Origin of the sequence: Novosphingobium sp. ZN18A2 (assembly GCF_036784765.1) — a bacterium.
In the GTDB taxonomy this organism is placed as follows: Bacteria; Pseudomonadota; Alphaproteobacteria; order Sphingomonadales; family Sphingomonadaceae; genus Novosphingobium.
Window position 1 is genome coordinate 2,088,379 of sequence record NZ_CP136651.1, and the last position, 55,309, is coordinate 2,143,687.

The 55,309-nt window shown below is 63.7% G+C and carries 57 protein-coding genes, 1 pseudogene, 2 riboswitches and 1 other annotated feature (2 of these 61 running past the window's edge); of the genes and pseudogenes, 24 read left to right on the forward strand and 34 right to left on the reverse strand.

Annotated elements, in window-relative coordinates; genetic code table 11:
* From gcvT to RXV95_RS10080, 9 genes are all read right to left on the reverse strand, one after another.
* On the reverse strand, positions 1-485 hold the 5' end (the start) of the coding sequence (gcvT, locus tag RXV95_RS10040; protein ID WP_338468548.1) for a glycine cleavage system aminomethyltransferase GcvT. 610 nt of this gene lie to the left of the window's left edge; 485 of the gene's 1,095 nt are visible here — the first part of the coding sequence; its start codon is at positions 483-485; its stop codon lies off the left edge, out of view.
* Between the two features lie 89 nt (positions 486-574).
* A riboswitch (glycine riboswitch) is annotated at positions 575-688 on the reverse strand.
* Positions 689-810, reverse strand: a riboswitch (glycine riboswitch).
* Positions 811-862: 52 nt separating this feature from the next.
* On the reverse strand, positions 863-1,552 hold the full coding sequence (locus RXV95_RS10045) for an NAD(P)H-binding protein (RefSeq protein ID WP_338465911.1): 690 nt from the start codon (positions 1,550-1,552) through the stop codon (positions 863-865).
* A complete protein-coding gene (locus tag RXV95_RS10050; protein WP_338465912.1) occupies positions 1,545-2,711 on the reverse strand; it encodes a deoxyguanosinetriphosphate triphosphohydrolase in 1,167 nt (388 codons plus the stop codon). The genes RXV95_RS10045 and RXV95_RS10050 overlap by 8 nt, the downstream gene beginning before the upstream one ends.
* Before the next feature lie 373 nt (positions 2,712-3,084).
* Positions 3,085-4,095: an SO2930 family diheme c-type cytochrome gene (locus RXV95_RS10055; protein WP_338465913.1), complete on the reverse strand. Its 1,011-nt coding sequence runs from the start codon at positions 4,093-4,095 to the stop codon at positions 3,085-3,087.
* The gene (locus RXV95_RS10060; RefSeq protein WP_338465914.1) at positions 4,092-5,315 is read right to left on the reverse strand and encodes a parallel beta-helix domain-containing protein; all 1,224 of its coding nucleotides are present in this window, start codon (positions 5,313-5,315) and stop codon (positions 4,092-4,094) included. Before RXV95_RS10060 ends, RXV95_RS10055 begins: the two co-directional genes overlap by 4 nt.
* Before the next feature lie 84 nt (positions 5,316-5,399).
* Positions 5,400-6,842 carry an NAD(P)(+) transhydrogenase (Re/Si-specific) subunit beta gene (locus RXV95_RS10065; protein ID WP_338468549.1) on the reverse strand — a complete coding sequence of 481 codons (1,443 nt, stop codon included), beginning with the start codon at positions 6,840-6,842 and terminating at the stop codon, positions 5,400-5,402.
* Positions 6,843-6,871: 29 nt separating this feature from the next.
* Entirely contained in the window at positions 6,872-7,189 is a 318-nt protein-coding gene (locus tag RXV95_RS10070) for an NAD(P) transhydrogenase subunit alpha (RefSeq protein WP_338465915.1), read from the reverse strand.
* 14 nt (positions 7,190-7,203) lie between these two features.
* The gene (locus tag RXV95_RS10075) at positions 7,204-8,322 is read right to left on the reverse strand and encodes an NAD(P) transhydrogenase subunit alpha (protein ID WP_338468550.1); all 1,119 of its coding nucleotides are present in this window, start codon (positions 8,320-8,322) and stop codon (positions 7,204-7,206) included.
* A gap of 17 nt (positions 8,323-8,339) precedes the next feature.
* Positions 8,340-8,459 (reverse strand): aa3-type cytochrome c oxidase subunit IV, encoded by a 120-nt coding sequence (locus RXV95_RS10080; RefSeq protein ID WP_338465916.1) that lies wholly within the window; start codon positions 8,457-8,459, stop codon positions 8,340-8,342.
* Positions 8,460-8,625: 166 nt separating this feature from the next.
* On the opposite strand from RXV95_RS10080, the gene RXV95_RS10085 reads away from it, so the two are divergent.
* Together RXV95_RS10085 and RXV95_RS10090 are read left to right on the forward strand one after the other, a co-directional pair.
* Positions 8,626-10,044 carry a sigma-54 dependent transcriptional regulator gene (locus RXV95_RS10085; protein ID WP_338465917.1) on the forward strand — a complete coding sequence of 473 codons (1,419 nt, stop codon included), beginning with the start codon at positions 8,626-8,628 and terminating at the stop codon, positions 10,042-10,044.
* A 19-nt stretch (positions 10,045-10,063) separates the two neighbouring features.
* Positions 10,064-10,831, forward strand: a complete 768-nt coding sequence (locus tag RXV95_RS10090) for an SDR family NAD(P)-dependent oxidoreductase (protein ID WP_338465918.1) — start codon at positions 10,064-10,066, stop codon at positions 10,829-10,831.
* Positions 10,832-10,867: 36 nt separating this feature from the next.
* Here the strand turns inward: RXV95_RS10090 and RXV95_RS10095 are convergent, their stop codons facing one another.
* The 3 genes from RXV95_RS10095 to RXV95_RS10105 all read right to left on the reverse strand — a co-directional run bounded on the left by RXV95_RS10095 (position 10,868) and on the right by RXV95_RS10105 (position 13,605).
* On the reverse strand, positions 10,868-11,221 hold the full coding sequence (locus tag RXV95_RS10095) for a hypothetical protein (protein ID WP_338465919.1): 354 nt from the start codon (positions 11,219-11,221) through the stop codon (positions 10,868-10,870).
* A gap of 100 nt (positions 11,222-11,321) precedes the next feature.
* Positions 11,322-12,437 carry a dihydropteroate synthase gene (gene folP, locus RXV95_RS10100; protein WP_338465920.1) on the reverse strand — a complete coding sequence of 372 codons (1,116 nt, stop codon included), beginning with the start codon at positions 12,435-12,437 and terminating at the stop codon, positions 11,322-11,324.
* Between the two features lie 13 nt (positions 12,438-12,450).
* Positions 12,451-13,605 (reverse strand): site-specific DNA-methyltransferase, encoded by a 1,155-nt coding sequence (locus RXV95_RS10105; protein ID WP_338465921.1) that lies wholly within the window; start codon positions 13,603-13,605, stop codon positions 12,451-12,453.
* A 278-nt stretch (positions 13,606-13,883) separates the two neighbouring features.
* On the opposite strand from RXV95_RS10105, the gene RXV95_RS10110 reads away from it, so the two are divergent.
* A complete protein-coding gene (locus RXV95_RS10110) occupies positions 13,884-14,585 on the forward strand; it encodes a sulfotransferase family protein (protein ID WP_338465922.1) in 702 nt (233 codons plus the stop codon).
* A gap of 9 nt (positions 14,586-14,594) precedes the next feature.
* On the opposite strand, the gene RXV95_RS10115 is transcribed toward RXV95_RS10110, so the two are convergent.
* Complete coding sequence (locus RXV95_RS10115; protein ID WP_338465923.1) at positions 14,595-15,221, reverse strand: ribonuclease HII; 627 nt, start codon at positions 15,219-15,221, stop codon at positions 14,595-14,597.
* Positions 15,222-15,258: 37 nt separating this feature from the next.
* Between RXV95_RS10115 and RXV95_RS10120 the strand changes: the two genes are divergently transcribed.
* Together RXV95_RS10120 and RXV95_RS10125 are read left to right on the forward strand one after the other, a co-directional pair.
* Positions 15,259-16,224: a PQQ-dependent sugar dehydrogenase gene (locus RXV95_RS10120; protein ID WP_338465924.1), complete on the forward strand. Its 966-nt coding sequence runs from the start codon at positions 15,259-15,261 to the stop codon at positions 16,222-16,224.
* Positions 16,193-17,441: pseudogene (locus tag RXV95_RS10125) on the forward strand (IS3 family transposase). Before RXV95_RS10120 ends, RXV95_RS10125 begins: the two are co-directional and overlap by 32 nt.
* Positions 16,474-16,588 (forward strand) — a sequence feature (AL1L pseudoknot). (Overlaps the previous pseudogene by 115 nt.)
* A 67-nt stretch (positions 17,442-17,508) precedes the next feature.
* Here RXV95_RS10125 and RXV95_RS10130 read toward each other — a convergent pair.
* The gene (locus RXV95_RS10130) at positions 17,509-18,765 is read right to left on the reverse strand and encodes an IS701 family transposase (RefSeq protein WP_338465925.1); all 1,257 of its coding nucleotides are present in this window, start codon (positions 18,763-18,765) and stop codon (positions 17,509-17,511) included.
* Positions 18,766-18,852: 87 nt separating this feature from the next.
* Positions 18,853-21,243 (reverse strand): S8 family peptidase, encoded by a 2,391-nt coding sequence (locus RXV95_RS10135; RefSeq protein WP_338465926.1) that lies wholly within the window; start codon positions 21,241-21,243, stop codon positions 18,853-18,855.
* Positions 21,244-21,373: 130 nt separating this feature from the next.
* Between RXV95_RS10135 and RXV95_RS10140 the strand changes: the two genes are divergently transcribed.
* The 5 genes from RXV95_RS10140 to RXV95_RS10160 all read left to right on the forward strand — a co-directional run bounded on the left by RXV95_RS10140 (position 21,374) and on the right by RXV95_RS10160 (position 24,172).
* A complete protein-coding gene (locus RXV95_RS10140; protein ID WP_338465927.1) occupies positions 21,374-22,051 on the forward strand; it encodes a pyrimidine 5'-nucleotidase in 678 nt (225 codons plus the stop codon).
* 37 nt (positions 22,052-22,088) lie between these two features.
* A complete protein-coding gene (dapD, locus tag RXV95_RS10145; RefSeq protein WP_338465928.1) occupies positions 22,089-22,925 on the forward strand; it encodes a 2,3,4,5-tetrahydropyridine-2,6-dicarboxylate N-succinyltransferase in 837 nt (278 codons plus the stop codon).
* Positions 22,926-23,031: 106 nt separating this feature from the next.
* Positions 23,032-23,238, forward strand: a complete 207-nt coding sequence (locus RXV95_RS10150; RefSeq protein WP_338465929.1) for a hypothetical protein — start codon at positions 23,032-23,034, stop codon at positions 23,236-23,238.
* 83 nt (positions 23,239-23,321) lie between these two features.
* Positions 23,322-23,765: a cupin domain-containing protein gene (locus RXV95_RS10155; RefSeq protein WP_338465930.1), complete on the forward strand. Its 444-nt coding sequence runs from the start codon at positions 23,322-23,324 to the stop codon at positions 23,763-23,765.
* The gene (locus RXV95_RS10160; protein WP_338465931.1) at positions 23,762-24,172 is read left to right on the forward strand and encodes a DoxX family protein; all 411 of its coding nucleotides are present in this window, start codon (positions 23,762-23,764) and stop codon (positions 24,170-24,172) included. The genes RXV95_RS10155 and RXV95_RS10160 overlap by 4 nt, the downstream gene beginning before the upstream one ends.
* 18 nt (positions 24,173-24,190) lie before the next feature.
* Here RXV95_RS10160 and RXV95_RS10165 read toward each other — a convergent pair whose 3' ends face one another.
* From RXV95_RS10165 to RXV95_RS10185, 5 genes are all read right to left on the reverse strand, one after another.
* Positions 24,191-24,778 (reverse strand): GNAT family N-acetyltransferase, encoded by a 588-nt coding sequence (locus RXV95_RS10165; protein WP_338465932.1) that lies wholly within the window; start codon positions 24,776-24,778, stop codon positions 24,191-24,193.
* 279 nt (positions 24,779-25,057) lie between these two features.
* A complete protein-coding gene (locus RXV95_RS10170) occupies positions 25,058-25,513 on the reverse strand; it encodes a hypothetical protein (protein WP_338465934.1) in 456 nt (151 codons plus the stop codon).
* 140 nt (positions 25,514-25,653) lie between these two features.
* Positions 25,654-26,178, reverse strand: a complete 525-nt coding sequence (locus tag RXV95_RS10175; RefSeq protein ID WP_338465935.1) for a DUF3833 family protein — start codon at positions 26,176-26,178, stop codon at positions 25,654-25,656.
* A 69-nt stretch (positions 26,179-26,247) separates the two neighbouring features.
* Positions 26,248-26,568 (reverse strand): hypothetical protein, encoded by a 321-nt coding sequence (locus tag RXV95_RS10180; RefSeq protein WP_338465936.1) that lies wholly within the window; start codon positions 26,566-26,568, stop codon positions 26,248-26,250.
* Positions 26,565-26,975 carry a GFA family protein gene (locus RXV95_RS10185; RefSeq protein WP_338465937.1) on the reverse strand — a complete coding sequence of 137 codons (411 nt, stop codon included), beginning with the start codon at positions 26,973-26,975 and terminating at the stop codon, positions 26,565-26,567. The genes RXV95_RS10180 and RXV95_RS10185 overlap by 4 nt, the downstream gene beginning before the upstream one ends.
* Before the next feature lie 193 nt (positions 26,976-27,168).
* Between RXV95_RS10185 and RXV95_RS10190 the strand changes: the two genes are divergently transcribed.
* Positions 27,169-27,474: an alkylphosphonate utilization protein gene (locus RXV95_RS10190; protein ID WP_338465938.1), complete on the forward strand. Its 306-nt coding sequence runs from the start codon at positions 27,169-27,171 to the stop codon at positions 27,472-27,474.
* 57 nt (positions 27,475-27,531) lie between these two features.
* On the opposite strand, the gene RXV95_RS10195 is transcribed toward RXV95_RS10190, so the two are convergent.
* The 5 genes from RXV95_RS10195 to thiC all read right to left on the reverse strand — a co-directional run bounded on the left by RXV95_RS10195 (position 27,532) and on the right by thiC (position 32,181).
* Positions 27,532-28,131, reverse strand: a complete 600-nt coding sequence (locus RXV95_RS10195) for a hypothetical protein (protein WP_338465939.1) — start codon at positions 28,129-28,131, stop codon at positions 27,532-27,534.
* 263 nt (positions 28,132-28,394) lie between these two features.
* On the reverse strand, positions 28,395-28,622 hold the full coding sequence (locus tag RXV95_RS10200) for an AbrB/MazE/SpoVT family DNA-binding domain-containing protein (protein WP_338465940.1): 228 nt from the start codon (positions 28,620-28,622) through the stop codon (positions 28,395-28,397).
* An 83-nt stretch (positions 28,623-28,705) separates the two neighbouring features.
* Complete coding sequence (locus RXV95_RS10205) at positions 28,706-29,635, reverse strand: hypothetical protein (protein WP_338465941.1); 930 nt, start codon at positions 29,633-29,635, stop codon at positions 28,706-28,708.
* Positions 29,628-30,206, reverse strand: a complete 579-nt coding sequence (locus RXV95_RS10210) for a hypothetical protein (protein WP_338465942.1) — start codon at positions 30,204-30,206, stop codon at positions 29,628-29,630. The genes RXV95_RS10205 and RXV95_RS10210 overlap by 8 nt, the downstream gene beginning before the upstream one ends.
* 58 nt (positions 30,207-30,264) lie before the next feature.
* Positions 30,265-32,181: a phosphomethylpyrimidine synthase ThiC gene (thiC, locus tag RXV95_RS10215; protein WP_338465943.1), complete on the reverse strand. Its 1,917-nt coding sequence runs from the start codon at positions 32,179-32,181 to the stop codon at positions 30,265-30,267.
* Between the two features lie 230 nt (positions 32,182-32,411).
* Here thiC and RXV95_RS10220 point away from each other — a divergent pair, with 230 nt between their 5' ends.
* The 5 genes from RXV95_RS10220 (at position 32,412) to RXV95_RS10240 (ending at position 35,195) form a co-directional block, all read left to right on the forward strand.
* Entirely contained in the window at positions 32,412-33,071 is a 660-nt protein-coding gene (locus RXV95_RS10220) for an SOS response-associated peptidase family protein (RefSeq protein WP_338465944.1), read from the forward strand.
* A gap of 118 nt (positions 33,072-33,189) precedes the next feature.
* Positions 33,190-33,960 (forward strand): CPBP family intramembrane glutamic endopeptidase, encoded by a 771-nt coding sequence (locus RXV95_RS10225; protein WP_338465945.1) that lies wholly within the window; start codon positions 33,190-33,192, stop codon positions 33,958-33,960.
* 50 nt (positions 33,961-34,010) lie between these two features.
* Positions 34,011-34,373, forward strand: a complete 363-nt coding sequence (locus tag RXV95_RS10230) for a hypothetical protein (protein WP_338465946.1) — start codon at positions 34,011-34,013, stop codon at positions 34,371-34,373.
* A gap of 43 nt (positions 34,374-34,416) precedes the next feature.
* On the forward strand, positions 34,417-34,884 hold the full coding sequence (locus RXV95_RS10235) for a hypothetical protein (RefSeq protein WP_338465947.1): 468 nt from the start codon (positions 34,417-34,419) through the stop codon (positions 34,882-34,884).
* Complete coding sequence (locus RXV95_RS10240; protein ID WP_338465948.1) at positions 34,881-35,195, forward strand: transcriptional regulator; 315 nt, start codon at positions 34,881-34,883, stop codon at positions 35,193-35,195. The genes RXV95_RS10235 and RXV95_RS10240 overlap by 4 nt, the downstream gene beginning before the upstream one ends.
* A gap of 23 nt (positions 35,196-35,218) precedes the next feature.
* Here RXV95_RS10240 and RXV95_RS10245 read toward each other — a convergent pair whose 3' ends face one another.
* On the reverse strand, positions 35,219-35,620 hold the full coding sequence (locus RXV95_RS10245) for a hypothetical protein (protein WP_338465949.1): 402 nt from the start codon (positions 35,618-35,620) through the stop codon (positions 35,219-35,221).
* 330 nt (positions 35,621-35,950) lie between these two features.
* On the opposite strand from RXV95_RS10245, the gene RXV95_RS10250 reads away from it, so the two are divergent.
* Positions 35,951-37,192, forward strand: coding sequence for a cytochrome P450 (locus RXV95_RS10250; RefSeq protein WP_338465950.1), 1,242 nt, complete (start codon positions 35,951-35,953; stop codon positions 37,190-37,192).
* 100 nt (positions 37,193-37,292) lie between these two features.
* Here the strand turns inward: RXV95_RS10250 and RXV95_RS10255 are convergent, their stop codons facing one another.
* From RXV95_RS10255 to RXV95_RS10270, 4 genes are all read right to left on the reverse strand, one after another.
* Positions 37,293-38,831 carry an NAD(P)/FAD-dependent oxidoreductase gene (locus RXV95_RS10255; protein ID WP_338465951.1) on the reverse strand — a complete coding sequence of 513 codons (1,539 nt, stop codon included), beginning with the start codon at positions 38,829-38,831 and terminating at the stop codon, positions 37,293-37,295.
* 128 nt (positions 38,832-38,959) lie between these two features.
* Positions 38,960-39,943, reverse strand: coding sequence for a phosphogluconate dehydrogenase (NAD(+)-dependent, decarboxylating) (gene gnd, locus RXV95_RS10260; protein WP_338465952.1), 984 nt, complete (start codon positions 39,941-39,943; stop codon positions 38,960-38,962).
* Positions 39,944-39,998: 55 nt separating this feature from the next.
* The gene (locus tag RXV95_RS10265) at positions 39,999-40,850 is read right to left on the reverse strand and encodes a MipA/OmpV family protein (protein WP_338465953.1); all 852 of its coding nucleotides are present in this window, start codon (positions 40,848-40,850) and stop codon (positions 39,999-40,001) included.
* Positions 40,851-40,977: 127 nt separating this feature from the next.
* Positions 40,978-41,592 carry a DUF2585 domain-containing protein gene (locus RXV95_RS10270; protein ID WP_338465954.1) on the reverse strand — a complete coding sequence of 205 codons (615 nt, stop codon included), beginning with the start codon at positions 41,590-41,592 and terminating at the stop codon, positions 40,978-40,980.
* A 76-nt stretch (positions 41,593-41,668) separates the two neighbouring features.
* Here RXV95_RS10270 and crtY point away from each other — a divergent pair, with 76 nt between their 5' ends.
* The 5 genes from crtY (at position 41,669) to RXV95_RS10295 (ending at position 47,904) form a co-directional block, all read left to right on the forward strand.
* Positions 41,669-42,865: a lycopene beta-cyclase CrtY gene (gene crtY / locus RXV95_RS10275; protein ID WP_338465955.1), complete on the forward strand. Its 1,197-nt coding sequence runs from the start codon at positions 41,669-41,671 to the stop codon at positions 42,863-42,865.
* On the forward strand, positions 42,862-44,340 hold the full coding sequence (locus RXV95_RS10280; RefSeq protein ID WP_338465956.1) for a phytoene desaturase: 1,479 nt from the start codon (positions 42,862-42,864) through the stop codon (positions 44,338-44,340). Before crtY ends, RXV95_RS10280 begins: the two co-directional genes overlap by 4 nt.
* Positions 44,337-44,918 carry a TIGR00730 family Rossman fold protein gene (locus tag RXV95_RS10285; protein WP_338465957.1) on the forward strand — a complete coding sequence of 194 codons (582 nt, stop codon included), beginning with the start codon at positions 44,337-44,339 and terminating at the stop codon, positions 44,916-44,918. The genes RXV95_RS10280 and RXV95_RS10285 overlap by 4 nt, the downstream gene beginning before the upstream one ends.
* Positions 44,915-45,904, forward strand: a complete 990-nt coding sequence (locus tag RXV95_RS10290; RefSeq protein WP_338465958.1) for a phytoene/squalene synthase family protein — start codon at positions 44,915-44,917, stop codon at positions 45,902-45,904. Before RXV95_RS10285 ends, RXV95_RS10290 begins: the two co-directional genes overlap by 4 nt.
* A gap of 83 nt (positions 45,905-45,987) precedes the next feature.
* Positions 45,988-47,904, forward strand: a complete 1,917-nt coding sequence (locus tag RXV95_RS10295) for a DUF3604 domain-containing protein (protein ID WP_338465959.1) — start codon at positions 45,988-45,990, stop codon at positions 47,902-47,904.
* 7 nt (positions 47,905-47,911) lie between these two features.
* Here the strand turns inward: RXV95_RS10295 and RXV95_RS10300 are convergent, their stop codons facing one another.
* A complete protein-coding gene (locus tag RXV95_RS10300; RefSeq protein WP_338465960.1) occupies positions 47,912-49,537 on the reverse strand; it encodes a secretin N-terminal domain-containing protein in 1,626 nt (541 codons plus the stop codon).
* A gap of 95 nt (positions 49,538-49,632) precedes the next feature.
* On the reverse strand, positions 49,633-50,877 hold the full coding sequence (locus tag RXV95_RS10305) for a hypothetical protein (protein WP_338465961.1): 1,245 nt from the start codon (positions 50,875-50,877) through the stop codon (positions 49,633-49,635).
* Positions 50,878-51,329: 452 nt separating this feature from the next.
* Between RXV95_RS10305 and RXV95_RS10310 the strand changes: the two genes are divergently transcribed.
* Positions 51,330-52,151, forward strand: coding sequence for a cytochrome b/b6 domain-containing protein (locus RXV95_RS10310; protein ID WP_338465962.1), 822 nt, complete (start codon positions 51,330-51,332; stop codon positions 52,149-52,151).
* The gene (locus tag RXV95_RS10315; RefSeq protein WP_338465963.1) at positions 52,148-52,897 is read left to right on the forward strand and encodes a molybdopterin-binding protein; all 750 of its coding nucleotides are present in this window, start codon (positions 52,148-52,150) and stop codon (positions 52,895-52,897) included. Before RXV95_RS10310 ends, RXV95_RS10315 begins: the two co-directional genes overlap by 4 nt.
* Before the next feature lie 34 nt (positions 52,898-52,931).
* On the opposite strand, the gene RXV95_RS10320 is transcribed toward RXV95_RS10315, so the two are convergent.
* Positions 52,932-54,119, reverse strand: coding sequence for an acetyl-CoA C-acyltransferase family protein (locus RXV95_RS10320; protein WP_338465964.1), 1,188 nt, complete (start codon positions 54,117-54,119; stop codon positions 52,932-52,934).
* A gap of 136 nt (positions 54,120-54,255) precedes the next feature.
* Positions 54,256-55,309 carry the 3' portion of an acyl-CoA carboxylase subunit beta gene (locus RXV95_RS10325; RefSeq protein WP_338465965.1) on the reverse strand. Its footprint extends 479 nt past the window's final position, so only the last 1,054 of its 1,533 coding nucleotides appear in the window; its start codon lies off the right edge, out of view — the gene reads right to left on this strand; it ends in the stop codon at positions 54,256-54,258.

Below are 55,309 nucleotides of genomic sequence, written 5' to 3' on the forward strand. Positions count from 1 at the left end.
GCGGAAACCGGCTGGTCGCCGGTGGCCACGCGTTCGAGCGCGGTGCAGGCTTCCGGCCCCTGCAAGGCGAACAAGGCGCATTCGTCCAGATGGTTGAGCGTAACCTCGTCCGGCAGGAACTCACGCAGATGGGCGATATCGTCCCACTTGGTCGCCCCGTTGACGACGAGGTACAGCCCGTCCGGCCAGCGCGACACCATCAGGTCGTCCAGAATACCGCCATCCTCTGCCAGCAACAGCGAATAACGCTGCATTCCGGGCTTCAGGGTGGAAAGGTCGATAGGAAGCAGCGCCTCTACCGCCGGGTCCGCGCTGTTTCCCGGAACAAGCAGCTGCCCCATGTGGCTTACATCGAAAAGCCCCGCGTGCTGGCGCGTCCACTGGTGCTCGGCGATGATGCCTTCGTACTGCACCGGCATCCAGTATCCGGCGAATTCCACCATCCGCCCGCCGCGTTCGCGGTGCCACGCGTCAAGCGGCAGCATATCGGGTGCGGCGCCTGCCGGTTCCCCGTTTTCGTCTATTTCGTATGTCTCGCTCACAATTCAATCTTCCGCACAGTTGGCCACCTTTCGGTGCCCCCTCTGTCACGGAAGCCTGAGAGCTTCTCCCGCGCCGCGAGCGGCTGCGGACTTACCCCTTCGGCGGCCCCGCCATTGCGGCGGTAGCACTTTCCAGAGCGTCGCTATTGACCCGTGCGGTCCTGAAGCCTGAGAGATTCCGGGGCGGTTGCTCCTTCGGCGCCCCGCGATCCGATGGCTTCGTCGAAACGATGCGCCCGAATCGCGGAAACTCTCCCGCGCTGGTCAGCGACTGCCCTTGTTTCGCAGCGCAGCATCATCGAGTCAATTGGATGCGCGGGTTATCCCCGGCGCGCGGCTTCGCGGATGGCGCGGCGCATCGCTTCGTGTTCGTGCATGAAACGGCCACGCGCCCTGGCTCCGGCCAGCGCCAGGATCGCGTCCGCGACGGCCGAAGCCTTGATCGAACGGTATTTCGACCACCCGCCGCGCAGGAAGGGATCGACCAATGGCGCGGCAAGCATTCCGATCCGCTCCCCAACGCGCAGCGGCCCCTCCCGCCGCCCGCGCAGCAATCCCGGCCGCAGGATATCGAGCCGGTCGAACCGCATCTTGCCCAGCGCCTCTTCGGTTTCGCCCTTCACGCTGAGATAGAAATTGCGGCTGGCGGCCCTTGCCCCCACCGACGACACGGCGATCAATTGCCGGGCACCGGCATCCTTCGCCGCCTTTGCACAAGCGAGCACAAGATCGCGGTCAACCGCCCTGAACGCGTCCTTGTCTCCGCCTTCCGCGCGGATAGTCGTTCCCAGCGCGATAACCGCGACATCGGGCCGCGAGGCCGCGATGGCATCCTCCCAGTGCGAAGGGTCGGCCAGAAGCAACTCCATCCGCGCGCCTTCGGGCAGGCGCACTTCGCGGCGGGCGACCGCCGTCAGCCGGATCTCAGGCCGCCCGACAGACCGCTGCATGACCTGCCGTCCGATCATCCCGGTCGCCCCCAGAAGGACAACGCGCCGCACGTCAGACATTGCGCAATCCTTCGGGGCTTTTGCCGTAAAGCCGGGCATAGCTGTCTATCGCATAGCGATCGGTCATCCCGGCGATGAAATCCGCGATATGACGGCTGCGTGCCGGTTCGCCTGTCGGAAGCGATTCCTGCCAGCTTTCGGGCAAGGCCGAGGGATCGGCGGCATAGCCATCGAACAGGTGGGCCACGACGTGACGCGCGCGCTCCGCCGTCGCCAGCTGTTCGGGATGGTAATAGAGCCGGTCATACATGAACCGCTTCAGCGCGCGTTCCTCGGCTTCCATTGCGGGTGAGAACGCACAGAGCGCGGTCGGCGCGGCGCGCACTTGCGCGATGGTGCGGACATCGCCGTTCAGGATGCGTGCGCGCGTTTCCCCGATCACGTCGTTCACCATGCGCCCGATCTGCCCGCGCACCAGTTCGCGCAGCAACCGGTCGCGCGGCGCACGCGGGTGGCGGCGTTCGATCTCGCGCCACTGGGCGGAAACCGCATCGAGCGTCAGCAGGTCGTCAAGATCAAGGAAACCGGCGCGCAGGCCATCGTCTATATCGTGGTTGTCATAGGCGATATCGTCCGCGATGGCGGCCACTTGCGCTTCCAGAGACGAACGTTCGCGCAAATCGAGCGGGAAGGCGGCGTCCAGTTCGGCCAGCGCCCAAGACGGTTCGAACACCGGGCCGTTGTGCTTGGCAAGACCTTCCAGCACTTCCCACGAAAGGTTCAGCCCTTCGTGCTCGCAATAGGGGCTTTCCATGCGCATCAGCACGCGCAGCGTGTTGGCGTTGTGATCGAAGCCGCCCGCATCGGCCAGCGCCCGTTCCAGCGCGTCCTCTCCGGCGTGGCCGAAGGGGGGATGGCCAATGTCGTGCGCAAGGCACAGCGCCTCTGTCAGGTCCTCGTCCAGCCCCAGCGTGCGGGCGATAACGCGGCCGATCTGCGCGACTTCAAGACTGTGCGTCAGGCGAACGCGGTAATGGTCCCCGTCGGGCGCGATGAACACCTGCGTCTTGTGGCGCAGCCGGCGGAACGCGATCGAATGGACGATGCGGTCGCGGTCACGCTGAAAGGCGCTGCGCGGACCGCGCGCAGACGATTGTTCAAGCGCAAACTCCCGTCCACGGGTCTGTTCGGGATCGCAGGCAAAGCTGACTAGGGTCAAGCGGTCCGGCCCCTTCCGGGCAATTCGAGCGTTCATTCGCGAAGGTTGGGAAAGGGGCGCAACTAACCCTTGTGCCCGCGCGCGTCCAGCCACCCGGGGTCAAAGCCTAGGGTCAGAACCTATTAATTGCACCTTCGGGGTTTGAGGCAAAATGGCTTGGCGCAAGGCGGATAGGCGCAGGAATAGTGGTTCTATTTCAAGACTATCCAACGCAGCGCCGGGCCATTTTGGTCAAATCCCTGTGGGACGCCGGAATGGCTTCCATCTCGAACCGAATGGCGCTTGCAAAGGCAACCAGCCTTCGCGGCGCGCCTTTCGGCCCGATATGTTCGCCATTCCGGCGCCTCGAAGGTGCAATTAATAGGTCCTGACCCTAACGTAACGACGCGATCCACGCGCGCACCGTCAGGTCGCCTTCGCGATCCGGGCTGGCCTTGCCCAGCTCGGGCATCGCGATGCCTCCCTCCAGGCTTTCCATCCGGTAGAGCAGGATCGACCGGTCCGGATCGCCCGGCGCGATGTCGAAAGACAGCCCGCCCGATCCCCGGCCTGCCGCCGTGGGCCGCTTGCCGATCCCGTATTTCACCGGATTGTCCTGCTCCCAGCGCAAATCCAGCCCGGAATTGGACGCCGCACCGCGCGGATTGTGGCAGTGCGCGCAGTTGATATCGAGATATCCCCGCGCGGCATCCGCAAGCGGAACGTTCGCGCGATCCTCCCACAGCGGAATACGATGCGCCACGGCCGGAACGGCGTTCAGCCGCCCTGCCGCGTGCTGCGCGCGAAGCCACGCATCCGAGAGGTTGCGCGCCTTGGGGCCGATGGGCGTCACCGCCCCCGAAAGCGCGTGGCATTCCTTGCACTGGTTCTTGTTGGGGATCGCATAGCTGATCGAAACGCCCTGCGGCGTGGTCAGCGCAATGCGCGCGCCGGCCAGCGCAAGCGTCGCTTCGGTCTGATCGTCGTTCCACTTGTACGGAAGCGCCAGCCAACCGTCTGCCCTGTGCATCAGCACCCGCGTTTCGATCAGGCGCAGCCTGCCCTTCTCCGGAAAGGCGAATGTCTTGATAAGCGCAGCGCCGGCCGGAAGATCGAGCAGTCCGTCGCCTTGCGCTTTCGCTTGCGTGCCCTTCGGCAGGTAGAGGAACCGCAGCTTCGTCGCCCCGTCGGACCAAAGCGGCGTATTGAGCCGATAGGGCGTTACGCCCGATACCGGCACAAGTTTCGCCCCGCCGGTGAAAAAACCATAATCGGACAGCTTCGCCGGAAAACCGCTTCCGGTTATCGCAGTGTCGTGAACGCGCTGCCGCCCCCTTTCCGACGAGTGCGCTATCGACGCCCCGGCAACAAGGAACGCCGCCGCAATAATCGCGCCGCGTTTCATGATGCGATGCGCGCATCCAGCGCCGCCGGTGCACCGACGGATGCAGGGTCGACCGTCTTCCCCGGCACGGGAAGCGTAACCGGCGCGGGCGTCGCCTTGTCGGTTCCGTCCCCCTGCTCTGGCAGGTTCAGCGTCCATGCGCGGGTGCCCTTGACCGCCGCAACGGCCTGGCCCGGCGTTCCCAGCCCATCCCACAGCACCGGCGGAAGCGCGCCGCCGAACGCGGCAAGCAATTGCGTCTTTCCATCCATCTGCGGATCGGTCCCGCCGCGCAGATAGGTGTTGGTGCCAACCACGACATTGCGCGGATAGGGGTTGTATCGCTTGTCGTCGAAAGCGCTGGGATAGGAAACGACCATGACTTGCGCGGTCGGGTTGTCGGACATGAAATTGTTGCGGACCAGCACGCCGTCATTGGCCATGACCATCACGCCCGTCCCGCGGCGCACACCTGCCACGATATTCCCCTTGGGCGCGAAATTGGGCGTATCGTTGGCAACCACCAGGTTCTCTTCCACCAGCGTGTTGCCGCCGCCCATCACCGGCAGGTTGGGCAGGTCGAACACCAGTATACCGCCTGTGTTGCGGGTAACGAAATTGGCCCGGACCAGCGCATCGCGGCTGTTTTCGATCTCGATCCCTGCGACATTCGTTTCCGAGATCGAATTGCGAACGGTGATGTGATCGCTCTGCCCGACATAGATGCCTGCATCGGACGCGCCCTGCACCTTGCACCCGTCGATCAGGATGTTGCTGCTTTCCACCGGATAGATGCCATAGGCGCCATTGGTTTCCTTCGGCCCGCCCGTCCATGTCACGCGGATGCGATAATAGACGATATCGTCAGCATCCTTGGACTTGATGCCGTCACCGTGCGGGTTTTCGACCGCGAAATCGCGAAGGGTCACGCCGTCCGACGTGACAAGCAGCCCCTCACCCGCGCCTTCCTGCCCGGTGAAATCCAGCACGGTGGCTTCCATTCCCGCACCGCGCACGGTCACGCCTTTCACATCCAGCGAAAGACCGTCAGTCAGGACGAACCGCCCCGTGCCAAGGGCGACGGTGTCCCCCGGTTCGGCAACGATCAGCGCTTCCTGCAATCGCTGCTGCGCATCCGCGCCCGCGGCGACATCGATCGTCTTTGCGATTGCAGGGTGGGCCAGGGCGAGCGCAATAAGCGCGCCCAGCCCGGGGGCGAGCGTGTTTTCCGGCATCCTCATGCCGCCGATGATGCGCTTACACCAATGTAAGTCAATGCCCCGCGCGGCGGCGGCCCGCACCTGGGATCGGAACCGCCGAAGTCGCTAGGCAGCCAGCGCCTTGTTGATTTCCTCGACCATCTTCTTGGCATCGGACAACAACATCATCGTCTGGTCCATATAGAACACGTCGTTGTCGACGCCGGCATAGCCCACGCCGCCCATGCTGCGCTTGATGAAGAACACCTGCTTGGCCTTGTCCACATCGAACACCGGCATGCCGTAGATCGGGCTGGACTTGTCGGTCTTGGCCGCCGGGTTCACCACGTCATTCGCGCCGATGATGAAGGCAACGTCCGCCGTGGCGAATTCGGAGTTGATGTCTTCCAGCTCGAACACTTCATCGTAAGGCACGTTGGCTTCGGCCAGCAGCACGTTCATGTGGCCGGGCATACGGCCCGCGACCGGGTGGATCGCGTACTTTACCTCCACGCCCTTCTCTTTCAGCAGGTCGCCCATCTCGCGCAGCGCGTGCTGCGCCTGCGCCACGGCCATGCCATAGCCGGGGATGATGATGACCTTTTCCGCCTGCTCAAGGATGAACGCGGCATCGTCGGCGCTGCCCTGCTTGTAGGGGCGCTGCTCGCGCGGGGCGCCTTCACCGCCGCCCGAAGTGTCCGCGCCGAAGCCGCCCGCGATCACCGAGATGAAGCTGCGATTCATTGCGCGGCACATGATGTAGGACAGGATCGCGCCTGAAGAGCCGACCAGCGCGCCGGTGATGATCATCGCGGTGTTGTGCAGCGTAAAGCCCATCGCTGCCGCCGCCCAGCCCGAATACGAGTTGAGCATCGAGACAACCACCGGCATATCCGCCCCGCCGATCGGGATGATCAGCAGGAAACCGATGGCAAAGCTCAATGCGGTGACGACCGCGATCACCCACAATCCCTGATCCTGCGTGAAATAGGCCACCAGCCCAAGGATCGCCGCAAGCGTGCCCAGGTTGATAACGTGCCGCGCCGGCAGGATGATCGGCGCGCCGCTCATCTTCCCGGCGAGTTTCAGGAACGCAATGACAGAGCCGCTGAACGTGATCGCACCGATGGCGATGCCGAGGCCCATCTCGACGCGGCTCTGCGGTTCGATCAGTCCTTCAAGGCCGGTGATGCCAAAGGCCGAGGGGTTCAGGTAGGCCGCCCAGCCGACCAGCACCGCCGCCATGCCGACCAGCGAGTGAAACGCCGCGACAAGTTGCGGCATGTCGGTCATCTTGATGCGGCGCGCGATCAGGAAGCCCACGCCGCCGCCGATGGCGATGGCCGCGACGATTTCCGGCAGGCTGGCGATAGAATGCGTGACAAGCGTCGTCACCACGGCAATCGTCATGCCGATTATGCCGAAGCGGTTGCCCCGGCGCGATGTCGCCGGGCTGGAAAGCCCGCGCAGCGCAAGGATGAACAGTACGCCCGCCGCCAGATAGGCCAGCGCAACCCACGGGCTGACCGCGTGAATCGCTTCGCCCGCCGCTGCGGGAAAGGCCGCCATCGGCGCGTTGATTTCCGGCTGGGGGACCATCACTTGCCCTCCCCGCCATTGGCCGGCTTCTGCGCCGGCTTCTCCTTCTTCTTGTACATCGCCAGCATCCGCTCCGTTACGGCGAATCCGCCGAAGATGTTCACGGATGCAAGCGCCACGGCGATCAGCCCGAGCCATTTGGACCCGGCGCTTCCCGACGCCGCACTGGCGATCAGCGCGCCGACCACGATGACGGATGAAATCGCGTTGGTCACCGCCATCAGCGGCGTATGCAGCGCCGGGGTGACCGACCAGACGACGTAATAGCCCACGAAACAGGCCAGCACGAAAATCGACAGGATCGAAATGAAGTCCACTTGGCTTGCCCCCTTCAGCCCAGCAGGCGCGGATTGACGACTTTGCCGCCCTGCGTCAGCCGGATCGCATCGCCGATTTCCTCGTCGAGCACGGGCTTGCCCTGCTCTTTGTCCCAGAAGGCCGAGAGGAAGTTGAACAGGTTGCGGCTGAACAGCGCCGAAGCGTCCGCCGCCAGATGCGCGGGCGTGTTGGAATAGCCCATGATCTTCACGCCGTGCTTCACCACGATTTCATCAGGCTTCGAACCCTCGACGTTGCCGCCCTGCGCAACCGCAAGGTCGAAGATCACGCTGCCGGGCTTCATTGTGGCGATCTGTGCGTCGGTGATCAGCCTTGGTGCCGCTCTGCCCGGTATAAGGGCCGTTGTGATGACGATGTCCTGCTTGGCAATGTGCGAGCTGACCAGTTCGGCCTGCGCCTTCTGGTATTCCTCGCTCATCTCGGTGGCATAGCCGCCCGATCCCTCGCCTTCGATCCCCGCCACGCTTTCCACGAAGATCGGCTTCGCGCCAAGCGACTGGATCTGCTCCCTGGTGGCAGACCGAACGTCCGTCGCGGAAACCTGCGCGCCAAGGCGGCGGGCGGTGGCAATCGCCTGCAATCCCGCCACGCCCACGCCCATGACAAAGCACCTTGCCGCGGAAATCGTGCCCGCGGCGGTCATCATCATCGGGAACGCGCGGCCATAAGTGCCCGCCGCGTCGACCACCGCCTTGTAGCCTGAAAGGTTCGACTGGCTTGACAGGATATCCATGGATTGCGCGCGCGTGATGCGCGGCATGAATTCCATCGCCAGCGCCTCGAAACCCGCAGAAGCATAGGCATCCACGCGTTCGCGCTGGCCGAATGGGTCCAGTCCGGCAACGATCCACGCGCCCGGCTTCGCCCCTGCAAGAACCGCCGGTTCCGGCCCCTGCACGGCCAGAACGATGTCCGCATCCTTCACCGCATCGCCGGCCGCCACGCTCGCCCCGGCGGCGGCGTAGTCGGCATCGGCAATAGACGCAGCTTCACCCGCGCCCGCCTCTACCGCCACGCTGGCACCCAGCCCGACGAACTTCTTTACCGTCTCGGGCGTTGCCGCAACGCGGGTTTCGCCCGGGGCGCGTTCCTTGAGAACCGCGATCCGGATCGGTGTAGCCACCGGTGTCAGGAAATCAGCAGGATAACGACGATCACGATGAAGGCGATCACCGGGATCGAATACTTAATCAGGTTGAGAAAGCCGACATAGGTCTGCTCGGCCGCTTTCATGTCATTCGCGCTCATATCCGTCCCTGTTTTGATGCGCGGGGCGGATGCCCCCCAAACTCTCGACTTATCCTGTAACCGCGCCTCCGCCGCACCTCAAGAGGCCAGAGTGTCCGATCAGCCTTAATCGAGCCTTTACCCAATTGCTCTAGGTCTTCTGCCTGACCAGACCTGCGGGGAGCATATGTCCGAAGGCCCAGAGCGCCTGTTGATGCTGATCGACGATGAACCCGCGCAGTGCCGCCTCATATCGGCACTGGCAGCGCGGGAGGGATGGCGCACGGTCGTCGCGGGCGATTCGGAAACGGCCATCGCAATGCTCGGCACCCGGCAGGGGATGCAACTTTCTGCCATTGTGCTCGACCAGTGGGTTCCCGGAGACGACGCCTGCGACCTAATCGCGGAGTTGAAGGCACGCCGCCCCGCCTTGCCGATCCTGATGCTCACGACCAGCGCCAGCCCACTGCTGGCCGTGGAGGCGATGCGCGCGGGCGCGACCGATTACCTCATCAAGCCCGTCGCGCCGGAACGCCTGTTGCAGGCCCTTCGCGCGGCGACCACGCGGGAAATTCCCGCTGCCGAGCTTCAGCCGCTTACCGAAAAGTTCGGAACGCCGCTGGACTTCGACGCGATGATCGGCGCGGCGCCATCGTTCCGCGCCGCGCTCGCCGTCGCGGCCAAGGCCGCCCGCACGCACAGCCCGGTCCTGATCGAAGGCGAAAGCGGTACAGGCAAGGAAATGCTGGTGCGCGCGATGCACGCCGCATCGCCGCGCGCAAAGACAGCGCTGCGCATGGTGAACGTGGCCGGCGTGCCCGCAAACCAGATCGAGTCCGTGCTGTTCGGCCATGAAAAAGGCGCCTTTGCGGGTGCTTTCGAGCGTCATATCGGCGCCTTGCAGCACGCCGATGGCGGAACCCTGATCATCGACGAGATCGATCGCCTGCCCCCCGACGTTCAGGAGCGGCTGGCCCGGTTCATGGCGCGCGGCGACGTGCAGCCGATCGGCGCGCGGCATTCCTTCAAGGTGGATGTGCGGATCATCGCCGCAAGCAATGCGCCCATGGCCGACCTGGCGGAAACCGGCGCATTCCGCCCTGACCTGCTGGAAGCGCTTTCCGCCATCCGGGTGCGCCTTCCCGCGCTGCGCGAGAGAAGCGGCGATATTCCGGCGCTTGCGCGCCATTTCCTTGCCCGGATCGGCGAGCAGCCCGGTCTGCGTCCGCTGGGCATAACGGACAGCGCGCTTTCGCTGCTTGCCGCCTATGACTGGCCGGGCAACGTCCGCCAGTTGCAGGCTACGCTTTTCCGCGCGGCCGTGTTCTGCGACGGCGAGGCGCTGACGGTGCAGGATTTCCCGAACCTGGCCGATATCCTTGGCGAAGCGGCGCCGTCCTCCCAGCCTCTGATAGAGGCTGCCGGGATCACACTCTATACGCCGGACGGGAACCTTCGTCCGCTTGAGGAAATCGAGGCCGATGTGATCCGGCTCGCCATCGGGCACTATCGCGGACGGATGACCGAAGTCGCCCGCCGGTTGGGCATCGGCCGGTCCACGCTTTACCGCAAGCTCAACGAACTCGGTATCGACAACGCGGCGTAACGCGGTCTAGCGTTGCCCGATGGGTGACGGAATTTTCGATTTTTCGGGCAAGACAGCGCTGATTACCGGCGCGGCCTCGGGCATCGGTGCGGCAACCGCCAGGTGGCTGGACGGACGCGGGATAGAGCGGCTGGTGCTTGTCGATATCGACCGGCCTGGCCTCGACCGTCTTGGCCTGTCCTGCAACGTCACGCCGATCGGCGGGGACGTTGCCGATCCGGCATTGTGGACCTTGCTGGCCCGCGAAAGCCCGTCCATCGATTGCGCCGTGATCAACGCGGGCATAGCGGCAGGCACCGCTATCACGGATCTGGATATCGCCGCGTGGAAAAAGGTCATGGCCGTCAACCTTGACGGGGCATTCCTGGGTCTGCGCTTCGCGATGCGCACAATGAAGAAGGCCGGCCGGGGCGCCATCGTGCTTACCGCGTCGGTAGTGGGCCTGAAGGCAGAGCCGGGTATCGCGGCCTATGCGGCGTCCAAGGCCGGCGTGATCCAGCTGGCACGGGTCGCGGCGAAGGAAGCGGCGGATTTCGGGGTGCGGGTGAATGCCATTGCACCCGGCGGAGTAGATACACCGATCTGGGATACCGTTCCGTTCTTCAAGGATCTTGAGGCAAAGGAAGGCGGACGCGAGGCGGCGATTGCCGCGATGGGGTCCGCAACGCCGCTGGGCCGCTATGCCACGGCAGATGAAATCGCGGGGCAGATCGGTTTCCTGCTTTCGGAAATGGCGGCCACGATCACCGGAACCGTGCTGGTAAGCGACGGGGGCTATGCCATTTGAGCCCCCGACGCTGGGCCGCCACCTGCCCCGTCGCCCTTATCTGTCGAGATATACCTCGCCGACACGATAGCCGCGCTTCGCCATCTTCTTGATGTAATGCCGCCGTTCGTGCCGCAATTCATGGGCATATTCGCCCCATGCATCGCGCAGGTCGCCGGTATCGTCGGCACGGTGCAGGTCGCTCGCCAGTTCCTTCTTCGCCTCGACCACGCCGACCTGGTAATTGAACCAGTACTTGTTGGCGATGCCCGCAATCGGCTGTGCAATGATGTGCGCCTCCTCTTTGTGGGCAAGCGCCTCTTCATAAAGCGTCGGCATCGTCACCGCATAGGCGGTGCCACTCCCGAGAATCGCAATCACTAAGGCCGCAATGGCAGAGGTCGCTTTCATCTATGCCTCCCTTGGCAGTGCGCACCGCGCCGTTCGCGGCCGCTTGCAAGGGGAACGAGACGCCGCGGGCATTTAATCCATCGCGCGTCGCTTTTTCCGTTCAGCCATCGCCCATCTGCGAAAAGTCGGTCAACGCCGCGTCACGCAAACCGCGCCACACGCGCATGGCCTGAACCGTTTCGAACACATCGTGCACGCGCAACATCTGCACGCCCGCCTCCAGTCCCTTCAACGCAAGGGCGATGCTGCCGCCCAGACGTTCATGAGAAAGCGCCTCATTCGACAAGGCGCCGATCGTCCGCTTCCGGCTGGCGCCCAGCAGCAACGGTTGCCCAAGCGCATGAAACAGAGGCAGAGCATTGATAAGCGCAAGGTTTTCGGCGAGCGACTTGCCAAAGCCGATCCCCGGATCAAGCACGATCTTTTCCCGCGCAATTCCGCCCGCGACGGCGGCATCGCGCCGTTCGTGCAAGGCATCGAACACGTCGAGCACGACATCGTCATAACGCGCATCGGCGTGGAGGTCTTCCGCATTGCCCGGAGCGTGCATCAGGACCACCGGCGCGCCGCTTCTTGCGACAAGTTCAAGGCTGAGCGGATCGTGCCGCAGTGCGGATACGTCGTTGACCATGTGCGCCCCGGCGGCAATCGCAGCCTCGATCACGCTGGAATGGCGGCTGTCGATAGAGATTGCCGCCCCCGCACGCGCAAGCGTTTCGATTGCGGGCACGACGCGCTTCTTCTCGTCCCCCTCCCACACCGCGGGCGCACCGGGACGGGTGCTTTCACCGCCAACGTCGATGATCGCCGCACCCGCTTCCAGCATGGCAGCCGCGTGTGTGTTGGCCTCTTCCGGCTTGTCGAGGAATTTTCCCCCGTCGGAAAAACTGTCTGGCGTGACATTCAGGATGCCCATCACCTGCGGCTGGTCCAGCCTGATCGTGCGATCGCCCAGTTGCATTGGCGCATGGGCGCGCTGGAGGTTGGCCCACTGGTCCTCGCCCTCACCTTGCAATGCGGCAGGCAAGCGCCCGATGGCGTCGGCCATGTCGCCAACACCGGCGCGGATGCGCGACGTTACGCGCGCGCCGTCGCGAACGATCAGCGCGAAGCGGCTGGCATAGACCATGCCGCCCGCGAGCCGGATTGCCTCGCCCTCCTCGCTTTGCGGACTGTCGGCGAAAGCGATCGGGCGGATATAGAGCTTTTGGGTCACGTCAGGAGCCGTATCAATCCTCGGTGGCGAGCAGGTAAAGCTGTCTCGCGGCGTCGATCGGCTTGATCTCGCCTTCGTTTTCCATGTGCCAGAAGGTCCAGCCATTGCAGCTGGGCGCTCCTTGCAGATCCTTGCCCAGTCCGTGGATGGAACCGACCTGCTTTTCATGAGCAAGCGATCCGTCGGCGCGGACCGTGGCTGTCCAGCGGCGCTTCTTGTCGAACACTTTCGTTCCGGGCGGAATCAGCCCGGCTTCGACCAGTTGCCCGAACGCGACCTTGGGCGCGGACCGGGGGCTTTGCATCGTGGTGAGCGCGCTTTCGTCCAGCGGCAGCGCGCTTTCGATCCGTTCATTGGCGACGGAAATATAATCTTCCTCGCGCTCGCACCCGATCCACTCCCGCCCGAGGCGCTTTGCCACGGCGCCCGTCGTGCCGGTTCCGAAAAACGGATCGAGTACAACGTCGCCCTTGTTCGTGGTCGCCAGCATCACGCGGTACAACAGTGCTTCGGGCTTTTGCGTCGGGTGCGCCTTCACGCCGTTCCTGCGGATGCGTTCCGGCCCTGAACAGATCGGCAGAACCCAGTCCGACCGCATCTGCAGCTCGTCATTCAGGGTTTTCATCGCGCGATAGTTGAACGTGTATCTCGCCTTCTCACCCATCGACGCCCAGATCATCGTCTCGTGCGCGTTGGTAAAGCGCGTGCCGCGGAAGTTCGGCATCGGGTTCGACTTGCGCCAGACAATGTCGTTGAGGATCCAGAACCCCATGTCCTGCATCATCGCACCGACGCGGAAAATGTTGTGATAGCTGCCGATGACCCAAAGCGACCCGTCCGGTTTCAGGATACGGCGCGCCTCGGTCAGCCATTCGCGGGTAAACCTGTCATAGGCGGCAAAGCTGTCGAAATGGTCCCACTGGTCGGTCACGGCGTCGACGTGACTGCCGTCCGGCCGGTTCAAGTCGCCGCCAAGCTGCAGGTTATAGGGCGGATCGGCAAAGATCATGTCAATGCTGGCATCGGGCAACGAACGCATCGATTCGATGCAATCTCCACGCAGGATCGTGCCCAGCGGAAGGGCCGCGCGTTTCGCTTCCTGGCGCGCAGGAGCCTGCCCGGCCCTGTCGCGCGCACGCGTCCTCGTCTTCACTGTGGTGACTGCCATTCCCGTCGATGCCCCCTTGGTCTGTTGGCCCCTAGGGTGAGTCCTTGGCGAGTCCGCGTCAAGCCGCGACTCGTGGTGAATCCTCGCCTGACATGGTTAATATCGAGTTAGCAAAGTAGAACGAAACGAGTCCCACACATCATATTGAGTCTGATGGAGCCACCAAGACTCGACATCTGGTGGTGTGGCCCGGCGGACTCGCGTGCGAAAAAGTTTCGTCGTTTTTCGATCCGGGCGTAACGTCCACGCAAGAACAACCGAATTGGGGGGAATTTCAAATGGCACTTGAGGTCATCGGTGCTGGGCTTGGCCGCACGGCAACATTCACGTTGAAATTCGCGCTTGAGCACATCGGCTTCGGCCCCTGCTACCACATGGTCGAGAACTTCAAGGGCGCGCGCCGCAATGTGCCATTGTGGCTGGACGCGATCGACGGAAAGCCGGACTGGGACGCGATCTTCGAAGGCTATCGCTCCACCACCGATTACCCCGCCTGCACCTATTGGCGCGAACTTTCCGAATATTATCCCGATGCGAAGGTAATCCTGACGCAGCGCGATCCCGACAGCTGGTTCGATTCGGTTTCCGAAACGATTTTCTCGCAAGCGATGAACAGCAGGCTTCCCGAAAGCCCGTTCGGCAACCTGATGAAAGGCGCGGTATTCGGGCCGTTCAACGGCGGCGACATCGCCGATCGCGCCTTCATGACGGACTGGTTCGTAAGGCGGAACCGGGAAGTCATAGATACGATCGCACCCGAACGACTGCTGGTGTTCGAGCCCAAGGAAGGCTGGGCGCCGCTGTGTGCGTTCCTGGGCGTTCCCGTGCCGGCAGAGCCGTTTCCCCGCGTCAACAGCCGTGATGAACTCGGCGCAGCATCGGATGAGAAAGGCGGCCTTCCGCCCGACCCTGCCGATCTTGAGGTGTTCGCGGAAGGCTACCTTGCCGAATTGCAGGCGAAGGCATTCCCCGCTTCGTAGAAGGTTCGGCTAGAACAGGTCCAGTTGCGCAACGGGTCCGAAACTGCGGCGGTGAAGCGGCGTTGCCCCGTGCGTGCGCAACGCCTCCAGGTGTTCGGCGGTTCCATATCCCGCGTTGCGTTCCCAGCCATAGTGCGGGTGCATCAAAGCAAATTCGCGCATCATCCGATCGCGATGCTCCTTCGCAACAATCGAGGCGGCCGAGATGCATGGCTCAAGTGCGTCTCCGCCTACAATCGGGCGCGCCGGCCATGTCCATCCGTCGCATCGTCCGTGCGGCGTCAGGTTGCCATCTATCAGGACTTCCCCCGGCTCTTCGCCCATCTTTTCGCAAAGTGACGCAACGGCGATGGTCATCGCGAGCATCGTTGCTCCAAAGATGTTGATCCGGTCGATCGTCTCGACGTCCACCACGCCAATACCCCAGAAGCATCGGCGCCGGATCTGTTCGTCCAGCACCTCACGCCGCGCACGGTTCAGCTTCTTGGAATCGTCCAGCCCCGCCGGACGCGGTTTGCATAGGACCACCGCCGCGGCCACCACCGGACCGGCAAGCGGCCCACGTCCCGCCTCGTCGACACCGATCACCGGTTTCGCTTTGGCGCCACCAGATGTGCTGTGCGATATTGCGTTCATGACCAGAAAACCCGTCCTTGCCGCGCTATTGCTTGCCATGACGCTCGTCGCAAGCTGCGGCCCCGCATCCGCCGGGGATAGCGCAAGCGAATTTGCCGGCGAAAAGACGTTCGAATCCCTTAAAATCGATAACATGGCCACCTTCGACGAGCCCTGGGCCATGGCCTTCCTTCCCGGCGGGCACTCAGCGCTCGTTACCGAAAAGTCCGGCAGACTGGTCTGGTGGGAAGATACCGGGCGGAAGGTTCAAGTGCCCGGAACGCCAAAAGTGGACTATGGCGGTCAGGGTGGATTGGGCGATATCGCACTGGCGCCGGAATTCGCCAACGCAAGGCAAATCGGCAATGGCGGAACTATCTACCTGACCTGGGTCGAGTCCGGCCCCGGCAACACGCGCGGCGCGGTGCTCGGCACGGCCATGCTGGATACGAGCGGACAGGAGCCGCGCCTCCGCCAGTTGCGCATCATTTGGCGCCAGCAGCCAAAGGTGAGCGGACGCGGACATTTCTCGCACCGCATCGCATTTTCTCCCGACGGGAAATACCTGTTCCTGTCTTCGGGCGAGCGGCAGAAAAAGTCCCCTGCGCAGGATCTGGGCACCAACCTGGGCAAGATCGTGCGGTTGAACCTCGATGGATCGCCGGCGCCGGGAAACCCCTTTGCCGGGCGGGGCGGCGTCTCGTCCCAGATCTGGACTTACGGGCACCGCAACGTGCTCGGCCTGCAATTCGATGCCAATGGCGGGTTGTGGGATCTTGAACACAGCCCGAGAGGCGGAGACGAGCTCAACCTGGTCAAACCGGGGCGCAACTATGGATGGCCACTGGTGAGCAACGGCGACAATTACGATGGCACACCGATCCCGCGCCATTCTACACGGCCCGACCTTGAAGGACCCGCGATCAGCTGGAATCCGGTTATTGAAGCGTCCCGGGTTTTCCGGAGGCTCCTATTTGTGAGAAGGAGCCACAATGAGCGCTACAAGGAACAAGTTTTCGCCTGAGTTTCGCGACCGTGCGGTACGGATGGTGGAGGAGCATCGGGGAGATTATCCGTCAGAGTGGGCGGCAATGACCTCGATTGCCGGAAAGGTCGGCTGCACGACCGAGACGCTGCGCCGCTGGTGCCGCGAGGAGGCGAGCCGACGAGCGGGACCAGCGGCGCAGGCCGCCAGTGACCGGGATCGGGTCAAGGCGCTGGAGCGCGAGGTGAAGGAGCTTCGCCGGGCCAACGAGATCTTGCGTAAGGCCTCGGCATATTTTGCTCAGGCGGAGCTCGACCGCCACGGCAAATGGTGATGTCGTTCATCGACGCTCACCGGGGTGAACTGGGTATCGAGCCGATCTGCCGCGAACTGGCGGTCGCCCCGTCCTCCTATCACGAACATGCTGCCCGCCTTGCCGATCCCGGAAGGCGTCCTGCCCGTGCCCAGCGGGACGACGATCTCATGGAAGACATCAAGCGTGTCCATGAGAACAGGTTGGCTTCGCCGCCCTTCGGGTCGGCCTCTATGGCACGCGCAAGGTCTGGCACCAGTTGCGGCGCGAAGGCATCGCTGTAGCCAAGTGCACCGTGGAGCGGCTGATGCGGACCATGGGGCTGGCAGGCGTTCGGCGGGGCAAGACGACGGTCACTACCGTCAGCAACCCGAAGGCGCCATGCCCGCTCGACAAGGTCAACCGCGAGTTCCGCGTCAGCCGGCCCAACGCCCTGTGGGTGGTCGACTTTACCTATGTCCACACCTGGGCCGGGTTCGTCTACGTCGCCTTCGTGATCGATGCCTATGCCCGGCGTATCGTGGGCTGGAAGGTCAGCACCAGCGCCACGGCGAACTTCGTTTTGGATGCCCTGGAGCAGGCGATCCACGCCCGCAGACCCGGCCCCGATGACGGCCTGATCCATCACAGCGACAGGGGCGTGCAATATCTGGCCATGAACTACACCCAGCGCTTGGCAGAGGCCAACCTCGTCCCGTCCGTTGGCAGCGTCGGCGATAGCTACGACAATGCCTTGGCCGAGACGATCAACGGTCTCTACAAGGCGGAAGTGATCTGGCGGCAGCGGTCATGGCCGAGCGTATCGGCTGTTGAAATGGCAACCCTGCGCTGGGTCGACTGGTTCAACAACCATCGCCTGTTCGGCCCCATCGGGCACATCCCACCCGCCGAGGCCGAAGCCAATTACTATGCAGCCAGAGGGAACCTCGATATGGTCGCATGACTCAAATGAAACCGCCTCCGGAAAACCCGGGACGCTTCAGGGCGTTGGTGGCGGGCGTGACAGGTGGTCAAGAATGGCCTGGCGCACTGCTGGCAGGCTGGGGTGAGGTGGCGGGCCGGGGACTCTTTTTTTTCCGTCCCGCCTGAGCGATCCGGCGGGTTTGCAGGAAGGCATAGGCCATCATCGTCATCAAGGCGTGGCGATGGAGCCCGGTCCAGGACCGGCCCTCGAAGTGGTCGAGGCCGAGTTCCTCCTTGAGTTGCTGATGGGCCTGCTCGCAGATCCAGCGCGCCTTGATCGCTCCGGCGAGGACTTTGATCGGGGTGTCGGCAGGCAGATTCGAGAGATAGTATTTGCGTTCACCGTTCGAGCGACGTTCGCCCACCAGCCAGGCTTCTTCCCCCGGCATGTGCTGGGCTCCGGCGGAACCGATCCGCTGGGGCGCTCCGTCGGCGATGCGCACGCGCAGAGCGGCAAAGCGCGCAGCCAGGCGTCCTTTCGTTCCCCTGCGCCAGCTGACCTGTCGCCACTTCGCGTCTTCGATCATGGCGTGTGCGGCCCGGGATTTGACGTCCGGCACGTGCCGGACCCGCGGTCGCCCGCGGCCCGCCACTGGGAAGGTCAGTTGCACGTCGACCGGGTAGACCTTCTGGTGTCGGGGAATGCCGACGGCCCAGCAAAGCCCGCGTGCGCTCAGCGCCTGCCGGAACGGAGCGGACAGCCCATAGCCGGCATCGGCCAACACGCAGCCGAAGCGCACCCCGGCAGCCATGACACGATCGATCTCCTCGATCGCGATCTCGGGCTTCGTGCGATACTCACGAAAGGGCGCAGGCACGCCAGCCTTGTCCATTCGCGCAGCATCGCTCGTCCAGCTTTCCGGCAGGAACAACCTCAAGCCCAGCATGACCGGAACTTCGCCCGAAGCCAGCGTCACCGATACCAGCGTCTGGCAGTTCGCATTCTTGCCCAGCGCCGTGGCGTACTGCGGCGCGACGCCGACCGATGCCTTGCCCTTCTTCGGCAGGGCGGTGTCGTCGATGATCAGCCAGGCTCCGTCACCGCCGACCAGCTCGTCCGCCTGGCTCCACAAGGTCGCTTCCAGCGGGGCGCTCTCCCATAGGCCCGCTCCGATGAAATGATGCAGCCGGTCATAAGGGATGGCGTCCGAACGGGCCGCCATGGGCTGGATGCTCTTGCGATCTCCCGGTCCAATCAGACCGGCGATATAGGCAGGGCACATCCGGCGTCGCGTCTTGTTCCCCAGTCCCTCCAGATACGGGGCAAGCCACCGCTCCAGATCCGCCTGCCAATCCCCATCCATCGCCAGCCTCCACAAAAGCTGGCTCCCTATGAATCACGCATCTCGCTACGAGGGAATCCCAAAAATTATACTTCTGCCAAAGTAGTGCTAAAAGCTGCGCCACCAACGCACCGCTACGCCCTTGTCATCGGGCAAAGACACGTAATGGCCCGGATCCTTGCGATAGAACAGGCTTGTGGCCAGCGCGCCGTCCCAAAGGTCCGTGCGCCAGGCCAGTTCGCCGGTCATCTCTCGGCCCGTAGGACTGAGGGACAGTCGTTCAATTCCGTATCCGGCGGTTCCCGTCGCGTATGACCAACTTTGTGGCAAGTCGAGGTTCAAACCGCCGCGTTCAACGCGCAGGGGCTGGGACACGCGCAAAGCCAGGCTGTCGTGCGCGGCAAACACGCCGGTTTTTGCGATGTCCGCGGACCATGCCGAAGTCAGCATCTGCGAGCCGCTGACCACCGTCGCGCTGCGATCAGGATGAGTCCAGCCGAACCGGCCCGACGCACCCAGTCGCCACGATGGCGCGAATTGCCAGCCAAGCGCGGTATTCACGAACAGACTGGTCGCACCGCCGCCACCCAGCGCATTGTGCAGCCGCGCGCCCAGCATCGTCCGGTCTTCGCGCAGCAGGGTAATCCCCGTTACGGTGTCCAGACTTCCGAAGCGACGATCGGCGGAAACGGAAATGCGGCTGAACGGTTCGCGGTCCGTCCGGCGCAGCCAGTCCGCGCCAAAATTGGCCGGTGACGTGACAACGCGCCCACGATCCGCGCTGACCGTCAAACCCCAGCGACCGATCCGCTGACGGATTGCGAATGCGCTGTCGTCGCTTTCGTGGAACGCCGCCGCACCTTGCGCGTCGCCGGCGATCAGGAAGGCAGGGCCGGTTTGCCCCTGCATCGAGGCGACGAGGCCGCTTGCTCCCTGGCTGAAGGAAAAGCCGATCTGCCTGTCCGGCGCGATGCGCGCGGTGACGGTCGCAGCCAGCACGCGGGCGCGGTCCGCCTGTTCCGGCGCAAGGCGCAGCGGCGCGGCACCGGCAAAATGGCGGGCATCGACGCTGAATGCCATCGACATGGCGCCATTGCCCATGGAGACGTTACGCGATGCGGTGGAAAGCGCGCCGTAAAGCTTCGGGTCGACACGCGCGGCCTGAAGCGAGCGGGCGAAATCGACGGCATAGGCGCGCGAATACCCGTCCAGCACGATTGCGCCGAGCGTTTGACCGTTGACCGCATCGCCCATGGCCGGGCCGGTAACGGCGACGGTGTCGCCCAGCGGAAGCGCGACCTTCGTCCCGGCGATGGACGTCGTGCCCTGCGGCGCAAAGGCATTGGCGATATCGAGTATGCCCCTGCCGTAGATGCCGTCGGTTCCCGCAGCACCGGCATCGCGCGCCGTCTTCAGCAGAAGGTCGACGATCTGGGCGCCCGTCAGGTTGGGAAACGCCTGCGCCAGCAATGCGACCGCGCCGGTAATCTGCGGGGCGGCGAAACTCGTCCCGTTCACCACCGTCACATATTGCTGGCCGTTCGTCGTTGTCACCTCGATCTGGCTGCCGCTGTAGACGCAGCAGACGCCCTCGCCCAGGGCGGCAAGAAACCAGTTCTGCTGACTGCCCGCCCTGTTGCTGAATGCGGATATCGTCCCCGTATCGTCCACCGATCCGGCAATGATCACATTGCCGCCACCTGCATTGCGAACGTCGGTGGCGAACGGGTCGGGATTGTTCGGATCGACGGTGGGATCGGTCGAATCCCCCTCATTGCCCGCGGAAACGATCACCACCACGCCCGCCGCCGCGGCCTGGGCGACGGCCTGCCGAACGTTGAGGCTTGCCGTGGATCCGCCCAGCGAAAGGTTGATGACGCGCGCGCCGCCCGTCACGGCGGCGTTTATGCCGGCGGCGATATCGGTGTCGTTGAAACTGCAGCCCGAATCTGGATTGTTCGGATCGGCAGTGGCACACGATCCCACGGCATCGGCCCGCAGGACCTGGATCGTCGCGTTATATGCGATCCCCATAATCCCGCTGTCGTTGCGCGCCGCAGCCGCCACAAGGGCGACCATGTTCCCATGATCGTCCTCGTCCTGGATGCCGCGATTGGCCACAACATCGCGCGAATCGGGCGAGATTCGTCCGGCGAACTCGGTATTCGACGTGTTGATGCCCGTATCCACGATGGCCAGCTTCACGCCGGCACCCGTTGCTCCATCCTGCCATGCGGTGATCGCGTTGTGATAGACCGGGCCATCGGACCGGCGATATTCGGCCGTGTTGAAGGACGTTGGGGTTGGGCTGGGTGTTGGCGTAGGAGTCGGTGCGGGCGTCGGGGTTGGTGTCGGCGTTGGCGTGGGAACAGGCGCTGGCGTGCTGTTGACGCCGCCACCGCCGCCGCACGCGCTCAACGCCGCGATCAGAGCCGTCACCGAAGCAAGACACGCCGCGCGGCGACGCATCATCGGCCTGCCCGGTTCATATCCCGACACTACCCAACCCTTCCCCGATCAGGCCTGCGACCACAGGTTGTGCGCGCAATGGCCCCTTTCATGCCTGCATGGTATCGGCACAGATGTGAATATCCAATAACGCCCGCAAAGGATGGAAAGAAAACCGCAAATGGCCTTTGATCCCGACCTTGTCGACTGCTGGATTTTCGATCTGGACAACACGCTCTATCCGCCCTCCACCCGGCTTTTCGACCAGATCGACGTGCGCATGGGCAATTACATAGCGGACCTTCTCGGGTGTGACGGGCAAGAGGCGCGGCGCATCCAGAAGCTCTATTTCCACGATCACGGCACCACATTGTCAGGGCTAATGCACAATCACGGCGTGCCGCCGCACGATTTCCTGGGTTATGTCCACGATATCGACCTTGCGCCGCTTGCTTCCGCCCCCCGCCTCGCCCCGCTGATCGACCGGTTGCCCGGACGGCGCATCGTTTTCACGAACGGGGACGAACCCTATGCGCGGCGCGTGTTGTCGGCGCTGGACCTTGAGAAAGGATTCGAGGCCGTGTGGGACATTCACGCGATGGAATATCGTCCCAAGCCCGAACAATCAGCCTATTCCGGCATGGTAGAGGCGCTGAATATCGATCCGACCCGATCCGTATTCATCGAAGACATGGCGCGTAATCTCGCGCCCGCAAAGGCCATGGGCATGCAGACCGTGTGGCTGGATCTTGCCACCGACTGGGGCGACCGGGCGAAGGACGATGCCGCAATCGACCTGGTGATCGGCGACCTGGCAGAATGGCTTGCGGCGCTTGCCGCGGAGGGCGCGCTCGGCTAGGCGCGCTCGACCGATTACCGCGAGGGGACGCGCCGCCATGACGACCGAACTGCAAACCGCCATCGACAACGCCTGGGAAGCTCGTGAGAACGTAACCCCCGCAAGCGCCGACGTGCGCAAGGTTGTGGAGGCAGCGCTCGAACTGCTCGACAGTGGCAAGGCGCGCGTCGCGGAAAAGACCGGCGGCGAATGGCATGTCAACCAGTGGCTGAAGAAGGCGGTCCTGCTTTCGTTCCGGCTGAACGACAACCGCGTGATGGAAGGCGGCGCAGCAGGCGCGCCGGCATTCGACAAGGTTCCGTCGAAGTTCGAAGGATGGGGCGAAAACCGTTTTCGCGAAGCCGGTTTCCGCGTCGTGCCCGGCGCTGTTGCCCGGCGCGGTTCGCACGTCGGCCGGAATGTGGTGCTGATGCCCAGCTTCGTGAACATCGGCGCCTTCATCGATGAAGGCACGATGGTCGACACGTGGGCAACCGTCGGCTCATGCGCGCAAATCGGCAAGAACGTGCATATTTCGGGCGGTGCGGGGATCGGCGGGGTGCTCGAACCGCTTCAGGCCGGTCCGGTGATCATCGAGGACGGCTGCTTCATCGGTGCGCGGGCCGAAGTGGCCGAAGGCGTAATGGTCGGCGAAGGCTCGGTCCTTTCGATGGGCGTTTACCTGGGCGCCTCCACCAAGATCATCGACCGGCAGACGGGCGAGGTCCACATGGGCCGCGTGCCGCCTTTTTCCGTGGTGGTTCCCGGCTCCATGCCCGGCAGGCCGCTTCCCGACGGCACGCCCGGCCCCTCGCTCTATTGCGCGGTGATCGTAAAAACCGTGGACGCCCGCACCCGCAGCAAGACCGGCATCAACGACCTTTTGCGCGACTGATCTGCGGAACGGCTTCATCCGCGACCGGGAACAGCCGGGAAACAGGCGCGTAGACCCCATAGACCGTCCCGTTCAAGCGGACGGCGAATGTGGGAGTGTTTGTTCGATGGAACGTCACGGAGAAGAAACGCACGTCACGACCGACGAAGCGCGCGGCGGCGAAACGCCCAGCGTTGTCCGCTATATGCTGCTTGGCGGAATATTCCTTGCCGCCGCGCTGATGACGATCATCTGGGTTTCCGGTGCCTGGTCGGCAGGCCAGCCCGTCAACGGAACGATCGACGGAAAGCCTACCGTTTCCGCAACCAAGTAGGGTCAAAACACCGGCTGCACATTCGCGCATGACCGCGCATCGGGGACTGGCGCGCGTTCAACAAGTCGGGCACCAATCCGGCCATGAACGAAGAAGCGCACAAGCTGATCGCCCGGCTGAACCTGCAACCCCATCCCGAAGGCGGTCATTTTCGCGAAACGTGGCGCGCGCCCGCGCCTGACGGAGATCGCGCGGCGTCCACCGCGATCCTGTTCCTGCTTGCAACCGGAGAACGATCGCACTGGCACCGCGTCGATGCCGATGAGATCTGGATGTGGCATGCAGGCGATCCGCTCCTCCTTTCGATGGCAGAGGGCGATGCCGGGCCTGCCACGACATTCAGGCTTGGCGCGGACATCCATGAGGGCGAATTACCGCAGCACGTGATCGCTGCCGGATCATGGCAGGCGGCGTGCCCGCTCGCTTCCGGGAACGCAGGGTACGTGCTGGTTTCCTGTGTCGTGGCACCTGCTTTCCGCTTTGAAGGGTTCGAACTTGCTGCACCGGGATGGGAGCCGGGAACGTGACGCCGCACAAGTGGCGCACATTCGGGCTCTGGACCCTGGCAATTCTCTATGCGGTCGCAGGGTATTTCCATCTGACGACGCCCGACCCGTTCATAAGCATAACACCGCAATGGGTGCCGTTTCCGACCACCGTCATCTTCTGGACCGGCCTTGCAGAGATTGCGGGCGCGGCGGGCTTGATCCAGCCATTCTCCGCGGCGTTGCGCAGGGCGGCGGGCATCGGCCTTGCGCTCTATGCGATCTGCGTATTTCCCGCGAATATCCATCATTTCATCATGGACATGCACCGTGCAGACCACGGCTTCGGCCTTGGCTATCACATACCCAGAATGCTTTTGCAGCCGGTCCTCGTATGGCTGGCGCTGTGGGTTTCCGGCGTGACGGACTGGCCGTTCAGGCGGCGCTGAAACCGATGCCAGGACGCGCTATCGCGGATGCGCCATCGTCCAGAAATGCGGGCCGGCGCGCGAAACGTCCCATTCTTCGACGACTTCGTAGCCAAGCCGCTGGTAAAGCCCGACGTTCGATGCCGTTGCCGTCTCCAGCACAGGCCGTTTGCCCGCGCGAGCGGAATGAGCAAGGCCGGCACGTATCGTCTTGCCGCCAAGCCCCTTTCCCTGTTGTTCCGGCCTGACCGCCGCCATCCGCAAATAGAACAGTTCTTCTCCGGGCAGAATGTGCATGCCTATCGCCCTGTCGATCCGTTCGGCACGCACGATGGCGGTGCCGAATATCCGCAGGAATTTCAGAATGACCGGCGGCGTCAGCGCATCGTGCCGATGGACGGTGCCGGGCGGGCGCCACAAGGTGACGGCCCCGGCGTCGGTCGTGCCGAGCACCAATCCGTTGGTCAGGTGATCATCGAAGGTCCACCCCATCAACAATGGTAATCGCCTCGCCCTTGTGCGCGGATCGGGGAACAGCCAGCAAATCGCCGGATCGTTTGAAAACGCGGCGGAAAGCGTCGCGATTGCGGCATCGCGCGCGCTCTTGCCCAACTCAACGATTTCCATCGGCCCCTCCCCTGCCAGCATGACAAAATCTTAATCCCGTCGAAGGACCGTTGTCAGGCCGAAAGTGCCAAGAGGTCCAAACCCCGTCAAACGGGGCAAGAGCTCAGCGCGGCACGATCTCCAGAAGGGGTGTGTCTGCCCTGGAACGACGGTGCATCCCTTTCGCACGCCTGGGCTCTTCTGGTCGTAAACTTGGGCGGGCGCATTTCTTCGATGCTCCCGCCCATTTACGTTTTCGGCTATCTGTGTCGGATCGAAGTGACAGTCAGGCTCGACCGATCAGCTGATCGAGCAGCCCCCATCCCTCTCTTCCGTGCTGCCGCCGGGCGAATACCACACTGACTTGCCCGGCGTCTTTCGCTGGTCGTGATAGCAGACTTCGGTCCGGCCGCTGCCCGGATCGACCAGTATTTCCCAGTTGTGGTTGGCGCAGTTGCGCGCCTCGCAAACGCCGGCGACCACTTTGCCGTCGACCATCGCGATCGGCGCTGGCGGCCCGGTGTAGGTCAGCACTTGTGCGACAACCGCCGGATCTTCGACCGTTGCCTTCACCCCGTCGATAACGGCGCGGTTCTTTTCCCAGCTTATACCGTCGACCTTGTCGGACGGATATTTCCCCACATAGGCCGCCAGGCCGGGGTGGGCAGTGGCAGCGGCGGTATCGGGCGCACCGCCCGAACAGCCGCAAAGCGCCAGCACGGGGAATGCGGCAAGGATGGCGTGCGACCGGTTCATGTTGCTGAACTCCCCGAAGAAATCGGGGCGAACCTATTGCGCGCGGGGCGAAGCCGCAATGTCCGTGATGCGCGATATTGCACCACTTTGGCGCCTTGCCCCCGTCAGGACAGGTGCGCCGTTCACGCAGGCCGGCCAGTTCAACGGCGAGTGATCGTTCCCTCCAGCGTCGCCAAGGTCATGCCGAAGCGACGGATCTTCATCTCGTTCCGCGCGCTTTGCCCGTCCGGCGCGAAGGTGATCTGCTGGCGCACGTCCATCTTGCCCTTTGTGCGATAGGCGATCGAAAGCACGCGGCCTTCAAGCTGCCCTTCCACTTTCCCGGCAGCATCGCTGATCGTCCCGCTGAATTGGCCCGGCGCATCTTCATGCAGGCGCCAGTGCCGGGCAAGCGGCTTGTCGTTCCCGATCCGCACGGTCTGGTCCAGAACCAGCGTTCCGTCCTGTTCCACATGCCCCCGGCTGACATCGTGCGTTTCTTGCGCTCCCGAGAGCATTTTCTTCAGCTGCCCGTCCCCCACCGTGGTGCCGGTGAAAAACGTGACCGGATCAACATCCTGCCGGACCGTCGCGGAAGCGGCAGGCGCCGCCGCGGCCACCATCGCCGGAGCGGCCACCGACATCGCTCCGGCGGCAAGCGCCGACAGGGCCATTAAACGGATCATGCGACTTGCCTCCCTCATACCGGAGCAAGACGCCGCCGGACGCGATAGCCCCCACCCCACGCGGACCATTCAGCCCAGCAGGAAGACAAGGAACGCCAGGGCGAAGGCAGCGTCACCCGCAAGGATCAGGCCCAGCCCTTTCGGCCCCTGTCCTTTCGCCGCTGCCGGCCCCATCAGCGCGACAACGCCGACCTTGCCGAACACGCCCGCCCACAACATCGGGGCGAAGCGCACCGGATCGGTGGCGACGAAGGCATAGACAATGCCGAATGCCGCGACGAGCACGCCGATAACCCGCGCCTCAACGCTGTCTCCGCGCAGCATCCCCGGCACGCCGATCACCAGGTTATATGCGGCGGCGGCCCAGAATATCCCTTCCCACACGGTCATGCCGGGTTCGTTTCGAAAGCGGGCACGGCGCCGGTATCGACCCAGCACTGTTTGGAGCGCGTCCAGATATGCGCGGCGGGCGAGAAGAACGAGGTATCGTCCAGCGTGCCTGACTTCACAAACGTCATCCCCGGCGCGACTTCGACGATGGAGAACAGCGGCGATCCGCAATTTCCGCAGAACCGGCGTTCCACCGCCTTTCCGCTTTCGCCGCGATCGACATAAGTCCGGGGTTCGCCCTTCGTCACCGTTACCGCGCTGTCCGGCACGCCGACGATGGTGGAAAAGGCGCTGCCCGCCTGTTTCTGGCAATGGCTGCAATGGCACACCACCTGCATCGCCGGTTCGCCGTTTATTTCATAGCGCACCGCCCCGCACAGGCAGCCGCCGGTCATCGAGTCGGTCATCCTCGCCCCTCCAATCCTTATCGCGTGATAGTGTGAGAGAGGGAACGCGCGGTCAAGCGGGCAAAGGCAGGAAACGGCCGGTGCATTCCTCCATCCGGAAAAGACACGTTTCGCCGCGCGGCGGAAAGGCTTTTGGCTTTTCGCGCCCGCCATGCCAAGGGAAGCGCCAGCCACGAACAGGGGGACCGGCAGGATGAGCGGCGACGAAGACTATGTGTATGACGAGGATAGCGGAGAATGGATGCCCGCGTCCGAACTCGCCGCGAAACAGGCCGCCGAAAACGCGGTTGAAGTGCGCGACGCGGTGGGCAACCTGCTGGCGGACGGAGATTCGGTTACGCTGGTGAAAGACCTTGACGTGAAAGGCGCGGGCCAGACGCTGAAGCGCGGCACCGTGATCCCCGCGATCCGGCTGACCGGAGACGAACAGGAAATCGACTGCAGGTATCCCGGCATCAAGGGCCTGGTCCTGCGCGCGGAGTTCGTGAAAAAGCGATAGGACGCGCGCGGGAACGCTGGCGCGCGGTGCGTGCAGGGTGACAGAGGTGACACCGCGTCACCCGCCCCCGCCGGCCTCAAGGTCACGCAAAGCCGCCATTATTTCCGCGTCTGAGATAACGGGTGACGCCACGCGGCGCAGCCTTTCCAGCTCGCCCGGCCCGTCTTCGGCGGGCGGCCCGTCCGGCTCCTCGCCCGCTTCCACTTTCGCCACCAGCGCATCGAAGGCGCGCGCGTGGCGCTCCGCCTCAGGCCCGTGCCGCCCCAGCGCGGGCGTGCCGCCAACCGTGCTCCATTGCAGCAGCGCGACGGTGAGCCGCTCGTCAAAGCGGCGGTACGATCCGACCTGCTCGCCCTGGAAGAACACCGGCACCTCCACGCCATTGAGCGCGCGTTCGAGCGCGGCGTGGGCAAGCACGTGGTAGGAGTGGTGGAAGGCAACCTCCCACGCCAGATCGAACGCCCCGCCCTTCAACCGGCTGCGCAGGCGATAGGCCGATTGCCGGCTCATCCCCACGCTGCGCGCGGCTTCCGCGACCGAGTGCGTGGCCGAAAGCTGCCGCAGGAAATCCGCCTGCCGCGCGTTGGTCCAGCGGCGATTGTCAGGATCGGGCGCGGAACGCGCGCGGCGCGAGGGGACGGGTGCGGGATGGGTCATCCGGCAGGATAGGGCACATTTGGGGGTGTGTAGGAAAGGGGTTTGGGGCGATGTATCGCGATTGCCCACCCCTGACCGCTGTGGCTTCGCCACACCTCCGGCTCCCCGCAAGCGGGAGGGGGACTTGTCGCGCAATCATCCCCTCCCGCCTGCGGGAGGGGCAGCGAGAGTTGGCGCGCAGCGCCTAGTCGCAGCGGGGTGGGCCAACGCGGGCCCATGCCCACCCCTAACCCCTCCCGCGAGCGGGAGGGGGAAACCCCACCTCACTTCGCCAGTTCCCTCAGCGCCCGCTTGCGCCGCGCCATGACTTCGCGCGCGGCGGCCATCTGCGCCTCGAACTCAGGCTCCTCGGCCGCCAGCTCGATCCCGCGCGGCGTGGTGACGACCGACACCGACTGCCCGACCGCAAGATTGAGGTGCGCGAGCAGATCCTTGGGTAGGATGACCCCGGCGGAATTGCCGATCTTGGTGATTTTGAGGGTGGTGTTCATACGGGGGCTATGACCAACTGTTGATCAGGCTGCGAGGCTTGGCGCAGATTTGGGGATTTGGTAAACTGTCGCCGTAGTCCCCGTCACCGCAATTCCAAAAGACCGGTCAAAGTGTACTCAACCTTCTCTCTTCCATCTGGACGCCGAACTGTCCGGATTCGAACCGACGCACGCCAAGGACGGCCAACAACCTGCTCATCATTTTCAATTTTCTCAAGAAAATCATTGCTCAAGCGGGTCCCCACTGGTCCAGAAATTACTTCCCCTGTCCCATCAATATGGAACTCAAACCGGCGCGCAACTGGAAGAATGCCGACCAATATTCCAGAGATCTGCTCTTCGTTCTCATTGACCTCCGTTCGTTCGACCCTTTGATAGGCCCGTTCAATCTTTGCGTCATCAAATTCTTGTTCAGCTTCGCCCTCGACAATCTTAAATCGAGCCTCTTCATTACGCAGCAATTCAATCAGCCCCTTAACTGATATAAATGTTCGGCTATCAATATCCTCAATTGCTCGTTCAAATATAGCATCTGATGGAGAAGCAATGTCGCTTATTATTTTTGATATTGCATGAACCGCGTCTTTGAGAGACGTATCGAACATTTCGATTTCATCGCTGTCCTCTTCGAGCTGAAATCCGAATGACCCATGAACAACATCGACGATATTCATGCGGGAAAACTTGCGCTCCGGCACCGGCCCTCGTTGCCCAAGTGCCCTACCCGTCAAGGAATTCATGTGCTTCGATAGAGCCGCTTGGTATGATTGAAGTGCTTTCCCAGCAAATTCTGCGTCGATGCCCCTAGAGCCATCAACCGGCTTTCCGTAAAACAGAAGGGTCACGTCCGCGTGATGTTTTTCAGCCTCCAGCATACCCAGCTGCTGCCGAATTTCTTCCACCCTTTGCTGAAGTGAAAGACTGCCTAGCGGATCCACTCCTTCCCCTTCCCTGATCAGGGCTTCGAGCGTGGTCATTTCGCTTTGGAGCGCTGCTCTTTTCAGCTTACTCATCGCCTTCGCCTTCGAGCGCCGCAATCGCATCCGTATCGTCTATATGGAGAGCGATTGCGAGCATTCCCTTCCATTGAAAGGAATTGCGGCGGTGAGAAAACAACCCATTCCAATATGCGGCCTGTCGCGCGACCAAGTGTGAGGGAATATGCAGATCCACGAAGAAAGTGTCGCAGTCAAAATTTGTACGATTGAGGTTACGATCGAAAATACCACCATTGCGCTGGCCCGCGACAAACGCATTCCACGCTGCAAAATCCGCTACGTAGGGATCGGGCCGGTAGGATAACGTTAATACGTCAATATCTCCCGGGTCCCGGCCGAAAGCTTCTACGTCTTCCGTGAAACTTCCGTCGACCCATTGAAAACCAAGTCCGAAACCCTGAGCACGGAGCGCTGCACGAAACCTGAAGAATCCACGCAACAGCGATTTCCGATGATCCGTTGTCGAGAACCGCTGCACCATTTCGATAGGTGTGCATTCATATGGGGACGAATGCGCCATCGGCGCACCGGGCGTACTTCCTACGAAGGGTGGAAGCACTCCATTCAGATTGAATCCTGGAATCAATTCATGCCCCTCCGGCTGATATAAGATCGATATCAGCCGACGGATACAAGGTCATTAACTACCGATCTTGATCTATATAAAGCTTGTCGCCTTTCTCCCGATACAACTCACTCATCCGTTCCATGCCCTTCTCCGCCTCGTCGGCCGCGATGAAGCCGGTGCTCTCCTGGTTCTGCTTCGCGGCTTCACTCCCGGGCTCAAGATCGTGACCTGCCCCCAGCAGGTCACTATTTGCTGCGCGAGCCGCAGCAAATTCTCTCACCTCCTGCGTGATCTTCATCGAGCAGAACTTCGGCCCGCACATAGAGCAGAAGTGAGCGGTTTTCGCGCCTTCCGCCGGGAGCGTCTGGTCGTGGTATTGCTCGGCGGTGTCGGGGTCGAGGCTGAGGTTGAACTGGTCGCGCCAGCGGAATTCGAAGCGCGCGCGGCTCAGCGCGTCGTCGCGCAGCTTGGCCGCCGGGTGGCCCTTGGCAAGGTCCGCCGCGTGGGCGGCCAGCTTGTAGGTCACGACGCCCACCTTCACGTCGTCCCGGTCGGGCAGGCCAAGGTGTTCCTTGGGCGTGACGTAGCAGAGCATCGCCGTGCCGTACCAACCGATCATCGCCGCGCCGATGCCGCTGGTGATGTGATCGTATCCCGGCGCGATGTCGGTGACGAGCGGCCCCAAGGTGTAGAACGGGGCTTCGCCGCAGCTTTCCAGCTGCTTGTCCATGTTCTCCTTCACCTTGTGCATCGGCACGTGGCCGGGGCCTTCGATCATCACCTGAACGTCCTGTTCCCAGGCGCGCTTGGTCAGTTCGCCCAGCGTATAGAGTTCGGCGAACTGCGCCTCGTCGTTGGCGTCGGCGATGGAGCCGGGGCGCAGGCCGTCACCCAGCGAATAGGCGATGTCATACGCCTTCATGATCTCGGTGATGTCGTCGAAGTGTTCGTAAAGGAAGCTCTCCTTGTGGTGGGCAAGGCACCACTTGGCCATGATGGAGCCGCCGCGGCTTACGATCCCGGTCACGCGCTTCGCGGTCATCGGGACATAGGGCAGGCGAACGCCGGCATGGATGGTGAAATAGTCCACGCCCTGCTCTGCCTGTTCGATCAGCGTATCGCGGAAGATTTCCCACGTCAGGTCTTCGGCGATGCCGCCCACCTTTTCCAGCGCCTGGTAGATCGGCACCGTGCCGATGGGGACCGGGCTGTTGCGCAGGATCCATTCGCGCGTGTCGTGGATGTTGCGGCCGGTGGACAGGTCCATCACGGTGTCCGCGCCCCAGCGGATCGCCCACACCATCTTGTCCACTTCGTTCGCCACGTCGCTGGCGACGGCGGAATTGCCGATGTTGGCATTGATCTTGACCAGGAAGTTGCGGCCGATCGCCATCGGCTCGCTTTCCGGGTGGTTGATGTTGCTGGGAATGATCGCGCGGCCGCGCGCCACTTCATCGCGCACGAATTCGGGCGTCACATGGTCGGGGATGGCCGCGCCCCAGCTCTGCCCGTCGCGCTGAACGGCTTCCTTCATCGCCTCGCGGCCCGCGTTCTCGCGCAATGCCACGTATTCCATTTCGGGCGTGATGATGCCGCGCCTGGCATAGTGCATCTGGCTGACGTTCATGCCCGCCTTCGCGCGCAGCGGGCGCTTTACCACGCCCGGAAACGCGGGCACGCCGCCCGAACGGTCCGGTCCCAGCTGGCCGTTGTCTTCCGGTTTCACCGCGCGGGCATCGTATTCCTCAACGTCGCCCCGGCCCACGATCCAGTCGCGCCGCAGCGCGGGCAGACCGGCCTGGATGTCGATGCTGGCGGCGGGGTCGGTATAGGGTCCGGACGTGTCATAGACGCGCAGCGGCGGCTCCCCGCTCGACGGTTCAAGGTCGATCTCGCGCATGGCGACCTTCAGCGGCCCCACGTGGACCTTGCGGCTGCCGCGAATGGGGCCGGTGGTGACGCCGATCTCCAGCTTGGAATTGATGTCGGCCATGCGCGCTTCCTCCTTGGGCGGTCGGGGAGAAAGGGCCGTCCCGGAACAGGCGGACCCACTCCCTCCGCCCGTGCTAACGGGTTCAGGTTCAACGGGTCGTGTGGAGCATACCCACACCTCTCAGGCTGTCGTGCGCCCACTTTCGAAACATCGAAGTGGAGTGCTGCCTCCCCGGGGATGCGCGCGATGATAGACGCACGGTGCCGCCCCGTCTAGGCGTGCGTCGCGCAATGCCGATGCTCTACCGCCTTGATGCCCCGGCCACGGCGATTGCCCGCGCCTTCGATGCGCGCGCGGGCACGGACCCGTGGACGGGCGGCCCCGTCTCGCCCGGTCGATTCGCGCCGGTCGTAACCGCCGGGCGGGAATTCATCGCCGGGCCAAGGCCGGCCGGCAAGCGGCTTGAGACGCGCATAACCCCGCGCCTGTGGGGCGTGCCGCCCCCGCCCTCTGCCGGCGATGCGGGGCGCGGCGTGCTTACGGTGCGCAACACGCAAAGCCCGTTCTGGATCGGCAACCTGCGCAACAGCGAGTTCCGCTGCCTTGTCCCGGCAACCGCGTTCATGGAATGGGGCGCGGGAACCGATCGCGAAGGCAAGCGCCGCCAGCACTGGTTCACGCTTGCCGACCAGCCCCTGTTCGCCTTCGCGGGCGTGTGGAAGGACAGCGAGGTTCCGTCCTTCGCGATCCTCACGTGCGAAGCCAACGCAGCCCTGCGCGCCGCGGGGCGCGATGCGATGCCGGTTATCCTTCCCGCAGATCCCGATGCGCACCAGACCTGGCTGCACGGCGGCTGGGACCGCGCGCAAAGGCTTGTGACGCCCTATTCCTCGTCGCTGATGCGCAGCCAACCCGCGTCGCCCCACCTTCCCCGGCCCGATCAGGCCTGAAACCGGCCCCGCGCTATGACTTTCCATCATGGAAAGTTTTCACTTGCCGAATCGGAAAGTGAGGCCTACCCAGTTTCCAACTTGGAAAGTGATCGACGGCAAAGCGAAGGAACGCGACATGGGTTATGACCTTCTTCTCGCGGCAATCGTGGCGGCACTGGGGTGGAGCGCGTGGCACAACCGGGGCCGCATGGAAAAATTCCGTGCGCTTACCGACACCGATGAGCGGCAACGCACGTTCAAGCGCTGGACGCTTTCCAGTTTCGCGATCTACGGCCTTGGCGGCGCGGCGCTATTGGCCTTGATCGGCCGGGCCGGCAGCCTGGTTTCCTTCCCCGCGGAATTCCGCCCTGTCGCCGCCCTTGTCGGCCCCGGCCTTGCGCAAGACGCTTCGCAAACCGGATCGATGCTGGCGGGCATGGTAACAGGCGTCATCATCGCGACGATGGCGCTGTTCATCGTCTGGCGCTTCGTGCTGGGCAAGCGCACCCAGCCCGTGATCGGTGACGTGGCCGCCCTGTTCCCGCGCAACCGCGCGGAAGCGATTGCCCTGCTTCCACTGGCGATCAATGCGGGATTGAGCGAGGAAATCATGTTCCGCGTCGCCCTGCCCCTGCTGGGCACGCTGGCGACGGGATCGGCGGTGGCCGGTTTCGCCATCGCGGCGGTAACCTTCGGCCTGATGCACTGGTACCAGGGATGGCGCGGCGTGCTGCTGACCGGCCTTGCCAGCGGCGTTTTCATCTCGCTCTACGTTTCTTCCGGAACGCTGATCGTGCCCATCGTGATCCACGCGCTGGTCGATGTGATGCTGCTGGTGGTTCGCCCTTCGATCAGCCTGTGGCTGGACGGACGGCAGGCGCCGCCCGCCGCTGCGCAAACCCGCTGATCGACCCCGCTGATCCACGCGCCCTCCCCGCAATCCTGAAAGGCAAGATCATGAATCGCCATACGCAACCCAACCGGACCACACTGGCCCTCCCCGTTTTCGCCTTCGCGCTGGCCATGGTCGCCATGGCGCCGGGCGCTTCGAATGCGGCGGCACCTGCCATGGCCTGTGGCGGTGCGGCGGTCCTTGCCGGACTGGCACGCCGCTTCCGGCGCCATTCGGACCGGCGTTTTACATGGCAATCGCTGGCTCTTGTTGCCCTGTTGACGGGCGGCGCGTTCGCCTCGCTCGCCTTGCGCACGCCCGACGGACCGGCCCCGGCCGTGTGGCTGGTGGGTGCCGCCGTTTTCGCCGCGACCTTCGCGATCGCGCTGAAAACCGGAGAACCATGCGACGGCAGGGGAATTGCGTGAAACGCGCGCAGCGTCCATGCACACATTTGCAAGGGGATCGGCCATGACAGAACGAGACGTCCAGATAGACGAGGCGCGCCGCGCACTTGCCACGGTGGCGCAGACCAAGGCCGGAATGGCGGAAACCATCGCCAATTGTCCGCCCTGGCGCCATGCGTTGTTCGCCGCGATCTTCGCGGTTCTGATCGCGTCCGTCGCAATATCCTCGTTCGTGCAGTTCGCGACGATACCCTTCATCCTGGCGGCGATATTCCTGGTGAAAAAGTCGGACGAGCGGCGGCTGGGTGTATTCGTCAACGGATACAGGCCCGGCAAGACGCGGAAGGTTTCGCTCAGCTTCGTTGCGGTTATCGTTGTTCTGGTGGTGGCGGCCATGAACATGCGCACCAGCCATTTCTCCAACCTGTCGAAAGCGGGCCTTACCGCGATCAGCTTTGCCATCGCCTATGCCTATAGCGTGGTCTGGCAGCGCGTGTTCCTGAACGAGCTGCGCGAACAGGACGCGGAATGAAGCAGGCGCCCGTCCTCGATCCTTCGCTGCACCAGCCCGCGCGGCTGCAGATCTGTGCCATGCTGGCAAACGTCGCCAGCGCGGAATTCGCGAAGTTGCGAGAGATTACCGGCGTCAGCGATTCGGTGCTGTCAAAGCACCTCTCCGCCATGTCCGACGCCGGGTATGTGACACTGAGCAAGGCCGCGCAGGACGGACGCCAGCGAACCTGGGTTTCGTTCACGCGCAAGGGGCGAAAGGCCTTTGCCGGGCACATGGCCGCCCTTCAGGATCTTGTTGCCAGCGCGGAACAGGCGATTGCCGCCGAATAGCCCGGCCATGACGCCCCGGCGCGTCAGGCGAGCCGCACCATACCCAGCACCGTCAGGCCAAGGCCGACGACGAACGTGACCGAAGCCCAGCCCTTGTGCATGTGCGACAGGTTCTTCAGCCAGAAATGGAAATAGATGTCGGAAAACCCGACAACGGCCAGCGCCTCTATCATCATCAAGCCGCCCAGCGTCTTCATGATGCAGGCGACAAGATCGGTCGGCACCCAGGGGTTGAGCAGATAGATCGTCGCCCCGGCGAACAGTTCCAGAAGCCCGCTGACCATCTGCAGCGCCGGGCTTTCTTCCACTTCCTGCACCAGTTTCTGCCAGATCCCCGGCTTGCGCAGCGCCCCCGTTGCCGCCGATACGGTGAACAGGCCCATCAAAAGCGCGCTCCAGCCCGTGGTGTTCAATACTTCGCCCATTCGCCGTCCATCCTCTTTGGCCTTTTCCGGACGAACGGACCCGACACGCGAACGGTGGCTTGCCCCGGCACTGGCTGTTGCCCCCAGCATATCGTCCCACCCGTCGCGGCAGGTGCTGTTATCGTTTCGGTTTTCGGGCGATGTGGCGCCTACCCACACCTTGTTGCCAGACTGGCGACCCGGGGATCGGCATTCATCCTAACGTGGCCCGATAGCTTGGCAAGACGGCTTGGCAACGCTTCGGACGGGCTGGACTTCTATCGCGCGATATAGATACTCGGCGCGCAACGACGCCGCGGCCCGATCGCGGTGCGAACGGGAGAAATGCCGATGGCCACTATCGCAACAGACGCTCCGCGTGCGACCAGCCCCTGGGACGTCAGCGATGTCGCGCTCTATACCGAAAACCGCTGGCACGAACCCTTCGCCTGGCTGCGTGAAAACGCGCCGATGAGCTGGCGCGAGGACAGCCCCTATGGCGGATACTGGTCCGCCTGCACGCACGACCTGATCCAGCAGATCGAACTGGACCCGGCCACGTTTTCTTCCAGCTGGCAGAACGGCAACATCGTTATCGCCGATCCCAAGCCGGAAGCGAACCTGCCCAACTTCATCGCCGCCGACCCGCCGGTGCATACCGCGCAGCGCAAGGTCATCTCCCCGGCGTTTTCCCCCAGCCAGATGGCCGAACGCGAAAAACAGGTGCGCGCCCGCTGCAAGGCGCTGCTGGACGCGCTTCCGGTTGGAGAGACGTTCGACTGGGTAGAGCGCGTGTCGATTCCGCTGACGATGGGAATGCTGTGCATCCTGTTCGACATGCCGATGGACGAATGGCAGGATCTGAAGCGCTGGTCCGACTATGCGGGCAGCGTCAATCCCGACAACGACAACGATGAATACCGTGCCGAATGGATGGCGCAGATGCAGGCGATGCTCGCGCGGTTCGACCGGATGCTGGACGAACGGCGCGATGCGGCGCCGGCGGACGACCTGATCAGTCGCATGGTGCATTCGGACGCGATGGGGCACCTCAGCCCGATGGAGCGGCTGGCCAACATCGCGCTGCTGATCGTGGGCGGCAACGACACCACGCGCAATTCGATGAGCGCGCTGGTGGAGGTTTTCGATTCCTGGCCGGGCCAGTTGCGCAAGCTGCACGACGATCCTTCGCTGATCCCCAACGCCGCGCAGGAGGCGATCCGCTGGCAATCGCCCGTCACCCATATGCGCCGCACCGCGATGCGCGATGTCGAAGTGGGCGGACAGCAGGTGAAGAAGGGTGAGAAGATCGTGCTGTGGTATATATCGGGCAATCGCGACGAAAGCGTGTTTCCCGATGCGGACCGGTTCGACGTGACGCGCGAGAACGCGCGGCGGCACGTGGGGTTCGGCCACGGCATTCACCGCTGCGTGGGCGCACGCCTTGCCGAAATCCAGCTTGCCACGCTGATAGAGGAATGGGTGGCGCGCGATTGGCGCGTCGTGCCGCAAGGCGTGCCGGAACGGCTTGCCAGCCCGTTCCTCCACGGCTTTGTGCATATGCCGGTCAGGATCGAACTGCGGTCGTCCTGACCCACGCGCAAGCCGCAACGCCGGCCGCGTTCACGCAGTTTGCGGGATTGCCGGCCGCGGATTGCCGGCCGCGGACTGAACGCGCGGCCGGCAGATCCGGTCAAGCGTCGGCCATTTCCTTTGCGCCGGCCGTCTCCCCGGCCGCGCGGCGGTGGTTGTCATAGACGAATTCCTGCCCGTCCAGGTCGATGTTCGGAATCTCGTCGCGCTCGGCCCAGTAATCCTGGTTATGGCGCCATTCGGGCTTGTCGCCACGCCGGGGCAGCTTGTCGAGCCCGCGCATCAGGTAGCCGGGGTTGAAGTTGTCTTCCTCGATCCAGGGCAGAAGTTTCATGCCCTTGTCCTCGTCGCGAAGGGCAACATCCACCCGCTTCGCGCCGATCTCGTCCATGTGGTTGAGCAGGTGGCACACGAAGTCGCCCAGCATATCCACGCGCAGCGTCCAGCTGGCGCGGAAATAGCCCATCACCCACACGAGGTTGGGCACGCCGGTGAACATCATGCCGCGATAGTTCACGGTGTCGTGCCAGTCGACCGGGGCATCGTCCACGCTGAACGGGATGTCGCCCATCACCGAAAGGCGGAAACCGGTGGCCGCCACGATAATGTCCGCCTCTATCTCTTCGCCGGACGCGGTGCGCACGCCCTTTTCGGTGAAGGTGTCGATCGTGTCGGTCACCACCGTCAGCTTGCCCGCCTTCGCAGCCTGAAAAATGTCGCCCTCCGGGCAGAACGCCAGACGCTGCTGCCACACGCGATAGCGCGGGGTGAAGTGCGGCTCGAACTCGAAATCCTCGCCCGCGTAGAGCTTGATAAGCTCTTTCAGTTCATCGAACACGGCATCGGGTTCGGACTGGCAGCGCTTGGTCAGCTGGTCCTGATCGTACATCACCTGCGCGCGCACGACGCGGTGGATGGTCGGCTCGTCTATGCCGATCTCGCGCAGCCGGTCGGCCAGTTCGTTCTGGTTGGGGCTGCAGAAGAAATAGGTGGGCGAACGCTGGAGCATCGTCACGTGCGCGGCCTTTTCGGCGAAGGCCGGCACCACGGTTGCCGCGGTCGCGCCCGATCCGATCACCAGAACGCGCTTGCCGGCATAGTCCGTTTCCGGGTCCCACAGCTGGGCGTGGACGAACTGGCCCTTGTAGTCGGAAAGGCCCGGCCAATCGGGGACATATGGCTTTTCGTGATCGTAATACCCCTGGCACATCCAGAGGAAGTTGGCGGTGAAGGTCACTTCCGCGCCGTCCGACTTGCGCACCGCCTTCACGGTCCACAGGTTGTCCTTGCCGGACCAGTTGCAGCCGGTGATGCGGTGGCCATAGTGGATGTGATCGCCGATGCCGTTCTCTTCGATCACTTCGCCCATATACCGCAGGATCTTTTCGGCCTTGGCGATCGGTTCATCGACCCATGGCTTGAAGCGGTAACCGAAAGTGTAGAGGTCGGAATCCGAACGCACGCCGGGATACTTGTGCGTTTCCCACGTCCCGCCGAAGGTATCCTTCATCTCGAGGATGGCATAGCTCTTGCCGGGACACTGGTCCTGCAGGTGATAGGCCGAGCCGATGCCGGAAATTCCCGCACCCACTATCAGCACGTCTACGTGCTGCGCTCCACTTCCGGTTGCGCCGTTCATATACAAGTCCTCCGCCAAAGCTGTGCCTATCATTCGATAGGTCTGTATGCCTTCAGAGGCTGCACCCATTCATTGATCCCCGTCAATGGCAGAAATCGGCGAAGCGAGGCGTTTTTAGGGTTTTCGCCCTATTTCATGAACTCACGATGTCCGCCGAACTTGAACCGCATTGCCGAAAGCACCCTGTCCGCCACCCGTTTTTCATCGCGCGAATCGAATCGGGCAAACAATGCCGCGGCCATGACCTGCACGCTCACCCCCTGATCGATCGCCGCGTCCAGCGTCCATCGCCCTTCACCACTGTCGGCAACCTGAGGCGAATAGCGATCGAGCGACGGATCGTCCGCCAGCGCGTCCGCCCCAAGGTCGAGCAGCCATGAAGCCACTACGCTGCCCCGGCGCCAGACTTCGGCGATCGCGGCAAGATCGAGATCGTAGCGATAGTCTTCGGGCACCTGCTCCCCGCCCGCGCTGGCGAAAAGGGCGAACCCTTCGGCGTAGGCCTGCATAAGCCCGTATTCGACGCCGTTGTGCACCATCTTCACATAGTGCCCCGCCCCGCTTGGCCCGCAATGCAGCCAACCCGCTTCGCCGGGCGCTTCCGCCCCGCCCTCGCGCGCGGGTGTGCGCGCGGCCGCATCCATGCCGGGGGCAAGCGCCTTGAAGATCGGGGCATTGCGCTTCACGGCCGCCGCGTCGCCACCGATCATGAGCGAATATCCGCGCTCCAGGCCGAAAACGCCGCCGCTGGTTCCGCAATCGAGAAAGTCCACGCCGCTTTCGGCCAGCAATTTGCCGCGCGCCACCGAATCCTTGAAATGGCTGTTGCCGCCGTCGATCACCGTATCGCCCTTTTCCAGCAGCCCGGCCAGATCGTTTACCACCTGCCCCACCGCATCGCCCGACGGCACCATGACCCACACGCTGCGCGGGGGCGCCAGCCCTTTTACAAGCGCTTCCAGGCTTTCCGCCGCAATGGCTCCGGTCTCATCGGCAAGCGCCGTGCGCTCGTCCTCTATGGGGGAGAAGATGTGGCAGGTATGGCCGCCCTGCGTCAGACGCCGGACCATGTTGCCGCCCATTTTGCCAAGGCCGACAAATCCGATGTGCATTATCCTTCGCTCCTTCTTCGCGTCCCGGCATTGCTCCCCTTAATTTGCTGGCAAATCAGAACGTATAGGCCAGCCCGACGCCGCCCATCCATTGATCGCGAGAGCCGCGCAGCGCGGTAATCGGTGTTTCCGCCGCGCTTCCGGTCAAGCGCGTGTAGCCCATGCCTGCAACCAGCGCGAAACCGCCGTTCAGAAGGTTTCCGTCAAGGTCGTAACCGGTATAAAAGCGCAGGCCCCAGTCCTTCATCCCGCCCTTGGCCGAATAGACGGGCAGCCCGCTTGCCACGCTGTCCGCGGGTGAGACCGAATACGTGTAATCGGCCCAGCCATCGTTGACGAAATCCATCGCTACGGAAAGCGCCACGATCTGCGCGCGGCTGACGGGGGTAAGGTAGGTTCCTCCGACTGAAACCAACCGCGCGCCGTCGTGCCCGCTGGTGTCCCAGCGCACGTCCACGCCCATGCTCACGCTGTCATAGGGATTTAATACGCGCTGGACGGAAAACCCCGTGGCGATCCCGGCCTCGAACGTATCGTCCAGCGGATGCAGCTTGTCGACCACGGCATCGCCCGAATGCGCATCGCGGTTGTCGTTGTAAACGCCCACCGGGCCAAGCTGGAACCGCACTTTCGCGTTCCTGGGCGCGGGGATGAAATTGAGCGCGATGCCCGAATCGCGCGGGCTGATTCCAATGCCCGCGATCCGGCCCGCAACCCCCGCCGCGGGGGTAATCATGGTGCTGTCAGCCCCTTCGTAACGGGGCGTTACGACAACGCCTGCCCCCACAACGAGGAAATCTCCGTCGAAAATGTTGGGTTCGTTGTCCGGCGGCGGCGCGGACTGGGCCATGGCTGCCACGGGAAACAGGCAACCTGCGGCGAAAGCACCGCGCAGGAAGCGTTTCATATGGCGATTTTCCCTGACGGCCGAACCCTTTGCGACCGCTGCAACTGACGTACTGTTCATAAATCTCACCCTGCACCAATGCGCGGAAGGCCACATGGTTGCAACCATCACGGTTGCATCTGCCTGCTCATGCCCCGGCCTGCCACTGGCGGATCGCATCGACGGGCCAGACCAGCATCAGGATATTCAGCGTCAGGTTGTCACGGATCATCAGCAGGGTGAACAGCTCGAACAGGATGGCCAGTGCGATGCTGAGCCTGACGGGCAGGCGCGCGGCAAGCCAGAAACCCGCCATCATGAAAATCACGTCGCTGGCCGAATTGACGATGCTGTCACCCGAATAGCCATAACTGACCGTCACCGCGCGATAGCGGTCTATGATCATGGGCGAGTTTTCAAGCAGTTCCCAGAACGCCTCGAACGCCACCGCGATGGCCAGCGCCCAGCGTGACGGGCGCCCGCCGAACAGCCGCCATTTCCGCCACAGCAGCCAGGCGAAGAAATAGAACAGAAGACCGTGGATGACGTGGCTGAACGAATACCAGTCCGCAATGTGCTGGCTGTTGCCGGACGATTGCACCACACCGTGCCACAGCTTCACATAGCCGCAAGTGCAGATCGGCGGACGGCCCATCGCCAGTTCCATGGCCACCAGCGCCAGCAATACGCCAACCGCCGCGATCAGGCCGCGCGTGTCGGGCAGCAGGCTTTGGGCCACGGCGCGGCTCGTCGAGTTGTCCATCGTCGCACGATGCCCGATCGGGACAGTCGCGCCAAGCCGGTTGCCACATCGGACGCATCGTCCTAACGCCGAAGAGATGAGTGCCCGCAATTGCGACATTGCGATCCTCGGAGGAGGTCTTGCCGGGGGGCTTATTGCCCTTGCGCTTGCACGGCACCGGCCGGAGGTCCGCATCCTGCTGATAGAGCAGGAGGAAAGGCTTGGCGGCAACCACGTCTGGTCTTTTTTCGGCACCGATGTCGGCACAGAGGGAAGAGAGCTTCTGGCCGCGTCGGTGGCGGGTGCGTGGCCGGGCTATAGCGTGCGCTTCCCGGCCTATGAGCGCCAGCTTTCCACCAGCTATTACGCGATGCCTTCTGCGCGTTTCGACGCCGCGCTGCGCCGCGCCCTGCCCGCCGACGCCATCCTGACCGGCGCGCGCATCGTCACCTGCGGGCGCAATTCGGTTACGCTGGCGGACAACTCCGTGATCGAGGCCGGCGGCGTGATCGACGCGCGCGGTATCCGCAACATGGGCCACCTGACCGGCGGCTGGCAGAAGTTCCTTGGCCGCCGCCTGAAGCTTTCGGTGCCGCACGGACTGGACAGGCCTGTGGTGATGGATGCCGATGTCGCCCAGCTTGACGGATTCCGCTTTGTCTATTGCCTGCCGTTTTCCGCGGACGAGGTGTTCGTGGAAGACACCTATTATTCCGACAGCGCGACGCTTGGGACGGCGATCCTGGCCGACCGGATAGACGAATATGCCCGCAAGCGCGGCTGGCAGGTGGCCGAGGTGCTGACAGAGGAACAGGGCGTGCTGCCGGTTGTCTCGGGCGGGGATTTCGATGCTTTCTGGCGGTCGTCCGGGCATGACGCCGCCCGCGCCGGAACGCGCGCGGGGCTGTTCCAGCCTCTTACCAGCTATTCCCTGCCTGACGCGGTGCGCTTTGCGCTGGCCGTGGCGCGCCAGCCCGACCTCGATGGCGACAGCCTTGCCGCTTTCAGCGAGGCCTATGCCCGCCGCCACTGGGAACGCGGCGCGTTCTACCGCAAGCTTTCCGCCATGCTGTTCGGTGCCGCGCTTCCGCCGGACCGCTATCGCGTGCTTGAACGCTTCTACCGGCTCGACCAGCGACTGATCGAGCGTTTCTATTCCGGGCGATCGACAGGTATGGACAAGTTGCGCATCCTGGCGGGCAAGCCGCCCGTTCCCCTGTTCAAGGCGGTGGGCGTCCTTTCCGGCATGGGCGAAAAACCCCAGGCGCTCCACTTCGCAGGGACGCGCCGATGACGCGCGCGTGCATTATCGGATCGGGGTTCGGCGGGCTGGCATTGGCCATCCGGCTGCAATCCGCGGGTATCGAGACAACCGTGATCGAAGCGCGCGACAAGCCGGGCGGCCGGGCCTATTTCTGGCAACGCGACGGTTTCACCTTCGATGCCGGGCCTACGGTCGTGACCGATCCACCCTGCCTTGAAGAGCTTTGGAAGCTTTCCGGCCACGAAATGTCGGAAGACGTCGAACTGATGCCGGTGATGCCGTTCTACCGGCTCAACTGGCCCGACGGCACGAACTTCGACTATTCGAACGACGAAACGGCGCTGCGCAACGAGATCGCGCGCCTCGATCCGTCCGATATCGCCGGATACGAGGAATTCCTGCGCTATTCCGCGCACGTGTTCGAAGAAGGCTATGTGAAGCTGGGCGCCGTGCCTTTCCTCGACTTCGCGAGCATGATCAAGGCCGCCCCTGCGCTGGCCAGGCACCAGGCCTGGCGCAGCGTCTATTCAATGGTTTCGAAGTTCATCCACAGCGAGAAACTGCGCGAAGCCTTCAGCTTCCATACGCTGCTGGTGGGCGGCAACCCGATGACCACCAGCGCAATCTATGCCCTGATCCACAAGCTGGAAAAGGATGGCGGTGTGTGGTGGGCCAAAGGCGGCACCAACCGCCTGATCGCGGGAATGGTGCGGCATTTCGAGCGGCTGGGCGGCACGGTGCGGCTGGGCGATCCGGCTATACAGGTCCACACCCTTGGCAACCGCGCGACGGCGGTCGAAACGGCAAGCGGATGGAAGCAAAACTTCGACGCGGTCGCGTCCAACGCAGACCTTGTCCATTCCTATCGCGACCTGCTGGGAGACAGCGCGCGCGGGCGGCGGCAGGGCAAGGCGCTGGCGAAAAAGCGCTGGTCCCCCAGCCTGTTCGTGGTCCATTTCGGCGTGGAGGGAACGTGGCCCGGCATTCCGCACCACATGATCCTGTTCGGCCCGCGCTATAAGGGTCTGCTGGAAGACATCTACGATCACGGCGTTCTGCCGCGGGATTTCTCCATCTACCTGCACCATCCGACCGTTACCGATCCTTCGGTCGCGCCGGACGGGATGAGCACGTTCTATGCGCTTGTTCCCGTTGCCCACATGGGCAAGCTGCCGGTGGACTGGGACGAAGTGGGGCCGGTGCTGGAAAAGCGCATTCTGGACGAAGTGGGCCGGCGGCTGATCCCGGACATCCATTCGCGCATCGTGACCAAGTTCCACTATGCGCCCAGCGACTTCGCGGCGGACCTTCATGCCCACCACGGCAGCGCGTTCAGCCTGGAACCGCTGTTGACGCAAAGCGCATACTTTCGCGCGCACAACCGCGACGACGATATCGACAACTTCTATCTCGTGGGCGCGGGCACGCATCCCGGCGCGGGGATTCCCGGCGTCGTGGGCAGTGCCAAGGCGACCGCGGGGCTTATGCTGGAGGATCTTTCGTGAAACGCATCGCCGTTTATTGCGGCTCCGCCTCGCCCGCCGACGGGCGATATATCCACCTTGCCAGACAGGTGGGAAAGACACTCGCCGCTAAAGGGATCGGCGTGGTCTATGGCGGCGGACGGCTGGGGCTGATGGGCGCCGTGGCATCCGGCGCGCTGGAGGCCGGCGGCGAAGTGATCGGCGTGATTCCCGAAGCGCTGGTCGGATCGGAAGTGTCCAACACCGACTGCACCGAACTGCGTATTGTGCCCGGCATGCACCAGAGGAAGCAGGCCTTCACGGACCTTTCGGACGGTTTCCTGACCATACCCGGCGGCGTGGGCACGCTGGACGAATTGTGGGAAGCCGTCAGCTGGGCGCAGCTTGGCTATCATCGCAAGCCGGTGGGCCTGCTCAACGCCTTCGGGTTCTATGACCACCTGCTGGCCTTCAACCGCCACATGATCGAGGTCGGGTTCGTCCGCGAAGCGCACCGCGACATCATCATCGCCGAACACGATCTGGACCTGCTTCTGGAACGCATGGAACGCCACGTGCCGCACAAGCCGATTTTCGAGATGAAGGCGGAGGATTTGTGAGCGCGCAGCGGCTCAACCGGGCCGCGCTTGTCGCCCATGCCCGCGATACGATCGCGAACGGGTCCAAAAGCTTCGCCGCGGCAAGCCGCCTGTTCGACCGCGAGACGCGCGAACGGGTGTGGATGCTCTATGCATGGTGCCGCCGCTGCGATGACCTGGCGGACGACCAGGACCTTGGCGGCGAACTGGGCCTGGATGCGGGCGCGGACGAACGCATTGCCGAAATCCGTGAGAAGACCGCCCTCGCCTTCGTCGACAAGCCGACCGGCGATCCCGCATTCGATGCGCTTGGCGTCGTCGCGCGCGAAACGGGCCTGACCCGTCACATGGCGGACGACGTGATCGCCGGGTTCGCGCTGGATGCGGCCGACTGGCGCCCCCGCAGCGAGCGCGACCTCATGCAGTATTGCTGGCACGTGGCGGGCGCGGTGGGCGTGATGATGGCGGTGGTCATGGGAGTATCGCCCGATGACGACGACACGCTGGACCGCGCCTGCGACCTTGGCCTGGCCTTCCAGCTCGCCAACATCGCGCGCGACGTGGAGGAGGATGACGCGGCCGGACGCTGCTACCTTCCGGTCGAATGGCTGGTGGAGGCAGACATTCCGCCGGGCCAGCACATGAAGCCGTTCTATCGCGAAAAGCTGGTGGAGATGGTCGCGCGGCTTTGCACGATTTCGCGTGCGCACGAATGTTCCGCCCGGATCGGCGCCGCGCGGCTTGCCCCGCGCCAGCGCTGGGCGATCCTTGCCGCGGCAGGTATCTATGGAGAGATCGCGCGCGAAGTGGCGCGGCGCGGCATCCATGCCTGGGACCACCGGACAGTCGTGCCCGCGCTGCACAAGCTGGGCTGGATCGGCAAGGCCGGGTGGCAGGCTGTGAAAGCAGCGCCCTCCCCCGATTGTGCCAGTGCGGCGGAAGCGCGCGCGTGGACGCGGCGCGACCTGATGGACCTTGGCAGACAAGCTGCAAAAGCGGGCCGATAGATTGCAAAAAGGGACTGGCGCACGTCGCGCCTTGCCTGCATCATTCCCGCGACGGCCATAACCGGCCGCGAGAGGGGATGGCAATGAAGGCAAGTGTGCTGCGCGCGGGAAGCGCCGCGCTGCTCGTCATGGCGCTGGCCGCGTGCAACCGCGACAACGCGCCCATCACGCCGAAAAGCGATGCCGGTGTGAAGCTTACCGACGTGCCCGAACGCGTCTATTGGGGCGACACGCATCTGCACACCGCGAATTCCGTCGATGCTTTCGGGTTCGGCAACAGGCTGATGCCCGAAGACGCGCTGCGCTTTGCGCGCGGCGAGGAAGTGACGTCATCCACCGGACTGAAGGCAAAGCTGGCGCGGCCGCTCGATTTCCTTGTCATCACCGATCATTCGGACGGTCTGGGGTCCACCAAGGCGCTCTACGATGCGCCGCGCTTCATGATTACCGACCCGACCTTGCGGCGCTGGTACGATCTGATGCACGAAGGCCGCGAAGGCGGGCTGAAGGCGACGGCCGAGATCATCAACGCCAAGACGCACAATACGCTTCCGCCATCGCTGACCGATCCCGCGAAGAGCGAGAAGCGCACCCGCTCGGTCTGGCGCGATCAGTTGCGCACGGTCGAACGCTATAACGAGCCGGGCAGGTTCACCGCGTTCATCGGCTTCGAATGGACGCTGATGGATGGGGGAGACAACCTGCACCGCAATGTCATTTTCCGTGACGGGGCGGACAAGGCGGCGCAAGTCCTGCCGCTGGGCGCGCTGGGCGTGACGATCCCCGACGGACTGTGGGATTACATGGACGCCTATGAGAAGAAGACCGGCGGCAAGGTGCTGGCGATCCCGCACAATTCGAATCTGTCGAACGGGCAGATGTTCATGATGACGGAGCCCGGTGGCGGCCCGATGAGTGCAGCCTATGCCCGTCGCCGCGCGGAACACGAACCGCTGGTGGAAGTCACCCAGATCAAGGGCGACAGCGAAGCGCATCCGTTCCTTTCGCCAAACGACGAGTTTGCAGGCTTCGGCACGGCCGGTTGGGATATCGGCAACCTTGACCTGTCGGAGAAGACCACGCCCGATATGTTCGCGGGCAGTTACGTGCGCGAAGCGTTGAAGCGCGGATTGCAGATTCAGCAGCGCACTGGCGAAAATCCCTACAAGTTCGGCATGATCGGCTCCACCGACAGCCACACCGCGCTTTCCACCGCCGATGAAGACAATTTCTTCGGCAAGCATCCCGGTGTCGAGCCCAGCGCGCAACGGGCGATGGAATCGCAAAGCCTGGGCAACAACAAGGGGCGCTTCGGCTGGAACTACCTTGCCAGCGGCTATGCGGCGGTCTGGGCGCGGGGCAACACGCGCGCGGCCATCTTTGACGCGATGAAGCGGCGCGAAGTCTATGCCAGCACCGGGCCGCGCATGGTGGTGCGCTTTTTCGGCGGCTGGGATTTCAGCGCGAACGACCTGAATGGTGACTGGGTCCACGCCGGATACCGGCGCGGGGTGCCGATGGGCGGAACGCTTTCCGCGCGCACCAACGGCTCGCAAACCGGCAGCGCCCCGCGTTTCATCGTATCCGCCCTGAAAGACCCGATCGGCGCGAACATCGACCGCGTGCAGGTTATCAAGGGGTGGACCGACAAGGCAGGGAAGAGCCACGAAAAGGTCTATGATGTCGTGTGGAGCGACATGGCCAAACGCAAGGCGAGCGGCGGCAAGGTTCCTGCCGTCGGCAACACGGTAAACCTGTCGAACGCGACATATGCCAACACGATTGGCGCGCCCGCGCTCGCCACGGTCTGGGCCGATCCCGACTTCGATCCGGCCCAGCGCGCGTTCTACTATGTGCGCGTCATCGAAATTCCCACGCCCAGCTGGCCCGCCTACGACGCGGTTCGATACAACCTGAAGCTGCCGCCCGAAGTGCGCATGGAGCAGCAGGAGCGCGCCTATACATCGCCCATCTGGTATAATCCGCCGGCGGCATTCTAGGCAGTGTTTACCGCTGCTGCGGACCGGAAAGCGGCGGTGCCGGCGCAGCGTCAATGGCGGCAGCCGGTTGCGGTGTGGCCGCATCGCCCGGCGCGAGCGCGCGCGCGGCCTCCGCGGCGGCGCGGGGTTTCACCCGCCGCACGACATGCGGCGTCACGACGATGTAAAGCTCCGTCTTGGACCGCGTCTTGCGATCGACCCTGAACGCGCTGCCGATCAGCGGGATATCGCCCAGGAGCGGGATCTTGGATCGGCTCTGGATCACGTCTTCCTGCGTCAGCCCGCCGATCACGAAACTTTCCCCGTCGCGCACCGTAGCAGACGTTTCCGCCTCGCGCTGGCTGATCGTGGGATAGCCTTGCGAATATCCCGTCACGCTCGACACCACGCAGAACACGTGGCTCGATACCATGCCGTCATCCGACACGCGCGGCGCGATCTGCAACGTCACGCCCACGTTCACATATTGCACCTGTTGCGAAACGCCGTTCACGCCCGAAAGGGTGATGGACGTGAGGATCGGCAAGGCATCGCCTGTCACGATCTTGGCCGTCGATCCGCTTTGCGCGGCGATGCGCGGGCGCGAAACGATCTTGCCCTGCCCTCTCTGGACTTGCGCATAGATCGCGGCTTGCAGGGACGCGCTGTTCAGCCGCCCCTGCGCGTTGGGATAATATCCCGGCAGGATGTTCTTGCCCGTTTCGATGGATGCGACGCCGATCTGGCCGCTGGTGTTGTTGAAATCGATGCCCACGGCCTTCGCGCCGCTTTCGGTTAGCTCCACCAGTTGCGTTTCCAGGATCACCGAATCCACCGGCACGTCGATCATCGCGATCTGCTGTTTCAACCGCGCGATCTCTTCCGCCGATCCTTTCAGCCAGACCGCGTTCAGGCGGCGGTCAATGGCAATCGCGCTGTTCACGGATTCGCCCAGCGGGTGATCGTCCATCCCGCCCCCTTGCTGCTGCGGCGTGGGCGCATAGGAATTGCCGGTCAGGCTGCTGGAACCGAAGGCAGGCTCGCTGGGATTGAACACGTCGTTGGACTTGACGGTGAGCCCGTCGGCCAGAAGGCCCACCACTTCGCTGACGTCCGCGTATTTCAGGAATACCAGTTCGTAACCGTCCTCTCCGGGCGGCGGTGCGCTTGCCTGTGGAAGCGGGCCTTCACGCGCGGCGGCTTCCTGGTGCGTTTCCTTTCGCGCGCCGGTTGAAACGGTAACCTCGATCGTTGCGGGGCCGACGGATTTGGCCTTCAGCGTTGCGGCGGATGCGGTGTCGAAATGGAGGATCAGCACCGTTTCCACCTGGTCGAACCGGATCTGGTGGACCAACCCTTTAAGGCCCGGCGGAGAGACGGCGGAATTGCCGCGTGTCGCCAGTGCAAGGCCCAGCGCCGCCTTGCCGGGCTCCGTCGCGATCACCCCGAAGCCGTTTGCCCTGGGCTGGAAGGTAAGCCGGAACACGCTTTCGTCGGGCGTTTCGCTGACAAGCATGACTTCGGTCAGCACCGCCGGCGCCGCGCCCGGCTGCGCCGCGGCGGGCACCGCACCCGCTGAAACGCCAGCGAAGACGGCGGCAAGAAATGCAAGCAGCCGCCAGAGCGCGGCGGCCTTCGTTCGGGGTAATGTCATCGGGTCATTGCTATGACGGGGTCAAGCCTGAGGGAAGACGCAATGAAGCCGTGCCGGGCGTTTCCACCCGGCACGGCGACATTTGCGCTACACCGTCAGAATGCGGCGCTGCCGGCGGGCGTGCCGCGCCCGGTCGGGCCGTCGTATCCGGCACCTGCGGTGCAGAAATACGTTCCGCCGCAGCTGCCGTTGTTGCCGCTGGTCACGTCGTTGAAGGCAGAGCTTGATGCGGTCCAGATCTTCTGCGCCGCGTTCGGCGATACGCCAAGCGCACCGTAGATGCCGCCGATCAGCGGAGCGGAGACGCTTGTGCCGCCAAAGACGAGCCATGCCGAACCCTTGCCGCGTCCGGTCGGGCCATAGACGGCGACGCCGGTCGACGGATCGGCCACGGCCGAAATGTCGGTTTCCATGCGCGTGGTGCACAGCGTATCGGTCTGCCACGAAGGCTTGGCGAAAACCGCGCTGCAACCGCTGCCGGTGCCGCTCCAGACGGTTTCGGTGAAGCCGCGCGTATTGCTTGCCTTGGTCAGCGTGGTGCCGCCAATCGCGATGACACCCGGTGCCGTTGCCGGGAACTGCGCGCCATAGCCGCTGTCTCCCGCGCTGGCGGTCACCGCCACGCCCGGATGGTTGTAATACGCGGCATAGCTGGACGAGCCGCTCTCACCGCCGCCATAGCTGTTGGAAATCACCTTCGCGCCCAGCGCGGCCGCGGTGTTCACCGCCGTCGCAAGGTTGGTAAAGCTGGCGCTCGACGCCTGGACGAGCAGTATCTTGCAGTTCGGGCACATGGCGGATGCCATGTCGAGGTCAAGCGCCTGCTCTTGCGCCCAGCCGCTGTTGTAACGCGGCAGGTTGGAAGAGCCGGTCTGCCCCACCACCTTGAAGCAACCGTTCGCCGTGGTGCACGCCGGCAGACCGAACTGCGAACGATAGGTCCCAAGATCGGTTTCCGCGTTGGGATATCCATAGGCATCGACGATGGCGATCGTGGTGGCGGAACTGCCGCTTGCGGTTACCGCATAGGCGGTGCGCAAATCGGTCGGCCCGTAACCCGCCGGGTTCGTATTCGGCCCCGGTCCCGGCCCCGGCTTGCCCTTGAACGGTTCGCCCCGCGCATCGGTGCGGATCTGCGCGTCGCAGCGCGCCATGCCCAGCGTGATCGAATGGCTGCAAACGGCCTTGTGATAGACATTGCCGCTACGCTGCACGGCGTCCGTCGCGCGCGGATTGGCGTGTGCGTTCTGCGCATAGGCAGAACCGGCGCCAAGTGCCCCCAGGCCGACGACGGCAGCGAACACCCCCAAGGCCGTCTGGCCCCATCTTGCTATCTTCATGCGTTGTACCCCTGTTCAAGGTTGCACCGTGTGCCGGTGCATAAGCAGATGCTGACGCATGGCCGCCCGTTTACAACGCTGTGAAACTTCGGTTCGTCGCAATTACAAAACGTTTCACAGTTAGGTTCATTTACAACATTACATAGCAGTAATGTTTCATCCATCTATTCTTCATATTGACGGTTTGTGGACTTGATGAACCTCACGAAGCGCAAATAATGCGCCTGCCGCACGACCGGCCGTTACGTGGCGAATTCGATGGTAAACCCGTGCGGTGAAATAACCGGAGAGAACCGAACAATCGGTTGATTCGGTTCAATTATGTGCACAAAGCCCAATTCGGGGATAACTACATTTCAAAAGTGCGCAATTTTCGTCGCGCAAAACGGTGCGGGTTTGCGCCTGGAAATTGCTATGGCAAATTGCCCCGCAAACGCGAGGAAGCCCCACCGATGACACAGCGCGCCACCGGAGAACTCGTTTACCGAACGCATTGGCCGGTCCGCCTGTGGCACTGGACCAACGCGCTGGCCGTGTTCGTGATGTTGATGAGCGGATTGATGATCTTCAACGCGCATCCGCATCTCTATTGGGGCGCGTTCGGAGCCAACCCCGATCCCGCCTGGCTGGAGATCGGCAACCGTGGGCCGCACGGCTTCCTGCGCATCGGTTCGCTCGTCATCACGACAACGGGCGTTCTGGGGTTTTCCGGCGGCAAGGCCATAGCCTTTCCCGCGCTGGTGACGATCCCTTCCAGCTATAACCTTGCCGCCGCGCGGCAATGGCATTTCTTCTTCGCGTGGGTGCTGGTGCTGGGCGGCCTTGCCTTCTGGCTCTACGGCTTCGTCTCCCGCCATATCCAGCGCGACCTCTTGCCAACGCCCCGGCAACTGCGCGCTTCGCACCTGTGGGCCGATATAAAGGCGCACGCCCGATTGCGCTTTCCCACGGGGGACGATGCCCGGCATTACAATCCGTTGCAAAAGATCGCCTATGTCGCGGTCGTCTTCGTGCTGATCCCGCTGGTTGTCCTGACCGGGCTTACCATGTCTCCCAACATGGACGCGGCCTGGCCCTGGCTGCTCGATATTTTCGGCGGTCGGCAATCGGCGCGATCGATCCATTTCCTTTGCGCCATGGCGCTTGCGGCATTCATCGCCATCCACCTTGTCATGGTGGTCCTGGCAGGCCCGCTAAACGAACTGCGCGCGATGGTGACAGGCTGGTATCGCCTCCCCCCGCCCCGTTCCACACAAACGGAGGACGCGGAATGACGATCATCACCCGCCGCAACGCTCTGGTCGGCAGTGCGGGCCTGCTGCTTGCCGGCTGCGACAGGATCAATGCATCGCCCACCGTGCAGACGGTGCTGGGCCTTGGCGAAAAGGCGACGATGACGGGCCAGCGCCTTGTTACCGGTCGCAACGCGCTCGCGCCCGAGTTCGCCCGCAGCGAGATGAGCCCCGTGTTCCGCACAAACGGCAACACCCTGCCTGGCTCGACCGACTACCGCGCGTTGATGGCGAACGACTTTGCCGACTGGCGGTTGATGGTGGACGGCTTCGTCGCGCGCCCGCGCACCTTCAGCCTGGCCGAACTGAAAGCCGCACCGCAGCGCACGCAGATTACCCGGCACGATTGCGTGGAAGGGTGGAGCGCGATCGGCGAATGGACCGGCGTCCCCCTTGCGTTGCTGCTGCGCGCGGCGGGCGTATCATCCAACGCGCGCTATATCGTGTTTCACTGCGCGGACGATTTTCGCGGGCACCCCTATTACGAAAGCATCGACATGGTCGACGCGTTCCACCCGCAGACGATGCTTGCCCACACCATGAACGGCCAGCCCCTAAGCATCGGGCACGGCGCCCCGCTGCGCCTGCGTGTGGAACGCCAGCTTGGTTACAAGCAGGCGAAATACGTGATGCGGATCGAGGCGCGCTCCACGCTTGACGGCCTCTATGGCGGCAAGGGCGGATACTGGGAGGATCATTCGGGCTACCAGTGGTACGCCGGGATCTAGGCGCGCACCATTCAGCGCGCGCCCTTCGCGAGGATCAAACCCGCTCGATCACCATGGCGATGCCCTGTCCGCCGCCGATGCACATCGTGATGAGGCCATACTTGCCGCCGGTGCGCTGAAGTTCGTAAAGCGTCTTTACCGTCAGGATCGCGCCCGTGGCGCCGATCGGGTGACCGAGGGAGATGCCCGATCCGTTGACGTTGGTCTTTTCCGGATCGAAGCCGAGCTGCTTGGCAACGCCGCAAGCCTGTGCGGCGAACGCCTCGTTCGATTCGATCACGTCGATCTGGTCCAGCGTCACCCCGGCGCGTTCCAGCGCAACCGGCACCGCCTTGACCGGGCCAAGCCCCATCACGCTCGGCTCTACCCCCGCGTGGCCCCAGCCAAGCACCTTGGCGAGTGGCTTCAGCCCCTGCTCCTTCACCGCCTTGCCACTGGCGAGCACGACCGCGCCCGCACCGTCGTTGATGCCGCTGGCGTTCCCCGCGGTGACCGTGCCATCCTTTTTGAACACCGGCTTGAGGCCGGCCATCGATTCGACCGAGGCATCGGCGCGCACGTGCTCGTCCGTATCGAACGCGGTCACGCCCTTGCGGGTCTTGATCTCGACCGGAACGATCTGTTCCTTGAAGCGGCCTTCCGCGATGGCGCGGGCCGCGCGCCTGTGGCTTTCGACCGCCAGTTCGTCCTGCTCCTCGCGCGTGATCTGGCACTGCTGCGCCACGTTTTCCGCCGTCACGCCCATGTGTATGTTTTCAAACGGATCGTGCAGCGCGCCCAGCATCATGTCCTGCAAGGTCATGTCGCCCATCTTCTGGCCGGTGCGCGTTCCCTGTACGATGCGCGGCGCGTTCGACATCACTTCGGCACCACCGCCAACGGCAATGTCGCACTCGCCCAGCCTGATCGCCTGCGCGACCGAGACGATCGCCTGCAGGCCGGAACCGCACAGGCGATTGACGTTCATCGCCACCGATTCAACCGGAACGCCCGCGTTCACCGCGGCGACACGGCTGACATAGGCATCGGACGGCTGCGTGGGAACGACGGTGCCGATAGCCACCTGCTGCACCTTGTCCGCCGGAACGTCCGCGCGCGACAACGCTTCCTTGATGACGAGCGTGCCGAGGTCTGCCGGACGCTGTGAAGCGAGCGCGCCGCCGAACGTGCCGATGGCAGTGCGCGCACCGCCGACGATGTAGATGTCATTGAGGTCGGTCATGAACCTGATCCTGTATTCCCCCATCCGGCTTGCGGGAGGGGTCGGGGGTGGGCCGCCAATAGGCCCGGAATGTCAAAACTGCGGGATGGTCACCAGTCCACCCCTGGCCCTCCGCACGAGTGGGAGGGGAACACCCTCACAGCGGAATGTTGTCGTGCTTCTTCCAGGGGTTCTCCAGTTCCTTGTTGCGCAGCTTGCGCAAGGAAAGCGCAATGCGGCGGCGGGTGGAGTGAGGGAAGATCACTTCATCGACAAAGCCCTTGCTCGCCGCCACGAAGGGGTTGGCGAAGCGGTCTTCATATTCCTTGGTGCGCGCGGCGATCTTTTCCGGATCGCCAGCATCTTTGCGGAAGATGATCTCCACCGCGCCCTTCGCCCCCATCACCGCAATCTCGGCGGTGGGCCAGGCATAGTTCACGTCGCCGCGCAGGTGCTTTGAGGCCATGACGTCATAAGCCCCGCCATAGGCCTTGCGGGTGATCACGGTTATCTTGGGCACGGTCGCCTCGGCATAGGCGAACAGCAGCTTGGCGCCGTGTTTGATGATGCCGTTGTGTTCCTGCCCCGTGCCCGGAAGGAAGCCCGGCACGTCGACGAAGGTCAGGATCGGGATGGAGAAGGCATCGCAGAAGCGCACGAAACGCGCGGCCTTCTTTGACGAATTGATGTCCAGCACGCCCGCCAGCACCATCGGCTGATTGGCGACGACGCCCACTGTGCGTCCTTCCACCCGCCCGAAACCGCAGATGATGTTGCCCGCGTGGGCCGGCTGGATCTCGAAGAAATCACCCTCGTCCAGCGTTTTGCGGATCACCTCGTGCATGTCGTAAGGCTGGTTGGCGTTGGGCGGGATGATCGTATCGAGACTTTCCTCCAGCCGGTCCCACGGGTCGGCACAGGGGCGCTCCGGCACGTCCTCGCGGTTCGACAACGGCAGGTAATCGAACATGTCGCGCGCGGCGAGCAGCGCCTCGATATCGTTTTCCAGCGCAAGGTCGGCGACAGAGGTCTTGGTGGTGTGCGTGACCGCGCCGCCCAGTTCCTCTTGCGTGACGATCTCGTTCGTCACCGTCTTCACCACGTCGGGACCGGTGACGAACATGTACGAGCTGTCCTTCACCATGAAGATGAAATCTGTCATCGCCGGCGAATAGACCGCACCGCCCGCGCACGGCCCCATGATGAGGCTG

Bases quoted from the DNA above. Each gene is read 5' to 3' on its own strand.
- RXV95_RS10045 (WP_338465911.1), bottom strand. From the start codon at position 1,552: ATGTCTGACGTGCGGCGCGTTGTCCTTCTGGGGGCGACCGGGATGATC.
- RXV95_RS10055 (WP_338465913.1), bottom strand. From the start codon at position 4,095: ATGAAACGCGGCGCGATTATTGCGGCGGCGTTCCTTGTTGCCGGGGCG.
- RXV95_RS10060 (WP_338465914.1), bottom strand. From the start codon at position 5,315: ATGAGGATGCCGGAAAACACGCTCGCCCCCGGGCTGGGCGCGCTTATT.
- RXV95_RS10065 (WP_338468549.1), bottom strand. From the start codon at position 6,842: ATGGCGGCCTTTCCCGCAGCGGCGGGCGAAGCGATTCACGCGGTCAGC.
- RXV95_RS10080 (WP_338465916.1), bottom strand. From the start codon at position 8,459: ATGAGCGCGAATGACATGAAAGCGGCCGAGCAGACCTATGTCGGCTTT.
- RXV95_RS10085 (WP_338465917.1), top strand. From the start codon at position 8,626: ATGTCCGAAGGCCCAGAGCGCCTGTTGATGCTGATCGACGATGAACCC.
- RXV95_RS10090 (WP_338465918.1), top strand. From the start codon at position 10,064: ATGGGTGACGGAATTTTCGATTTTTCGGGCAAGACAGCGCTGATTACC.
- RXV95_RS10095 (WP_338465919.1), bottom strand. From the start codon at position 11,221: ATGAAAGCGACCTCTGCCATTGCGGCCTTAGTGATTGCGATTCTCGGG.
- RXV95_RS10105 (WP_338465921.1), bottom strand. From the start codon at position 13,605: ATGGCAGTCACCACAGTGAAGACGAGGACGCGTGCGCGCGACAGGGCC.
- RXV95_RS10110 (WP_338465922.1), top strand. From the start codon at position 13,884: ATGGCACTTGAGGTCATCGGTGCTGGGCTTGGCCGCACGGCAACATTC.
- RXV95_RS10115 (WP_338465923.1), bottom strand. From the start codon at position 15,221: ATGAACGCAATATCGCACAGCACATCTGGTGGCGCCAAAGCGAAACCG.
- RXV95_RS10120 (WP_338465924.1), top strand. From the start codon at position 15,259: ATGACGCTCGTCGCAAGCTGCGGCCCCGCATCCGCCGGGGATAGCGCA.
- RXV95_RS10130 (WP_338465925.1), bottom strand. From the start codon at position 18,765: ATGGATGGGGATTGGCAGGCGGATCTGGAGCGGTGGCTTGCCCCGTAT.
- RXV95_RS10140 (WP_338465927.1), top strand. From the start codon at position 21,374: ATGGCCTTTGATCCCGACCTTGTCGACTGCTGGATTTTCGATCTGGAC.
- dapD (WP_338465928.1), top strand. From the start codon at position 22,089: ATGACGACCGAACTGCAAACCGCCATCGACAACGCCTGGGAAGCTCGT.
- RXV95_RS10150 (WP_338465929.1), top strand. From the start codon at position 23,032: ATGGAACGTCACGGAGAAGAAACGCACGTCACGACCGACGAAGCGCGC.
- RXV95_RS10155 (WP_338465930.1), top strand. From the start codon at position 23,322: ATGAACGAAGAAGCGCACAAGCTGATCGCCCGGCTGAACCTGCAACCC.
- RXV95_RS10165 (WP_338465932.1), bottom strand. From the start codon at position 24,778: ATGGAAATCGTTGAGTTGGGCAAGAGCGCGCGCGATGCCGCAATCGCG.
- RXV95_RS10170 (WP_338465934.1), bottom strand. From the start codon at position 25,513: ATGAACCGGTCGCACGCCATCCTTGCCGCATTCCCCGTGCTGGCGCTT.
- RXV95_RS10175 (WP_338465935.1), bottom strand. From the start codon at position 26,178: ATGATCCGTTTAATGGCCCTGTCGGCGCTTGCCGCCGGAGCGATGTCG.
- RXV95_RS10180 (WP_338465936.1), bottom strand. From the start codon at position 26,568: ATGACCGTGTGGGAAGGGATATTCTGGGCCGCCGCCGCATATAACCTG.
- RXV95_RS10185 (WP_338465937.1), bottom strand. From the start codon at position 26,975: ATGACCGACTCGATGACCGGCGGCTGCCTGTGCGGGGCGGTGCGCTAT.
- RXV95_RS10190 (WP_338465938.1), top strand. From the start codon at position 27,169: ATGAGCGGCGACGAAGACTATGTGTATGACGAGGATAGCGGAGAATGG.
- RXV95_RS10195 (WP_338465939.1), bottom strand. From the start codon at position 28,131: ATGACCCATCCCGCACCCGTCCCCTCGCGCCGCGCGCGTTCCGCGCCC.
- RXV95_RS10200 (WP_338465940.1), bottom strand. From the start codon at position 28,622: ATGAACACCACCCTCAAAATCACCAAGATCGGCAATTCCGCCGGGGTC.
- RXV95_RS10205 (WP_338465941.1), bottom strand. From the start codon at position 29,635: ATGAGTAAGCTGAAAAGAGCAGCGCTCCAAAGCGAAATGACCACGCTC.
- thiC (WP_338465943.1), bottom strand. From the start codon at position 32,181: ATGGCCGACATCAATTCCAAGCTGGAGATCGGCGTCACCACCGGCCCC.
- RXV95_RS10220 (WP_338465944.1), top strand. From the start codon at position 32,412: ATGCCGATGCTCTACCGCCTTGATGCCCCGGCCACGGCGATTGCCCGC.
- RXV95_RS10225 (WP_338465945.1), top strand. From the start codon at position 33,190: ATGGGTTATGACCTTCTTCTCGCGGCAATCGTGGCGGCACTGGGGTGG.
- RXV95_RS10230 (WP_338465946.1), top strand. From the start codon at position 34,011: ATGAATCGCCATACGCAACCCAACCGGACCACACTGGCCCTCCCCGTT.
- RXV95_RS10235 (WP_338465947.1), top strand. From the start codon at position 34,417: ATGACAGAACGAGACGTCCAGATAGACGAGGCGCGCCGCGCACTTGCC.
- RXV95_RS10240 (WP_338465948.1), top strand. From the start codon at position 34,881: ATGAAGCAGGCGCCCGTCCTCGATCCTTCGCTGCACCAGCCCGCGCGG.
- RXV95_RS10245 (WP_338465949.1), bottom strand. From the start codon at position 35,620: ATGGGCGAAGTATTGAACACCACGGGCTGGAGCGCGCTTTTGATGGGC.
- RXV95_RS10250 (WP_338465950.1), top strand. From the start codon at position 35,951: ATGGCCACTATCGCAACAGACGCTCCGCGTGCGACCAGCCCCTGGGAC.
- RXV95_RS10255 (WP_338465951.1), bottom strand. From the start codon at position 38,831: ATGAACGGCGCAACCGGAAGTGGAGCGCAGCACGTAGACGTGCTGATA.
- gnd (WP_338465952.1), bottom strand. From the start codon at position 39,943: ATGCACATCGGATTTGTCGGCCTTGGCAAAATGGGCGGCAACATGGTC.
- RXV95_RS10265 (WP_338465953.1), bottom strand. From the start codon at position 40,850: ATGAAACGCTTCCTGCGCGGTGCTTTCGCCGCAGGTTGCCTGTTTCCC.
- RXV95_RS10270 (WP_338465954.1), bottom strand. From the start codon at position 41,592: ATGGACAACTCGACGAGCCGCGCCGTGGCCCAAAGCCTGCTGCCCGAC.
- crtY (WP_338465955.1), top strand. From the start codon at position 41,669: ATGAGTGCCCGCAATTGCGACATTGCGATCCTCGGAGGAGGTCTTGCC.
- RXV95_RS10280 (WP_338465956.1), top strand. From the start codon at position 42,862: ATGACGCGCGCGTGCATTATCGGATCGGGGTTCGGCGGGCTGGCATTG.
- RXV95_RS10295 (WP_338465959.1), top strand. From the start codon at position 45,988: ATGAAGGCAAGTGTGCTGCGCGCGGGAAGCGCCGCGCTGCTCGTCATG.
- RXV95_RS10300 (WP_338465960.1), bottom strand. From the start codon at position 49,537: ATGACATTACCCCGAACGAAGGCCGCCGCGCTCTGGCGGCTGCTTGCA.
- RXV95_RS10305 (WP_338465961.1), bottom strand. From the start codon at position 50,877: ATGAAGATAGCAAGATGGGGCCAGACGGCCTTGGGGGTGTTCGCTGCC.
- RXV95_RS10310 (WP_338465962.1), top strand. From the start codon at position 51,330: ATGACACAGCGCGCCACCGGAGAACTCGTTTACCGAACGCATTGGCCG.
- RXV95_RS10315 (WP_338465963.1), top strand. From the start codon at position 52,148: ATGACGATCATCACCCGCCGCAACGCTCTGGTCGGCAGTGCGGGCCTG.
- RXV95_RS10320 (WP_338465964.1), bottom strand. From the start codon at position 54,119: ATGACCGACCTCAATGACATCTACATCGTCGGCGGTGCGCGCACTGCC.